Origin of the sequence: Sphingopyxis sp. Root1497 (assembly GCF_001427085.1) — a bacterium.
Classification (GTDB): domain Bacteria; phylum Pseudomonadota; class Alphaproteobacteria; order Sphingomonadales; family Sphingomonadaceae; genus Sphingopyxis.
The window spans coordinates 1-42,880 of sequence record NZ_LMGF01000005.1; the positions used below are offsets into that span (position 1 = coordinate 1).

The 42,880-nt window shown below is 64.8% G+C and carries 30 protein-coding genes; 19 read left to right on the forward strand and 11 right to left on the reverse strand.

Annotated features, from left to right (window positions below):
• The 5 genes from ASD67_RS14495 to ASD67_RS14515 form a co-directional block, all read left to right on the forward strand.
• The coding region (locus ASD67_RS14495) for an adenylyl-sulfate kinase (protein ID WP_056348593.1) at window positions 1-313 on the forward strand (313 nt) is incomplete at its 5' end.
• Window positions 310-1,077 carry a 3'(2'),5'-bisphosphate nucleotidase CysQ gene (locus tag ASD67_RS14500; protein ID WP_056348595.1) on the forward strand — a complete coding sequence of 256 codons (768 nt, stop codon included), beginning with the start codon at window positions 310-312 and terminating at the stop codon, window positions 1,075-1,077. The genes ASD67_RS14495 and ASD67_RS14500, both read left to right, overlap by 4 nt.
• Window positions 1,074-2,249, forward strand: a complete 1,176-nt coding sequence (locus tag ASD67_RS14505) for a sulfotransferase family protein (protein ID WP_056348598.1) — start codon at window positions 1,074-1,076, stop codon at window positions 2,247-2,249. The genes ASD67_RS14500 and ASD67_RS14505 overlap by 4 nt, the downstream gene beginning before the upstream one ends.
• The gene (locus ASD67_RS14510) at window positions 2,242-3,426 is read left to right on the forward strand and encodes a hypothetical protein (RefSeq protein ID WP_056348601.1); all 1,185 of its coding nucleotides are present in this window, start codon (window positions 2,242-2,244) and stop codon (window positions 3,424-3,426) included. The genes ASD67_RS14505 and ASD67_RS14510 overlap by 8 nt, the downstream gene beginning before the upstream one ends.
• Before the next feature lie 92 nt (window positions 3,427-3,518).
• Complete coding sequence (locus tag ASD67_RS14515; protein ID WP_162248586.1) at window positions 3,519-5,885, forward strand: TonB-dependent receptor; 2,367 nt, start codon at window positions 3,519-3,521, stop codon at window positions 5,883-5,885.
• A gap of 190 nt (window positions 5,886-6,075) precedes the next feature.
• Here ASD67_RS14515 and ASD67_RS14520 read toward each other — a convergent pair whose 3' ends face one another.
• On the reverse strand, window positions 6,076-7,683 hold the full coding sequence (locus ASD67_RS14520; protein WP_056348606.1) for a GMC family oxidoreductase: 1,608 nt from the start codon (window positions 7,681-7,683) through the stop codon (window positions 6,076-6,078).
• A gap of 120 nt (window positions 7,684-7,803) precedes the next feature.
• Here ASD67_RS14520 and ASD67_RS14525 point away from each other — a divergent pair, with 120 nt between their 5' ends.
• From ASD67_RS14525 to ASD67_RS14535, 3 genes are read left to right on the forward strand one after another with little or no spacing between them, the layout of a single operon-like run.
• Window positions 7,804-8,982, forward strand: coding sequence for an aromatic ring-hydroxylating oxygenase subunit alpha (locus tag ASD67_RS14525; protein ID WP_056348609.1), 1,179 nt, complete (start codon window positions 7,804-7,806; stop codon window positions 8,980-8,982).
• A gap of 38 nt (window positions 8,983-9,020) precedes the next feature.
• The gene (locus ASD67_RS14530) at window positions 9,021-10,520 is read left to right on the forward strand and encodes a class I adenylate-forming enzyme family protein (protein ID WP_056348611.1); all 1,500 of its coding nucleotides are present in this window, start codon (window positions 9,021-9,023) and stop codon (window positions 10,518-10,520) included.
• A 10-nt stretch (window positions 10,521-10,530) separates the two neighbouring features.
• Complete coding sequence (locus ASD67_RS14535) at window positions 10,531-11,745, forward strand: cytochrome P450 (protein ID WP_056348614.1); 1,215 nt, start codon at window positions 10,531-10,533, stop codon at window positions 11,743-11,745.
• A gap of 1 nt (window position 11,746) precedes the next feature.
• Here ASD67_RS14535 and ASD67_RS14540 read toward each other — a convergent pair whose 3' ends face one another.
• The gene (locus ASD67_RS14540) at window positions 11,747-12,388 is read right to left on the reverse strand and encodes a TetR/AcrR family transcriptional regulator (RefSeq protein WP_056351936.1); all 642 of its coding nucleotides are present in this window, start codon (window positions 12,386-12,388) and stop codon (window positions 11,747-11,749) included.
• Between the two features lie 145 nt (window positions 12,389-12,533).
• On the opposite strand from ASD67_RS14540, the gene ASD67_RS14545 reads away from it, so the two are divergent.
• The 3 genes from ASD67_RS14545 to ASD67_RS14555 all read left to right on the forward strand — a co-directional run bounded on the left by ASD67_RS14545 (window position 12,534) and on the right by ASD67_RS14555 (window position 17,237).
• Window positions 12,534-13,388 carry an alpha/beta fold hydrolase gene (locus tag ASD67_RS14545; RefSeq protein ID WP_056351939.1) on the forward strand — a complete coding sequence of 285 codons (855 nt, stop codon included), beginning with the start codon at window positions 12,534-12,536 and terminating at the stop codon, window positions 13,386-13,388.
• A gap of 157 nt (window positions 13,389-13,545) precedes the next feature.
• The gene (locus ASD67_RS14550; RefSeq protein ID WP_056348618.1) at window positions 13,546-15,987 is read left to right on the forward strand and encodes a TonB-dependent receptor; all 2,442 of its coding nucleotides are present in this window, start codon (window positions 13,546-13,548) and stop codon (window positions 15,985-15,987) included.
• A 68-nt stretch (window positions 15,988-16,055) separates the two neighbouring features.
• Window positions 16,056-17,237: a lipase family protein gene (locus ASD67_RS14555; RefSeq protein WP_162248587.1), complete on the forward strand. Its 1,182-nt coding sequence runs from the start codon at window positions 16,056-16,058 to the stop codon at window positions 17,235-17,237.
• A gap of 4 nt (window positions 17,238-17,241) precedes the next feature.
• Here the strand turns inward: ASD67_RS14555 and ASD67_RS14560 are convergent, their stop codons facing one another.
• From ASD67_RS14560 to ASD67_RS14570, 3 genes are read right to left on the reverse strand one after another with little or no spacing between them, the layout of a single operon-like run.
• Window positions 17,242-18,540, reverse strand: a complete 1,299-nt coding sequence (locus ASD67_RS14560; protein ID WP_156377723.1) for an MFS transporter — start codon at window positions 18,538-18,540, stop codon at window positions 17,242-17,244.
• Window positions 18,537-20,645: a molybdopterin-containing oxidoreductase family protein gene (locus ASD67_RS14565; protein ID WP_056348628.1), complete on the reverse strand. Its 2,109-nt coding sequence runs from the start codon at window positions 20,643-20,645 to the stop codon at window positions 18,537-18,539. The genes ASD67_RS14560 and ASD67_RS14565 overlap by 4 nt, the downstream gene beginning before the upstream one ends.
• 19 nt (window positions 20,646-20,664) lie before the next feature.
• Window positions 20,665-22,974 carry an arylsulfatase gene (locus ASD67_RS14570; protein ID WP_056348631.1) on the reverse strand — a complete coding sequence of 770 codons (2,310 nt, stop codon included), beginning with the start codon at window positions 22,972-22,974 and terminating at the stop codon, window positions 20,665-20,667.
• A 105-nt stretch (window positions 22,975-23,079) separates the two neighbouring features.
• Here ASD67_RS14570 and ASD67_RS14575 point away from each other — a divergent pair, with 105 nt between their 5' ends.
• Both ASD67_RS14575 and ASD67_RS14580 read left to right on the forward strand, forming a co-directional pair.
• Window positions 23,080-24,228 (forward strand): aromatic ring-hydroxylating oxygenase subunit alpha, encoded by a 1,149-nt coding sequence (locus ASD67_RS14575; protein WP_056348634.1) that lies wholly within the window; start codon window positions 23,080-23,082, stop codon window positions 24,226-24,228.
• 76 nt (window positions 24,229-24,304) lie between these two features.
• Window positions 24,305-25,840: a class I adenylate-forming enzyme family protein gene (locus ASD67_RS14580; protein WP_056348636.1), complete on the forward strand. Its 1,536-nt coding sequence runs from the start codon at window positions 24,305-24,307 to the stop codon at window positions 25,838-25,840.
• A gap of 47 nt (window positions 25,841-25,887) precedes the next feature.
• Here ASD67_RS14580 and ASD67_RS14585 read toward each other — a convergent pair whose 3' ends face one another.
• On the reverse strand, window positions 25,888-27,522 hold the full coding sequence (locus tag ASD67_RS14585) for a tannase/feruloyl esterase family alpha/beta hydrolase (protein WP_056348640.1): 1,635 nt from the start codon (window positions 27,520-27,522) through the stop codon (window positions 25,888-25,890).
• A gap of 190 nt (window positions 27,523-27,712) precedes the next feature.
• Between ASD67_RS14585 and ASD67_RS14590 the strand changes: the two genes are divergently transcribed.
• The 4 genes from ASD67_RS14590 (at window position 27,713) to ASD67_RS14605 (ending at window position 33,040) form a co-directional block, all read left to right on the forward strand.
• The gene (locus ASD67_RS14590) at window positions 27,713-28,336 is read left to right on the forward strand and encodes a TetR/AcrR family transcriptional regulator (protein WP_056348643.1); all 624 of its coding nucleotides are present in this window, start codon (window positions 27,713-27,715) and stop codon (window positions 28,334-28,336) included.
• 346 nt (window positions 28,337-28,682) lie between these two features.
• On the forward strand, window positions 28,683-31,073 hold the full coding sequence (locus ASD67_RS14595) for a TonB-dependent receptor (RefSeq protein ID WP_056348647.1): 2,391 nt from the start codon (window positions 28,683-28,685) through the stop codon (window positions 31,071-31,073).
• A 61-nt stretch (window positions 31,074-31,134) separates the two neighbouring features.
• Window positions 31,135-31,875 (forward strand): isochorismatase family cysteine hydrolase, encoded by a 741-nt coding sequence (locus ASD67_RS14600; protein WP_162248589.1) that lies wholly within the window; start codon window positions 31,135-31,137, stop codon window positions 31,873-31,875.
• Window positions 31,865-33,040 (forward strand): CaiB/BaiF CoA transferase family protein, encoded by a 1,176-nt coding sequence (locus ASD67_RS14605; protein WP_056348653.1) that lies wholly within the window; start codon window positions 31,865-31,867, stop codon window positions 33,038-33,040. Before ASD67_RS14600 ends, ASD67_RS14605 begins: the two co-directional genes overlap by 11 nt.
• Before the next feature lie 3 nt (window positions 33,041-33,043).
• Here ASD67_RS14605 and ASD67_RS14610 read toward each other — a convergent pair whose 3' ends face one another.
• Window positions 33,044-34,249: an aromatic ring-hydroxylating oxygenase subunit alpha gene (locus ASD67_RS14610; protein WP_056348658.1), complete on the reverse strand. Its 1,206-nt coding sequence runs from the start codon at window positions 34,247-34,249 to the stop codon at window positions 33,044-33,046.
• Between the two features lie 159 nt (window positions 34,250-34,408).
• On the opposite strand from ASD67_RS14610, the gene ASD67_RS14615 reads away from it, so the two are divergent.
• Window positions 34,409-36,016 carry an AMP-binding protein gene (locus ASD67_RS14615; RefSeq protein WP_056348659.1) on the forward strand — a complete coding sequence of 536 codons (1,608 nt, stop codon included), beginning with the start codon at window positions 34,409-34,411 and terminating at the stop codon, window positions 36,014-36,016.
• On the opposite strand, the gene ASD67_RS14620 is transcribed toward ASD67_RS14615, so the two are convergent.
• The 4 genes from ASD67_RS14620 to ASD67_RS14635 all read right to left on the reverse strand — a co-directional run bounded on the left by ASD67_RS14620 (window position 35,988) and on the right by ASD67_RS14635 (window position 41,338).
• A complete protein-coding gene (locus ASD67_RS14620; protein WP_056348662.1) occupies window positions 35,988-37,589 on the reverse strand; it encodes an AMP-binding protein in 1,602 nt (533 codons plus the stop codon). The two genes, ASD67_RS14615 and ASD67_RS14620, sit on opposite strands and share 29 nt — an antisense overlap.
• A 19-nt stretch (window positions 37,590-37,608) precedes the next feature.
• A complete protein-coding gene (locus ASD67_RS14625; protein ID WP_056348665.1) occupies window positions 37,609-38,385 on the reverse strand; it encodes a DUF2889 domain-containing protein in 777 nt (258 codons plus the stop codon).
• Window positions 38,386-38,500: 115 nt separating this feature from the next.
• Window positions 38,501-39,109, reverse strand: a complete 609-nt coding sequence (locus tag ASD67_RS14630; protein ID WP_056348668.1) for a TetR/AcrR family transcriptional regulator — start codon at window positions 39,107-39,109, stop codon at window positions 38,501-38,503.
• An 81-nt stretch (window positions 39,110-39,190) separates the two neighbouring features.
• Window positions 39,191-41,338, reverse strand: a complete 2,148-nt coding sequence (locus ASD67_RS14635; RefSeq protein WP_056348671.1) for a molybdopterin-containing oxidoreductase family protein — start codon at window positions 41,336-41,338, stop codon at window positions 39,191-39,193.
• 84 nt (window positions 41,339-41,422) lie between these two features.
• Between ASD67_RS14635 and ASD67_RS14640 the strand changes: the two genes are divergently transcribed.
• A complete protein-coding gene (locus ASD67_RS14640) occupies window positions 41,423-42,847 on the forward strand; it encodes an aldehyde dehydrogenase family protein (RefSeq protein WP_056348675.1) in 1,425 nt (474 codons plus the stop codon).
• Window positions 42,848-42,880: the final 33 nt, after the last annotated feature.

Here is a 42,880-nt window from a genome sequence, read left to right on the forward strand (position 1 = left end):
CAAGCTGATGACCGATGCCGGGCTGATCGTGATCACCGCGTTCATCAGCCCGTTCAAGGTCGAGCGCGACATGGTCCGCTCGATGCTACCGCAAGGCGAGTTCGTCGAGATCTTCGTCGATACGCCGCTGGCCGAGGCCGAGAAGCGCGACGTCAAGGGGCTCTACAAAAAGGCCCGCAGTGGCCAGCTCAAGAACTTCACCGGTATCGACAGCCCCTATGAAGCGCCCGAAGATGCCGAAGTCCGCATCGATACCACGGCTTTGAGTCCGGACGAGGCCGCCGACCTCATCGTCGACAGGCTCATCGGATGAGCGCCGGACTCGACGACGCCGCGCTCGCCGCGCATCTCGCCGACTATGCAGGCCGCATCCTGCTCCTCGTGCGCGACTCCGGCCTCTTCACCGGCAAGGCGCTCGGCAAGGCGGGCGATCAGGTCGCGAACCAGTTCCTCATCCACGCGCTGCGCGAACAGCGCCCCGATGACGGCCTGCTGTCCGAGGAAAGCCAGGACACCCCCGATCGCCTCGGCAAGCGCCGCGTCTGGATCATCGATCCGCTCGACGGCACCCGCGAATATGGCGAGGGGCGCAGCGACTGGGCGGTGCATGTCGCGCTCGCGATCGACGGCGTGCCGACCGTCGGCGCGGTCGCGCTGCCCGGGCTCGACGGCGGCATCCTACTCGCCACCGACCGCGCCGGCCCGCTCCCCGAAGCCGCCGCGCGCCCGCGCCTCGCGGTCAGTCGTACCCGCCCCGCCGCCGAAGCCCTCACCGTCGCCGAAAAACTCGGCGCCGAGCTCGTCCCGATGGGCTCGGCGGGCGCCAAGGCGATGGCGGTCGTGCGCGGCGACGTCGACATCTATCTGCACAGCGGCGGCCAATTTGAATGGGACAGCGCGGCGCCCGCCGCGGTGGCGCTTGCGCACGGGTTGCACGCCTCGCGCATCGACGGCGCGCCGCTCGTTTATAACCAGCAGGACGTGGCGATGCCCGACCTGCTGATCTGCCGCAAGGACATGGCCGACAGTCTGCTCGCGGCCTGCCGCAATCCACACATCGGGGGGAAAGACGCATGACCGGTTTCGACACGGCGGACGGCGCGCGCGCGCTGGCCGCGGCGCGCGCGGAAAGCGGCATCGACCGCGAAGAACCGCAGGATTTCCGCGCCGCGCTCGACGCCTTCTATCATTTCGCCCGCCGCAACACGCCGACCCCCGAGGGTCTCGCGCAGCTCGACACGATGGTCCAGCGCTTGCTGATTAACCGCCTGCGCTTCGCCGACGACCTCGCGCGCCACCCCGAAATCCTGACCGAAAATGTCGTCGACCCGATCGTCGTGCTCGGCTTCCCGCGCAGCGGCACCACGGTGCTCCAGCGCATGATGTCGGCGGATCCCGCGATGCAGTCGCTCAAATTCTGGCGCCTGCTCAACCCCGCGCCCTTCCCGGGCGATGCGCCGCACGAACCAGGCGGGCGGCTGGCCTATGCCGAGGCGGTCGCCGACGCGATCCGCATCGGCAATCCCGCGCTCCACGCCGCGCACCCCGCGGTCGCCGATGACGCCGACGAGGACTGGAACCTCCATCACCTCAGCTTCCAGCATGTCGGCCAAATCTACACCGGCGTCCCCGATGCCGATTATCTTGCATATCTGCGCACGCTGCCGCGCCGCCCGAGCTATGCCTATGTCGCCGACCTGCTGCGCTATCTGCAATGGCAGGACGGCGGCCGCCGCGGACGCAAATGGATCCTCAAGAGCCCGGTGCATGTTGGTCATCTCGAAGAGATGCTGGCCTGTCATCCCGGCGCGACCTTCGTCTATCCGCGCCGTGATTTTCGCACCGTGGTTGCTTCCTTCTGCAACGCACTCGAAGCCGCAGGACAGCCGTATCTGACGCGCTCGCCCGCCGCGATCGGGCGTATCGCGCTCGAATATTGGGTCCCCGAAATGCACCGCTTCAGCCAAGCACGCGTCCGGCTCGGGGCGCGGCTCAAGATGATCGAGGTCGATTATCGCGACATGCTCGCCGACCCGATCCCGCATATCCGCGACATTTACGCGCAGGACGGGACGCGTTTGTCGGACGAGGGCGAAGCCGCGATCCGCGCGTGGATCGCCGACAATCCCGCCGGCAAGCACGGCATCAACCAATATTCGCTGGAACGGTACGAACTGACCGAGGCGATGGTCGACGAGGCCTTCGGCTTCCTCGACGCCACCAGCAAGGAGACCAGGGCCCATGTCTGATATCGCCAACGGCTATACGCAATTTCTCGAAGCGGCGCGCGAGGTGGAGGCGATCATTCGCGCCCACCCTGGCACCACCGACGCCGACCTGGCGGAGGGCTATCATTATCTGTCGGGCATGTGGATTTTCCACGTCGAACGCGCGTTCAAAAGCTATGATGTCGATCGCCCCGCCTTTGTGCGCGACATGGACAATGTCCGCACCTGGGGCCTGCCCACCCCCGACCATCATTATTACAGCGCCCAGATCGACGGCGCCGGCGTCTATCGCCTGTTCGGCAATCGCGGCACCACCGTCGATTATTGCTTCGAACTCGTGTCGGGCCTCGCCGGCGACGACGGGGTCGTCGGCGACCGCATCGGCGTGCTCGAATCGAGCCGGTTACAGATCGAGGCCGACGGTCATTTCGAACTGTGGATCGGCGGCCCCGAACGGCCCGGCAACTGGATGCCCTGCGACCAGCGCGCGCGCTGCCTGTTCGTGCGCCAGACCGTCAACGACTGGCTGACCGAACAGCCGACCCCGATGCTGATCGAGCGGATGGACCGGCCGACCCCGATCCCGCGGCGACCGGCGCTGGCGGACGTCCAGAAGCTCTATGCCATCGCGGCGAAGAACATGGTCGACCAGGTGCGATTCCTCGACGATTTCGCGCAAAACTGGGGCAAGATATTGCCGGTCAACGCCTATCCGGCGCCGAGCGTGGGACCCGCGGATGCCGGCTATTTCCCCGGACAGTATAATACCAAGGGCCGCTGGGAAGTGCCGGCGGGCAAGGCGCTCGTCATCACCATCGAGCCGAACGACGCGCGGTACCAGAGCTTGGCGCTCGCCCATCCGCTCTGGTTCAACAGCCTGTCGCCGCGCTCGGTCCAGTCGAGCATCACCGGGGCGCAATCGCTGGCGTCGAGCGACGGGCGGTTTCGCTATGTGATCGCCGGCGAGGACCCCGGGATCTGGAACTGGCTCGACACCACCGGCATCACCTCGGGCTTCATCTTCATGCGGTTCCAGCAACTCGCCTCGCGCACCCCGCCGGGGGCGCCGCGCACCAGGCTCGTCTCGCTTGCTTCGGTGCGCGACGAATTTCCAGCCGACGAACCGCGCGTCTCGCCGACCGAGCGTCAGGCGATCTCGCGGCTGCGGCGGCTTTCCGCCGACCGGCGCTATGCTTGAAAGGCCGCCGGGTGCCCGACCCGGATCGAATAATATCACTTGATAACAAGGATATGGGGAGGAATAAGATGATTGTTTCGCACAAAATCTTGATGGGTTCGACCGCCATTCTGATGGCGATGGCCGCGGTGCCCGCCGCGGCGCAGAGCGATCCGGCGGTGCCCGCCGTCGCCGAGGACGACGGCAACGACGGCATCATCGTCGTGACCGCGCAGCGGCGCGAGGAAGCGCTGCAGGACGTTCCGATCGCGGTGTCGGCGTTCCAGGGCGATCAGCTCCAATCGACCGGCATCGACGGCCTCCGCCAATTGTCGCAGATGGCGCCGTCGCTGGTGGTGCCCGAGGGCGGCAGCCAGTCGGTGCCCTATATTCGCGGCGTCGGCAGCCGCAACATCACCCCCGGCAACGAATCCAGCGCGGCGGTCTATATCGACGGCGTCTATCAGACCGACAAGACCGGCATCCTGCTCCAGACCTTTCCCGAGGTCGAATCGATCCAGGTGCTGCGCGGGCCGCAGGGGACCTTGTTCGGGCGCAACGCCACCTCGGGCGCGATCCTGATCTCGACCAGGAAGCCGAGCCAGGATTTCGGCGGCATGGTCGAGGGGACGTTGGGGACCGACGATCGCGGCGCGCGCGCCTATGTCACCACCGGACTTGGCGAAAGTCTGGCGTTCAGCGTCAGCGGTTTCTATCGCTATGAAACGCCCTACATCACCAACCGCAACCCGTCGAACGGCATCGGCAAGCGCACCGGCGAAGAGGAAACCTATGGTTTCCGGGGCAACCTATTGTTCGAGAGCGGCGATTTCTCGGCCATGGTGCAGGGCAATTATATCAAGGGCTATACGACGCCGATCATGGCGATGCAGCCCGCGCCGGGATCGCCTTTCTCGATCGGCGAGGCGGTGTCGGGGGTCGATATCCGCAATCCGAAGCGCAGCTATTATGGCGAGGTGCCGCCCGAGGTGCGCTACGACAGCTGGGGGACGTCGCTCCACCTCGACTATGATCTTGGCGACATCGCGATCAGCTCGACCAGCGCCTATACGCGCAGCGGTTCGGGGGTTCAGCTCGACCTCGACCTGTCGCCCGCCTCGGTCTTCTGGTTCGACACCGACCTCAAGGGCCGCACCTGGCAACAGGAATTGCTGGTGTCGTCGAAAGGCAGCGCGCCCTTCCAGTGGCTGCTCGGCGGATTCTACATCAACTATCGCGACGGCTACACGCAACTCGACCAATATGTCGGGCTTCCGGTTCCGAGCAAGCTCCAGCCGCATGTCATTCCGCAACGGCTGCTCGAACTGTCGGCGCTCGGCCTCGGGCCTACGTCGGGGCTCGCCTATATCGATCTCAGCACCTTCGTGAAAATCGAATCGGTCGGGCTGTTCGGCGAGGCGTCGTACGAGTTCGGGCAGGGGACAAAGATCACCGCCGGGCTGCGCTACACCGACGAGACCGCGACGCTCGACGCGGACAATGGCAAGGTAACCTATGTCCCCGACGGCGCCGGCGGGGTCATCGCGATCCCGCAGACGATCGGCGACGTCTGCGCCGCCGATCCGCAATGCGACGGGCTGAGCACCGGTTTTTCGGAGCTGACCTATCGCCTCGTCCTCGACCATAAATTCTCGGACGATCTGCTCGTCTATGCGAGCTACAACCGCGGCTTCAAGAGCGGGGTGTACAACATCTCCTCGCTGTCGGCGCGCGCGACCGAGCCCGAAACGATCGATGCCTTCGAGGTCGGGCTGAAATCGCAGCTGTTCGACCGCAAGCTGACGCTCAACCTCGCGGGCTATTACTACAAATACGACAATCTGCAGGTGCCGGTGGTCGACCCCGCCACCAACACCCAGATTTCGATCAACGCGGCGAAGGCGACGATTTCGGGGCTGGAGGCCGAAATGTCGTTCCGCCCCGACGACCGGTTGACGCTGAACGGCAGTTTCTCGACCTATTTCCAGTCGGAATATGACAGCTTCCCGAACTGCGAAATCTATCGCCCCGCGGGGGTCGGGCTGGCGCTCGCGACCAACGCCGATTGCTCGGGTCAGGATCTGCCGGTCACGCCCAATATCATGGCCAGCGTATCGGCGAACTACAAACTGCCGCTCGGCCGCGACGGCGAGCTCGAGCTGGCAGGGCTGCTCAGCTACACCGACGAATTCGACCATGCGACCCACGGTTTCTATCCGGCGGGGGTCGATGCCGGCGGCAATCCCTATCCGGCGGGCGAGGGACGGGCGCCGATCCAGAAATCGCTGACGACGCTCAACCTGTCGGCGACCTTCCGGCCGCTGAAGGACAATCTCTACGTCACCGTCTGGGGCCGCGACCTGCTCAACCAGGGCGACCGCGTGTTCCGCAACATGCAGACGACGACATTCGGCTATTCGACGGCGCTCGGCCGCGGGATCACCGGGGGCGTCACGATCGGCTATAAATTCGGTTCGTGACGGCGTGACGAGGCGGCGGGGCGGCGAAAAGGCGATAAGGGCATCGCCGGCGGTCCCGCCGCCTTAGTTGAGTGCGGGTAGTGCTGGACCGCTGCGCCCATTATGATCCCCGGCGAAAGCCGGGGCCCATGAGGGGAAGGCGATGTTGGCCGTCTGGGCCCCGGCTTTCGCCGGGGATCAGTACTTTTCGTCACCCCCCAGGCGCATCGCGCAAAATAATCTCCGCGCCCCTCCACGCCATCGCCATCGTCGGGCCATTGGTGTTGCCCGACGGGATCGCCGGCATGATCGAAGTGTCGATGACACGCAGCCCCTCGACGCCGCGCACACGCAGCGCCGGATCGACAACCGATGCGTCGTCCTTGCCCATGCGGCAACTGCCCACCGCATGATAGCCGCAGGTCCCGAACCGGTCATAGGCGTCGAGGATTTCGGCGTCGGTGGCGAAGCCGGGGCCGGGCAGCGTCTCTTCGGCGATCATGCCGGCGAGCGGTTGTTGCTTCGCATAGTCACGCATCACGCGCACCGCGACCGCCATCGCGGCGCGATCCTCGTCGGTGTCGCGGTAATTGGGCTTGAAGCTCGCCGCCGTATCGGGGTCGCGTGTCGCGATATGGATGCTGCCGCGCGAGGTCGGGCGCAGCGGATAGATCACCGCGTTGATCCCCGGATGTTTTTCGAGCTGCGTGCGCTGCGTCGCCATGTCGAAGCTGAAGGGCGCGATCAGCATCTGGACGTCGGGGCGGTTGAGCCCGGGGCGCGACTTGAACCAGCCACCAATCTCATAGGCCGCCGCCGACATCGGGCCGTCGCCGGTGAGATAATATTGGAGCGTCGCGAGCAGCAGCCGCCAGCCGCCGAAGACGCGGTTCTGCGACAGCGCCGCTTTGGTGAGCTTCCACTGCATGATGATGCCGCGATGCTCGATCAGCCCTTCGCCGACCTGCGGATTGTGATGGACGAGGGGGATGCCGAGCGTGGCGAGGCGGCTTGCGTCGCCGACGCCCGATCGTTCGAGGATCGCCGGGCTCGCCATCGCGCCGCCGCACAGGATCACCTCGTGGCGTGCGTCGATCCGCTCGCGCTGGCCGCCCTGGACGACCTCGACTCCGACCGCGCGGGTGCCGTCGAAGATCACGCGGTCGACGGTGCGGTCGGTGAGGACGGTGAGGTTGGGGCGCTTTTCGGCGGGGCGCAGGAACGCCTGCGCGGCGCTCTGGCGCTTGCCCTTCCAGATCGTGCGCGGGGCATAGCCGATCGCGACCTGATCGTCGGGGGCGTTGATGTCGGGCTTGTTCGCCCAGCCCATCGCTTCGCCGGCCGCGACCTGCGCGTCCGAAATCGGCAGGCGCTGGGTCGGCATCGATATCTTCATCGGCCCCGCATCGCCGCGCGTTTCGTCCGCGCCCAGTTCGTGATTCTCGAAGGCGCGATAGGCGGCGCCGATATGCTCCCAGCTCCAGTCGTCGCTCGACTGTTCGGCGATCGCGTCGAAATCGGCGGGCTGGCCGCGCACATACATCATGCCGTTGACCGACGACGACCCGCCGAGCACGCGCCCGCGCACCCATGCCTCGGACTGGCCCGCGGTCGACGCCTCGGGTTCGCTCATATGGACCCACAGATGCTTGGGATCCTGCATCACCTTGGCGAGTCCCTTGGGCATCGAAATGAAGGGATGGCGGTCGCGCGGCCCCGCTTCGATCAGCGCGACCGTCACCGCCGGATTCTCCGACAAGCGATAGGCGAGCACGCAGCCGGCGGCGCCCGCACCGCAGATAATATAGTCGAAGTCCATGACCCTATCCCTTCGATTCCGGCCATTTTTACGGCGCTTTCACCCGCACCATAAAAAACTATTGTTATTAGGTAAAGGGTCGAATAGGCTGAGGCCAACGAAAAGGAGAGGATTGGCGATATGGGTGAAGTTCGTGAAATTGCGCGCCCCGCCCGCAAACTGACCACGCTCGCCGATCTGACCCCGAGCCAGATCGAGGCGATCCGTAAGATCCCCGCCGAAAAGGACGCGGTCGTGGTCCCCTTCGGCGCGACGCGCCCCAACGCGATCTTCACCGGCCAGGACCGCTATGACCGCGAGCAGGAGCGGATCTTCCGCCGCTTTCCGGTCCCCGTCACCTGCTCGGCGCTGCTCGAGCCCGGCAGCATCGTCGCCAACGACAGCTATGGTTTTCCCATGCTCGTCTCGCGCACCCGCGACGGCACGATCAAGGCCTTCGTCAACGCGTGCCAGCACAAGGGCTCGAAGATCATCGAGGATTGCGCGGTCCACAAGCAGAGCCGCATGACCTGTCCCTATCACGCCTGGACCTATGGCATCGACGGCAAGCTGATCGGCGTGTCGCGCAGCGAAGCCTTTCAGGGACTCGACAAGAACCAGCGCGGACTGATCGAGCTCGAAGCGCGCGAGTGGGGCGGGATCGTCTATGTCCAGCTCAACCGCGACATCCCCGCCGACTGGTCGAACCTGTCGCAACAGGTCGCCGACGATTTCGACGCGCTCGGCATATCGTCGGCGCATGTCTATGGCCGCAAGACGTTCGATTTGCAGGCGAACTGGAAGGTCGTGCTCGAACCCTTCCTCGAGGGTTATCATGTCCAGCGACTCCACGCCGCGTCGATCGGCGACCGCTTTCAGGACGCGCCGAACATCGTCGACATGTTCGGGCCGAACATCCGGCAGGTGTCGGGGCGCATCGGCTACGTCCCCGAAATGCTGGACGAGGAGGCCGACGGCAATGTCCACAAGCTGGTGACCCACGCTTACACGACCTTCCCCAACTGCGTCGTGGTGACCAGCCAATATTATATCAGCGTCATGCTGCTGATGCCGCGCGGTCCCGCCCGAACGACGGTCGAATATTTCATGCTCACCCCCGAAGCGGCGTCGACGCCGAAGGCCGAGGAGGTGTTTGCGCGCTCTTATGAGCTGATCCTCAGCGTCTTTGGCGGCGAGGATTTCCGGGCGGCCGAGATCAGCCAGCAGGGGCTGAACGCCGGGGTGCCCGAAGAAACGATCTATTGCGGACTCGAGAGCAATATTATCCATTATTATGAAGCGATCGAAGCACTGCTGTAACGACGGACCCGGCGATAGATCGGACAGAGAGGGACTGAATGGCGCAGACATTGCCGGGTGCGATGGATTGGTGGGCGCGGATGCGGCCCGAGCAGCCCGCGGTGGTGCTCGGCGGCGACCGGCTGAGCTATGGCGAATATAAGGCCTGGTCCGACCGCGTCGCTGCGATGCTGGAGGCCGACGGGCTGCAGCCGGGCGAGCGGGTCGCGATCTGCTCGACCAACAGCCTCGCTTATTGCGCGCTGATCATGGGGATCATCCGGGCGGGCGGGATCGTCAATCCGGTCAATTTCCGCTTCACGCCGCGCGAAATCCGCGAGTTGTGCGAGACGACCGAACCGCGCTTTGCCTTTGCTACCCCGGATTTCGAGGCGAATGTCGCGGCGGCGGGGCTGACCCCGCGCGCCATGGCGGAGATAGAGGCTCTACGCCACGCCGCAGCCGCATCGCCGGCGCATGATCCGGTGCCCGAAGCCCCCGTCGTCATCATTGCGACCAGCGGATCGACCGCCAAGCCCAAGGGGGTCGTCTTCACCAACCGGTCGATGACCGCCTATGCGGCGTGCTGGGCGATCGAGGAGGTCTCGTCGTCGCCGGGATCGCGCGTGATCACGCTCGCACCGCTGAACACCTCGGCGGGCTTCGTCCAACTCATCCATTATACGGTGCAGGGCTGTACGGTCTACATGGAGCCGGCCTTCGTCCCCGACGCTATCCTGCAACTGATTCAGGATGAGAAGATCGGCTGTTTCGGCGGAGTGCCCACTTTCTTCGAGGCGATCACACGCTGTCCTGACTTCGCCGACGCCGACCTGTCGTCGATCCGCCTCGCGACCGCGGGCGGCGCGCGGGTCAGCCGGCAATTGCTCGACACCTGGAAGGCCAAGGGCATCACGATCCGGCAGATTTACGGCCAGACCGAAGTCGGCGGCAATGCGACGATGATGCCCGAGCATTTGGCGATCGAAGAGTCCGAGAAATGCGGCTGGGGCGGCATTTTTATGGATTTGCGTGTCGTGCGCGCCGACGGAAGCGACTGCGACCCCGGCGAACCCGGCGAGATATTGATGCGCTCGCCCGGCATGATGCAGGGCTATTGGCGCAATCCGGAGGAGACCGCGAAGGCGATCCGTGGCGGATGGCTCTATTCGGGCGACATCGGCACGCTCGACGAACGCGGCTTGCTGACCTTTGTCGATCGGATGAAGGACCTGATCATTTCGGGCGGCCTCAACATCTCGGCCGCCGAGGTCGAGCGGGTGGTGTGCGAGTTTCCGGGCGTGATCGAGGCGCTGGCGATCGCCGCGCCCGATCCGAAGTTCGGCGAGACGCCTTTCGTCGTTTATCACGGCGCCGCCGAGGTCGATGTCGCGGCGCTGATCGACCACTGCAACACGAACCTGTCGAATTACAAGGTGCCGCGTTACGTCGCTTTCTCTGCCGACCCGCTGCCGCGGCTCGCGACCGGAAAATTGTCGAAGCCCGCGGTGCGCGAAGCCTATGCCGGCGCTCATGAGACGATGGAGCGCGTCAGATGAGGAGCCGTCGATGACCGCCGCCCAACTCGCCGCCGCGCCGGTGCCGCCGCACATTCCGGCGCATCTGGTGTTCGATTTCGACATCTATGCCGATCCGCGCATCGGCGAGGATGTGCAGGGCACTTACGCGGCCGCGCTGTCGGACGCGCCCGATATTTTCTGGAGCCGGCTCAACGGCGGACATTGGATCGTCAAGAGCTTCGACGCGATCAGCCAGATCGTGCTCGACCCCGAGCATTTTTCGGTGCGCGAGATGCAGATTCCGCGCGTCAAGAACCCGCCCTTCATGATCCCGCTAAGCCTCGATCCACCCGAAAACCTGCCCTATCGCCGCGCGATGATGCCGATGTTCGGACCGAGCGCGATCAAGGCGCTCGAACCGCGGATCCGGGAATGGGCAGCCGAGTTCGTCGAGGCGGTCGCGGGCAAGGGCGCATGCGATTTCCAGGCCGATGTGTCGAAGGTGTTCCCGGTCAGCGTCTTCATGGAGTTGATGGGCATGGACCTCGCCCGGTTGCAGGATTTCCGCCATCTCGCCGAGGATTTCTTCTCGGCACAGAATGACGAAGCCGAATTAGGGCGGCTGAGCGCGTTGATCCTCGGTGAACTCAAGGGTCTGATCGCGGAGAAGCGCGCCGCGCCCGACGGCAAGCTGATGTCGCACTTCATCACCGTCGACATCGACGGTCGGACGATGAGCGACGATGAAATTCTCGCTATGAGCTTCGTGCTTTTCCTCGGCGGCATGGACACAGTCACCAACGTCACCGGCTTCGCCTTCCAGCAGCTCGCGCAGATGCCCGAAGTGCAGGCGCGGCTCGCCGCCGATCCGTCGCTGATCCCTGCTTTCGCCGACGAGGCGGTGCGGCTCTATGGCGTCGTCAACACGCCGCGGCTGGTGGTCGCGGACAAGCAGATCGGCGATGCTTCATTTCGCGAAGGCGAGATGGTGCTCAATATCCTCTGTCTCGGCAGCCGCGACCCCGCGAAGTTCGAGCGGCCGAACGCCTTCGACCTCGACCGCAAGAAGACCGCGCACCTGACCTTTTCGTCGGGTCCGCATCTGTGTGTCGGGCATGTTCTCGGCCGGGCCGAGCTTCGCATCCTGACCGAGGAATGGGTGAAGCGTATCCCGGCGTTCCGTGCGACGGCGGGCGAACGCCATGCCTTTCGTATCGGCACGGTGATGGCGCTCGAAGCACTACCGATCGAATGGGCGGTCTGACCTAGTCGGCGTCGCCGAGCGGCGCGCCGATGGTATCCGTGCCCAGGCGCCGCCTGACGCCGACCAGGAACATGCGCAGCGCCTCGACGAACATCTCTTCGTCGCCAAAGGGATTGTCGTCCACAGCCTTGGCGAAGTACGGATATTTGGCCGCATCGACCGCCGGGATCACCGGGATGCCGCGCACCTGAGCCGACGCCTCGAACAGCGCGGTTCCGAAAGTATATTTCTCAATCGCATCGATCACGGTCAGGTGGATTGAGGGGGGGTAGGGTTCCTCGGACGCCGCGCGTTCATAGGCGGCGAGCAGCAGGTGGCGCGGGAAATAGCGCAGCATCAGCGGTGCGGCATTGGGATGTTTGAGCAGGGTGCGGCGGGTCACCACGCAGCGCGCGATGATCTGTTCCTCGAAGGACAGCGCGGGATCGTTCACCGTCGGGATGCGCACGAACATCATGCGCGCGACCTCCTGGAGCAGTTCCGACTTGTCCTTGAAATGATGGTAGAGTGAGGGCGGCCGCACCCCGAGCTTGCGCGCGACGAGGTTGAGGCTCAGTTCCTCAAGCCCGACCTCGTCGATCACCTCAAGCGCGGCCTCGGCCGCATTGGCGCGCGATATCAGCGGTTTGGATGGCCGTGCCAACGAAATTTTCCCCTTGCCCAAATTGCTCATGGCAGCGCGGGCGGGCGCGTGCCAGTGCAAAAACGCCGCCGCTTGGGGTGGCCTGTTCAATCTATTGACGTTAGATAATCCCGAGATCATTGTCGAGTATGAGGAGAGCCAGTCGATGACGGATCACTTGCAGGCCCGTGTGTTCGTGTCTTCGGACGGAGTCGAACTTGTCGGTGATCGCGGCGGGGCGGCGGATGCGCCGTGCGTGATCCTGCTCCACGGCGGCGGGCAGACGCGACACAGCTGGAACCGTGCGGTTGACAGCCTGCTCGACGCGGGATTGCAGGTGATCAATTTCGACGCGCGCGGGCATGGCGACAGCGACTGGTCGCCCACCGGCGCCTATGCACTCAGCGACCGCGCGGCCGATCTGCGCGCGGTGGCGGCCGATCTGCGCGTGCCGTTCGTCCTTGTTGGCGCATCGTTGGGCGGAGCGACCGCGATCCAGGCGGTGCACGAAGGGCTGCGGCCCGCGGGCGTCGTGCTCGTCGATATCGTGCCCGAACCCGATCCGCGCGGGATCGAGCGCATCGTCGGCTTCATGCACGGGCATCGCGAAGGCTTTGCGAGCATCGACGAGGCGGCGGCAGCGGTCGCGGCCTATAACCCGCAGCGTGCGCGGCCAACCGACACAAGCGGGCTGATGAAGAATCTGCGCCCGCGGGAGGGGCGCCTGTACTGGCATTGGGATCCGCGCATCCTCGATACCGCGCCGAGGACGCATCATATCGTCGTCGAGCGTGCGACCGAAACGCTGGGCGCGCTGGTCGACATGCCGGTGCTGTTGGTTCGCGGGCTGTCGAGCGACGTCGTCAGCGAGGCCGGGATCGTGGCCTTTCGGCGGCAGGTGCCGCGGCTCGAAATCCTCGACGTGCAGGGCGCCGGCCATATGGTCGCGGGCGATCGCAACGATGCATTCAACGATGGCGTGATCGCTTTTGCGAAGCGGTTACTGATGCCGGTTTCGTGATAGAGATTTGGCACTAACTATCAGATTTTATGATGGATAATATGTGTCCGACGAAAACCTTATGGCGTTAAATTTGCGATTGACTTTAAATCTAATGACTGTAGGTTAAATCCCACAGGGCCGCAGCTGACGGCTCGACCTTTGGGAGGAGACGGTCATGGATCGCAAAATTTCGCGTCCTGCAATTCGCTACGCTTGCCTGGCATCGGTTATCGCGCTCACGGCGGTTGCTGCGCCGGCTTACGCGCAGGACGCCCCCGCCGCGCCGCCGCCCGCCGACGAAGCGAATGCCGGCAACGACGCCGAAATCATCGTCACCGCGCGCCGCCGCGATGAGCGGCTGATCGACGCCCCGGTCGCGATCACCGCGCTCGGCGGCGCGGCGCTCGACAATTATGCGGTCACCGACTTCAACGATATCGCGCAGCTCGTACCGACGATGGTCGCGGGTAAGGCGGCGTCGGGGTCGTCGGCCAGCATCTTCCTCCGCGGCGTCGGTTCGACCGCGCTCAGCGCGGGTTTCGACCAGTCGGTGTCCTTCGTCGTCGACGGCATGCCGATGAGCCGCGGCCGCGAGATCGGTCTCAGCCAATATGACGTCCAGCGCGTCGAGGTGCTCAAGGGGCCGCAGGCCTTGTTCTTCGGCAAGAATGCCACGGCGGGCCTGATCGCGGTCACCACGAACAACCCGCGCGACGTCTTCGAGGCGGGATTCAAGGCGGGCTACGGTTTCGAGGCGCAGGAAAAATATGGCGAGGGCTATATTTCGGGTCCGCTCGCCGATGGGCTGCGCGCGCGCCTGGCCTTCCGCATCGCGGACAGCGAAGGCGCCTTCACCAACACCGCCGCGGCGACCTATACCGATCCGTTCGGCCTCCAGCGTCACAGCAACAGCAAATATCGTGGCGGCGGCCGTACCTATAGCGGACGTGCGACGCTCGAATGGGACGCCACCGACAATCTGACCTTCCAGGTCAAAAGCGGCTACACCGACCAGAAGGACGGCGGCCCGACCGACATCATCGAGCGCATCTGCGGCGGTGGTCGCACCACGCCCTTCGCCGCCAACGGCATTCCGCCGAGTCCCAATGCCGATTGCGTCATCAACGGCCGGTCGGACAGCTCGACGATCCCCGTCGAGGTGGCGAACCTCGATTATCGCTATGCCGGCGACGGACACATGTATTCGCGGCTCAAATCGGGTTTCGGTATCCTGACCGCGACGCTGGAGAGCGACGTGTTCGACGTCACCTCGATTACCTCCTATTACCGCTTCAAGCAGAACGACCTGAACAACGTGTCGGGTGAAGCCTATCCGGCGACCTTCTCGCAGCTTGCCGATTATCGCCAGACGTCGGAGGAACTGCGCTTCCAGTCGAAGTGGGGCGGGCCGGTCAACGTGCTGTTCGGGCTGTTCGCGTCGAGCAACAAGTTCATCTTCAACACCGATGCCTATATCTTCCCCTTGCCGGCTGTCGCAGCGGGCACGACCTATGTGACGTTCAAGCGCGACAATGGCTTCACCGGCAGCTCGATGTCGGCGTTCGGCGAAGTGACGGCGAATCTGTCCGACGCGATCGAACTCGCGGCGGGCGCGCGGTACAGCTATGAATCGCGCGACAGCTTCCAGGCGTCGCTCGCCGCCAATCCCGCCTTTGGTGCGGCGTTTCCGGGCGGGCTGCGGCTCGACGATCGTTATCGCGAATCCGACGTCTCGCCGCAGGTCACGCTTCGCTACAAGCCCTCGCGCGACCTGACCTTTTACGCCGCGTACAAGGAAGGTTTCAAATCGGGCGGGTTCAACATTTCGCAGACCCTGACCCCCGCGGCGACCGTCGCGGCCGGGCAGTTCGGTGCCGAACGGGCACGCGGCGGCGAGGTCGGGGGGCGTGCGATCCTGATGGGCGGCGCGCTTTCGCTCAACGCGACGGCCTATTATTACGACTATCTCGACCTGCAGGTGCAGAATTTCGATCCGGTCACCATCGGGCAGGTTGTGGCGAATGCCGGTACGCTGCGCGTCAAGGGCATCGAGGGCGATTTCAACTGGCGTTCGGGCGGCTTCTCGCTGCGCGGGGCAGCGGCCTACAACAATGCGTCCTACAAGGATTATGTCGGGCAATGCTATGGTGGTCAGACGATCGCGCAGGGTTGTAACCTGCTCCGCCCGTCTCCCGCTGCGGCTTTCACCAGCCAGGATTATGACGGGCTGACGCCGCCCAAGGCACCACGCTTTGCCGGTCGCCTCGGTGCTAGCTACGCGGTCGAGCTGTCGGATTCGGGCATGACGCTCGAAGCGAGCGGCGACATGAGCTATTCGGCCAAATATAATTTCTCCGACACGCTGCGCCCCGATGCGGTGCAGCCGAGCTTCACCAAGTTCGACGCCTCGCTGCGGCTGAAGGGTCCCGACGATCGCTGGACGCTGGCACTGATCGGCCGCAACCTGAGCAACAAGCTGGTGGTGACCGGCGGCTCGGAAATCCCGTTCACCGGCGGCACGGGAACGGGCACCGCCGGGCCCGGCGTGCTCAGCGACCTGTCGGCCTTCGTCGACAATCCGCGCGAGTTCTACATCGAAGCCTCGGTCAAATTCTGATGCTCGGCCGCGGTTCGCGCCGCGCAAGATCGACGATGAACCCGGCGCCGCGAAAGCGGGCCGGGTTCATGTTGATCGTCTCGCTCGGCCTCGTGATGGCGCCGGCGAGGGCTGCGCCGTCCGACGTCGGTGATGGCGGCGTGCCGGCCTTTTACGCTTGGTCCGGTGCTTTGCCGGGCGAGGCGGGCGTCGTACTGGCCGAGGAGCCATTGCCCGCCGATTTTTCGGTGCCCGGCGCGGGCAGGGCGACGCGCATCCTTTACACCGCGCGCGACGGCATCACCGATAAGGGCATGGTGCCGGTTTCCGCCGCGGTTTTCCTCCCGCGCGGTACGCCGCCGAAGGGCGGCTGGCCGGTGATGGCCTGGGCGCATGGCACCACCGGCATCGCCGACGTCTGTGCGCCGTCGGCGCGTCCGCGCGGCGAGCGCGACGGCCGCTATATCGCAAGCTGGCTCGACGCCGGTTTTGCGGTGGTGGCGAGCGATTATCAGGGGCTCGGCACACCCGGCATCCATCCCTATTCCAATTATCGCGCGAGTTCGTACAGCCTCCTCGACAGCGCGCGGGCCGTCGTGCGCGACGCACGTTACGGGGCGGCCAATCAGGTCATCCTCGTCGGGCAATCGCAGGGCGCCGGAACGGTCGTCGCGGCCGCCGGCTATGCGCCGACCCACGCGCCCGATCTGAAGGTGCGCGGCGTGGTCGCGACCGGCGCGCCGAACCTGTCGCGCGAAGCGATCGAGAGCGGACTCGCGTCGAGCGCGACCGACGTCATGGTCACCGGCGCTTATGCGATGATCGGCTATGAACTCACGCGCACCCATGCCGATCTCGATGCCGATGCGGTTTTCACCGAACAGGGGCGCGAGATCGAGGCGCTCGTCGGATCGGCGTGCCTGCCCGACCTGATGAAGGCGGCCGCCGCACGCAACCTCGATCCGTCGAAGGCGTTTCGGCCGGGCATGCTCAAGCGGCTCTGGGATACCGACGTCGATTTGCGTTCGTTTCCAACGCTCGACCTCGCGGCACCGGTCTTTTTCGGCATCGGCGCGGCTGACACGGCGGCGCTGCCGATGACGACGCTGACCTTGGTCAACGACCTGTGCAGCCGCGGCAATGTCGTCGAGACGCGTATCTACAAGGACAAGGATCATTCGGGCGTTGTGAACGCCGCCGCAGCCGATGCGATCGCCTTTGCCAAGGCGGCGATCGAGGGCGGACCGATCGCGCCGACCTGCAAGCCCTAGCCGCCTAGCGGCCTTCGTCGGCGGCGACGCGGCGGTGCGCCGTCATGGCGAACAGGACCAGGCCGACGGTCAGCGGCAGCATGACCAGCGCCAGCATCGACAGGCTCTGGCGCAGCGCATCGTTGCCGGTGAAGACGGTGTCGGACATCCACGCCGACAAGGCCGGGCCGCAGGTCAGGCCGACCAGATTGCCGACCAGCACATAGAGCGCGGTGATCTTGGCGCGCATGCGCGGCGGCGCGATATGCTGGATGATCAGCACCGCGAGGCCGCCTGCGGCGCCATAGCCGAAGGTCGCGATGGCGATGATCGCGATGGCGCCGTCGATGTCGCTCGCGAGCAGGAAAGCGGCGACCGCGGCATGACCGATGCCGAGGCCGATCGCCAGCGCCAGCACCGCGAGTTCGGCGCGGTCGCGCTTCATCGCCCAGGCGCTGACCGCCGGCCAGAAGAAGGCGGCGATGGCGGCCGCGACCACCCCGACAAGACCGAAGATCGCGCCCGCTTCGGCAAGGCTCTGGCCATAGCTGCGAGTCAGCATCGTCGCGGTCCAGGCGATGAAGCTGTAGCTCGCGAGCGCCGACACGCCGAAGCTGAGATAGAAGGGCAGGTAGAAACGCCAGTGGCGGCGGAGATAGGCGAGGGCCGCCGCGAGGCTGGTCTGGTCGGCCTGTCCTGGCTCTTCGACGCGATCGGGTTCGGCGACGGTGAGCAGCCAGAGCGGGCCGAGGACCAATCCGGGTACACCGACGATGACAAGCGTCAGCCGCCATGGGCTGAGCCCGAGATCGGGCGAGAGGAACGTCGCTAGCTCGAAGGCATAAGCGCCGATCAGGAAGGCCCCGGACGCCATCAGCGTCGATACCGCCATGAACAGGCCGATGGGCAGCGCCCGCTTTTCGGGCGGGAAGAGGTCGGCAACGAGCGATACCGTCGCGGGGACCAGCACCGCTTCGCCGATCGCGACCCCGGCGCGCGTCATCAGCAATATCTCGAAATTGGGCGCGAAGCCCGATGCGACGGTCGACAGGCTCCAGACGATCACGCCGATGCCGACGATGCGCACGCGCGTGCCGCGGTCGATCAGATAGGCGACGGGCACCCCCGACAAGGCATAGAGCAATCCGAAACCGAGTCCGATGAGCAGGCCGATCGCGGTGGCATCGATGCCCATGTCCCTGATGATCGGATCGGCGAGCAGCGCGATGATGTAACGGTCGAGATAGGACAGTGCGGCGATCAGGCAGAGCAGCCCGGCGACATACCAGGCGCGGGTTGGCGACGGCCATCCCCAGGCCGTCATGCCGCGCAAATCTCCACCGGGAAGCCTTCGAGCCAACTCATGCCCGACACCTGTTCGGCCTGGTCGGGGGTCGCGGGGGTAATTTCGTTGAGGTTGCGGCCCGGCTGCGCATTGGCGCCCCGCCAGCCGCCGCGATGGCCCCAGCCATGCGGATAGGCGACGCAGCCCGGGCGGACCTCGTCGGTCACCTCGGCCACCACCTCGATCGCGCCCCATTGGGTCGAGATCTTCACCGCCATGCCGTCGTCGATGCCGCGCGCGGCGGCGTCCGACGGGTTGATCAGCAGCGAGGGGGAATCCGAGCGGACGAGCTTGTCGACATTGTGCATCCAGCTGTTGATCGAGCGCAGTTTGCGCAGGTTGATCAGGCGCAGCATGTTCGGGTCGGGATCGGGTTCGGCGTGGAGGCGCGTCACCTCTTCGCCGGCGATATCATCCCACAGATGGATATTGCCGTCGGGATGTCCGATGCGCTTTTCGAAGTCAAACGCCCAGCGCCCGCGCTCGATCATCACGCCGTGCGGGTTCGCCTTGAGCTTGGCGAGCGAGAGGCCGTCCTGCCCCTCGATCCCCGCCTGCAGCGCGCCGTCGGCCATTTCGAACGGCGTCATGTTGCCGAAGGCGCCGTCGCGGCCCATGCGTGCGGCAAGGTCGCGCAAAATCTCATATTCGCCGCGCGCTTCGCCGGTCGGCGGGATCACCGCGGGCACATATTGGGCGAAGGGTCGCACCATATGGTTCATGAAGAACTGGTTGATGTCCTCACGCTCGAGCGCCGTCGTCGCGGGCAGGATGTAGTGCGCGTGGCGCGAGGTTTCGGTCATGTAGAGGTCGACCGACACCATCAGGTCGAGCGCCTCAAAGCCTTCGGGCAGGCGCGGCCCGCCGGGCATCGACATCACCGGATTGGCGCCGACGGTCAGCAAGGTCTTGATCTGGCCGTCGCCGGGGGTGGTCATTTCCTCGAGGAAGGTCAGGCTCGACTGGGTGCCCCAGACCGAAGCCTGGCCGCTGATGCGCGAGCTGTGGCGTTTGTGGCGTGCTTGGCCGGGTCCCGTCGCCTGCGCGTCGGTCGCGGTGCCGCCATGCCCCCAGCCGACGCCGCCCGGCTGATGAAACTTGCCACCGAGCAGGTTGAGGAGGTGGAGGAAATAGTTGGTCAGCGTCGAGTAACTGGCGCGGCAGATGCCGATGCGCCCCATTGCGGCGGCGCGCGGCGCGGCGACGAAATCGCGGGCGAGCGTGCGTATTTCGTCGGCTTCGATGCCGCAACGCGGGGCGGCAAGCTCCGGGGTGATCCAGTCGATCGCCGCGGAAAGCTCCGCAAAGCCGATGCAATGGCGCGCGACGAAATCGTTGTCGGCCAGCCCCTCGGCGATGACGGTCCGGACCATCGCGCCGAGCAGCCAGACGTCGCCGGCGGGGATGATCGAGACATGTTCGAACTTGCGCGCGGTCTCGCTGCGCCGCGGGTCGACGACGATGACGCGGCCGCGTTCGGCGATCTCGACCAGATCCTCCTTGAAGCGCGGCGCGATGAGCAAGGAGCCGTGGCTGACCAGCGGGTTCGATCCGAAGATCAGCAGATGGTCGCATTGCGCAAGGTCGGGGAAGACGAAGCCATGTGTGCCGAAGATCAGCTCGGTCGCGAGAACCACCGACGTGATATCCTCCGACGACGGGGTGAACAGCTTGCTGCAGTCCATCGCGCGGCTGAACAGATAGTTGCCCATCGAGCTGGGCCAGCCCATGCTCGGTGGGTTGCCGGTATTCATCGCGAAGCTGTGCGGGCCATGTTTGTCGACCGAAGCCGACAGGCGCGCGGCGATATCGTCCAGTGCCTCATCCCATCCGATGGGTTCAAACTCGCCGGGGCCGCCGACGCGCTTCAGCGGGGTGGTGACGCGGTCGGGGTCGTAGGTGACGTCAGCGAGCGCGGGACCCTTGACGCAGATATGGCCGCGCGAGTGGGGATTGTCCCGGTCGGGGCGAACCTTGACGATCTTGCCGTCGGTGACCGTCGCGACCATGCCGCACAGCGCTTCGCACACCCGGCAATAGGTGATATGGTCGCCATCGGCGCCGGGGATGGTGGTGAAAGCCATGGGCTATTTCCTTCCTATGTCAGCGCGCGGGCGGGGTGATGCGGATGTTTACTGTGCGGACGCGGCCATCGAGCTTGCCCGCGGTCTTGCCATCAGCGAGCGGACCCGACCCGCTGTCCTGCCCGAGGTCGAAGGTTTCGCTCGGCGAAAAGGACAGGCGGGGCAGGGCGCCCTTGATCGTGCCGCTGGCGATTTCGGCGCCGTCGGCAAGGATATGGACGATCGCTTCGCTCTCTCCGCGCCGTTCGAAGCGTAGCAGGATGGTCGCGGGACCGCGCCCCAGTGGGCGGTCGGCGGCGACTTCCGTCAGTTTCATGTCGAGGCTGCGGTAGGAGAAGACCGGGCGCCCCTTGCGCAGGTGGAGCGCGAAGCCGCCATGCCGCCCGCCGATCGCGGCGATGGTGCCGCCGGCGTCGCTGTCGAGATCGAGCTTCGCCTCGATTGTGAAGCTGGCGGACTGCATGGGCGGGGCGAGCGCTTCCGGAATGCGCGCGGTGGCGCCGGTGTAGGTCCACTGATAGCCGCGCCGGGCCATGTCCTCGGCGGCCATCTTACGGACGAAGCCCCACGCGTCGCTGGTGTTGGACAGCGGATAGACATTGTTCGCCTTCGCCTCGCGGTCGAACAGCACCTTCATCTCGGCGAGCTTGCGCGGGTTGGCGGCGGCGACATCGCGCTGTTCGCCGGGGTCGGCGGCAAGGTTGTAGAGTTCCCAATTGTCGTCGCTGAAGACCGGCCGGTTCATGAAATCCCACACGTCGAGCCGGTGCGGGACGACGGCTTTCCAGCCGTTCGCATAGATCGACCGGTTGCCGTACATTTCATAATATTGAGTGGCGTGCCGCGTCGGCGCGGCGGGCGCGGCGAAGCTGTATTTCATGCTGACGCCGTCGAACGCCATCTGCCGCTCGCCATTGACCATCGCGGCGGGGGCGATGCCCGCGGCGTCGAGAATCGTCGGGGTGATATCGGTGACGTGCTGATACTGGCCGCGCAGCTCGCCGCGTGCGGCGATGCCCCCCGGCCAGGAGAGGATCAGCGGCACGCGCGTGCCGCCCTCATAGGCCGTCTGCTTGTAATAGCGGAACGGGGTATTGCCCGCGACCGCCCAGCCATTGGCATAGTGGGGGTAGGTCGAGGGACCGCCCCAATCGTCATAATGGCGCAGATTTTCCTCGAGCGTCGCGAAATAGGCGTTGGCGAAATAATGTTCGCTGAACGTGCCCTGCGGCGCGCCCTCGGCGCTGGCGCCATTGTCTGCGGTGATCAAGATGACCGTGTTGTCGAGTTCGCCGCGCGCTTCGAGCGCGGCGAGGATCAGGCCGAACTGCTCGTCGGCATGGCTGAGCTGAGCGGCGAAAGCCTCCATCTGGCGCGCAAACATGCGCTGCTCGTCGCGGCTGAGGTCGGCCCAATGTTTCACGCCGGCGGGCAGCGGCGGCAGCACCATATCGGCGGGGACGAGGCCAAGCTTCTTCTGGCGATCGAGGATCTGCTGCGCCGCGACATCCCAGCCGGCGTCGAAGCGGCCCTTATAATGATCAAGCCAGCGCTGCGGCGCGTGATGCGGCGCGTGGACCGCACCGGTTGCCCAATACATCAGGAATGGCCGTTTCGGATCGGTCGCATCGCGCGCACCGATCCAGGCTATGGCCTTTTCGGCCATGTCGGCGCTCAGATGATAGTCGGGACGCGGCGACAGCGCGACCGGGTCATGGTCGGACCAGAGCGTCGGGTCGAAATTGTCGGCGTCAAAGGCAAGGAAGCCATAATAGCGGTCGAAGCCTTGGCCGCTGGGCCAATAGGTGAAGGGGCCCGCGGCTGAGGCGTCGGCCTGCGGCAGGTGGTCCCATTTGCCGATTGCGTAAGTGAGGTAGCCCGACTGGCGCAGATTCTCGGCGACGGTGCCCGCGCTGCGCGGGACGAGCGCATCCTGTCCCGGGAAGCCGACCGCGATCGCCGAATGGCCGCCGATATGGACGCCGTGCGAATTGCGCCCTGTGAGCAGCGCGGCACGGCTCGCCGAACAGATCGGTGTCGTGTGATAATTGGTGTAGCGCAGCCCGCGCTGAGCGACGCGGTCGATATTCGGGGTTTCGACCAAGCCGCCATAGCTGCTGAGCTGGCCGAAGCCCATGTCGTCGATCACCCAGACCAGGACATTGGGCGCGCCCGCCGGGGCAATGGTGCGCTTGATTTTTCCGGGGGTCGAATCGGCGAAGGTCTTGCCGATCCTGGGCTGATCGCCGGGTGCCGCCGATGACGTCGTGGCGATGCTCGCCGCGCAGAGGCAGACGGCCGCCGCACTGAATATCCTGCTTTTCCTCATTCCCGTACACCTCGTGTCTGTCGATCGCCGGATGCTTGACGCCGCACTATAGATGAATTACAATCTTCGTAAAGTGTAAACATCGAGATTGGTGAGGGACGGGACATGAAAATCGAACTGGATGCGATCTATCGCCGCATTGTCGACCATCTGGAAAATGGCACGACCGACATGGCCGCGGATTCGATCGAGGTCCCCGCGGCGCATTTCACCGACACCGATCATCTGGCCCGCGAACTCGACGTGTTCCGGCGCCAGCCGCTCGCCGCCGCGACGAGCAGGGAAATCCCCGAACCCGGCAGTTTCGTCACCCGCGACATATTGGGCGTGCCGCTGCTGATCGTGCGGCAGAAGGACGGCAGCGTTGGCGTGTTCCGCAACATGTGCCGCCACCGCGGCGGCAAGGTCGAGCAAAGCGAGAAGGGCAAGAAGCCTTTTTTCGTCTGCGCCTATCATGGCTGGAGCTTCAAGGGCGACGGCAGCTTGCGCGGCATTCCGTTCGAGGAGCAATATGGCACGCTCGACAAGGGGTGCCGCAATCTCTTCGCGGTCGAGGCGGAGGAACGCCACGGCCTTATCTGGATCAAGCTGCCTCAGGCGCCGCAGGACACGCCGATCGCCGACTATCTGGGCGAGGCCGACGAGCGGCTCGCGGCTTATGACATCGACAAGCTCGTCGTCTTCATGGACCAGAAGATCGACCTCGACATCAACTGGAAGCTGGTGATGGACGGCGCGATCGACGTGCTGCATCCGCAATTCCTGCACGCCGAAGGGGTCGGAAAGCTGATCCAGACCGGCGCTGCGGTGTGGCTCGATCTCGGGCGGCACGGCCAATCCTATTCGGCGCGCAAACGGCTCGCACGCAAGCTCAAGGCCGGCGAACCGATCGAGGGCGGCTGGCGCTATCTGACCGGCAACCTGATGATTTTCCCCAACATGAGCGTGATCCCGACGCCCGATCATATCGAGCATTGGACCGTGTGGCCGCATCTGACCGATCCCGGCAAATGCCATGTCCACATCCGCTTCCTGACCGATCCGGCGAAGCTGACCGACGAGGTTGCCGAGCGGATCAACCGCAGCTGGGAGATTTTGCGGCAGGCCGCGACCGAGGAGGATTTCCCGATGGAGGAAATGATCCAGGCCAATGCCGCGGCGCTGCCTACCACCGGCTTCCTCTATGGCGCGAACGAAGTGCCGACGCAGCATCTGCACTTGCAGATGGCGCGCGAATTCGATGCGCTGGCGTGACGCTCGCGCGGCACGGATGATGTAAGAGGCCCGGACGAAGAGCCGGGCCCGCGAAAACCCCCTCGGGAGAGACTGCATGAATATCGCCGAACTCGTCCGTTACTGGGCACGCTGGAGGCCCGAACATACGGCGGTGATCACCGATGACGTCCGGACGAGCTGGGCCGAGTTCGACGCGCGCAGCGACGCGATCGCGCGGGGCCTGCGCGCCGCCGGGGTGGTCAAGGGCGACCGCGTCGGCATGCACCTCGACAATAGGATCGAAGCGCCGTTGCTGACCGTCGCGTGCCTGAAGCTCGGGGCGATGATCGTGCCGCTCAATTTCAAACTCACCGCGAGTGAAATTCTGCCTTTGCTGGAGGATGCCGACTGCAAGATCGTTGTTACTCAGGCGAAGCATCTCGACCGGCTCGAGTTGGCGGCATCGAAGCTGCCCTTCGCGATTTACAGCCTCGACGGCAGCGATGCGCGGCGCTTTTCCGCGCTGCTGATCGATACCGGTCCGGTGCCGACCGAGACGATCGGCCTCAACGATGCCGGCTTCCTCTGCTACACCTCGGGCACCACCGGGCGCCAGAAAGGCGCGCTGCTCACGCACGGCGGCGCCATGTATCCCGGCCTCGCCAAGAATATCGCCGAAGGGCTGACCTGGCGCGATTCGATCATGGTTGCGGTGCCCTTCGTCTTTACCGGCGCGATCGTTTCCTGCTTCATCCAGTTCGCGGTCAATGCGGGCGGGACGATGGTGCTCGAATCCGATTTTGACATCGACCGCTATTTGGACGTGATCGAGCGGCATCGGGTGAGCGCGGCGACGACGGTTCCGGTCGTCTGGGAACGGCTGATGCGGTCGCCGGGGTTCGAAAAGGCCGATCTGTCGAGCATGATCTCGGCTGCCGCCGGCGGCGCGCCGGTCAGCGTCGACCTGATCGAGGCCTATCGCGCCAAGGGCATCTCGCTGATCCAGTCCTATGGCTTGACCGAGGCGTCGGGGCTGGCGGCGACGATGCACGGCGACGATGCGATCGCGCATATCGGCTGGGCGGGACGCCCGATCGTCGGCAGCGAGATGAAGATCGGCGACGCTGACGGCAACACGCTCGCCAATGGCGAGATCGGCGAGATCATGGTGCGTGGACCGCATGTTATGCGCGAATATTGGCGCAATCCCGAGGCCACCGCGGCGACGTTTGCGGGCGATTGGCTGCGCACCGGTGACACCGGCATGATGAACGACGAAGGCTTCGTGAAGGTCGTCGACCGGTCGAAGGACATGATCATCTCGGGCGGCATCAACGTCTATCCGGCCGAGATCGAGAAGATATTGTCGGCGAACCCGCACATCGGCGAGCTGGCTGTGATCGGGGTTCCCGACAGCGACTGGGGCGAAGTTCCGATGATCGTCGCGAGCGGGGTGAAGGACGAAGGCGCGGCGCTGTCCGCACTCGAAACCGACGGCTCGGCGCAGCTCGCGGCCTTCAAGCGTCCGCGCCGCGTCGTGTTCATTGACGAACCGCTGCCGCGTACTCTGTCGGGCAAGATTTCCAAACCGACGCTGCGGGGGCTGTTTCCCGCGGTGCCCGACCGGGCAAAGGCGTTGTTCGGGAAATAGCGATCGGGGCCGGCGGGCGGCACGAGACGCCCGTCGGCCGCGCCCTTTTACCGTTTCATCGTTCCCGTGCATTTCCAGTTGCGCGCGTCGCTGACGTCGCTTCCCTCCACGCCTGTGAACTTCGCAACGCTGGGATAGGCGCAGATGCGATAGCTTCGCGCCACCCCGGCATCGCTATCGGCCGTCACGGGCTTTTCAAGGCTCATCCCCGAAACATACATCGACGTGTTCGACGTCGAGTTGAGTTCCAGCGTCCGAGGACTGTTGGTCATTATGATGTCAGCTGGCGGCGTGCCGCCCTCCACCCAGCGCTGCATCGCGTCCAGCATCGCGCGACTGCTGTCGGTTGGGGAGCCTTCGCCGCCGCGGCAATGGAACATCCCGGGCACGAAAAAGCTCCGGAAGAAATTTCCGCTTTCGGCGCCGTACCGAGCCCGGGCCGCGTCGCTGTAATCCGCCGTATAGGCGGGTGGGATCGATTCGTCGGAGGCGCCGGTCCACATGATCAGTTTGCCGCCGGTTCGCTGCATCGCCGCAAGATTGGCGGGATCATAGCCATAACCGCCGACGCGCGCCCACAGCGCGTCGTCTTCGTTGCGCTGTGCCGGATCCCCGAAATCCATCTGCGTCAGCGCATCATAGCCGGTAGCGCGCAAAGCCTTCATGCTGAGCACGGTCGATCCGAACAGAGGCGGCCGAGTCTTGTCGGTCCATGGCGGCGGCGCGGTGCCCAGCGCGATCGGTCCCAGCAGCGAGGGGTTGGCGAACCAAAAGCCCGGCGCCGCGATGTCGGATCCCGCAACCGGGGGCAACCCGCCGGCCAGGATTTCGAGTGTCGAATATTGCGCATCGCTGAGGAACGGGAACAAGGAATGCGACAGACGGATTTGCGTCGGATCCCAGATCAGCCCGTCGCGCGCGCCGTCGGCCGCGTCATATTTGGCGACGATGGCATGCCCGACGCGCGTCATGTCGGCGGGCGATATCCAGCGCGCCGGATCGCGCGCGACATGCTGTGCGACATAGGCCCAGAACGTCTGCACATGGGCGCTGATTGGGGCGCCTGCCGCGATGAAGCCGTCGGCATCGTCGGGGTATCGCTCCGCTTCCATCAGGGTGCTGACGCCGCCCCCGGAACAGCCCATGATATAGCGCGGCATCGCGCTGCGGTTATAATAGCCGCGCGCCAGCGTTTGCGTCGCAACTGCCGCCACATGCGTGCCGCGATGCGCATAATCTTCGGACTTTGCCGGATCGCCGCGGAATGACATGTCGAGCGCACCGCGCGAGTGCGATCCCTTGTCGGTGGTCGCCACCGCATAGCCGGCGGTCAGATGCTCGCGCGACGGATTGACGATGTAGCCCGCCGACCCACCCGGAATCGTCATCAGATAGCGGCCGTTCCAGCTTTGCGGCAGTGCGATCATGAAGCCGACGGTATTCGGCCCGGGATTTGCGGTCCGCACGACCCCGTCGATCCGGCAATAGGGCACCGGGTCGGCCAGCCAGCGGATCGACTCGATCGCGACATCCTTGCCCGCCCATGTGATCGCCTCGGGCGAACAGGCTGCGGCCGCTACGCCGGGGATTGCAACTGGTCGCGGGTCATGCGCCGCCGCAAACGGTATCGTCAGCAATCCGGTCAGCGCGCCGGCCATCATCAGGATTGTCCGATATCGCATACCCTTTATCCTCCACCCATCGTCGCTTTGCCGACTCTGAAAGCCAGTTCCGCTATCAAATAACAAAAAATGGAAAATGTAAATATTGATGCTATGGTGAAGGCAGGGCATGAAGCCGATTGCCGGTTTCACGGGCGGGTCTACCGGTCAAAGACCCATTTGAAAGCCGGGCAGGGGAAGGACGGAGCCATTGGACGTTTCGAAAAATCGCGAGGAACAGGCCATGCCCGATATCGGCAAGACCGGCGCGAAGATCGTCGAGGGCGCGCGTCGCTGTTTCGAACGCTATGGGATCGAGAAGACGACGGTCGAGGATATCGCGCGAGCCTCCGGCGTCTCGCGCCCGACGGTCTATAAATTTTTTGGCGGCAAGATGGAGATCGTCGATTACATCGGCTTTGCCGAACTCGACAAGATTCAGGACCTCGTCCGCGCTCGCATCCAGCGCCAGCGGAATTTCGCCGACACGACGACCGAGGCGATTGTCGCGTCGGTCCAGGTGGCGAGCGGCAATCCCTATATACGCCGTTTCGTCGAGGATCTGGAAGTGTCGGCGCAGAGCCAACTCCCCACCAGCCCTTATCAGGAGCAGGCACGGCATCGCTGGGAATCGGTGATGCACCGCGCGCAGGCGAGCGGAGAACTTGCAGCTGACCTTGACCCAGCCGATGTCGTGAACTGGCTGTCGCGCAATCAGGTCATGCTGCTGCGCGTGCTCGACCAGTTCGGCGGCGACGAGGCCAAGCTGCGGCATATGGTGCGTCGCTTCGTCGTCGAACCCTTGCTTGCCAATCGGACTCCCACGTCAAGCTGACAATTCGGGGCGGGGCAGGCCCGATTCGCGACTCGCCGTGGATCGGCATCGCCTGTGAGCACGATGGAAATCCGGACGTGAAAGGCTTGTTGGCAGGAAGATTCTCAAGGATTTCCGCGAATTAAACTACATATCATAGATTGTGCATCGCACAGCGTGCTCGTTGCTCGGTGACATTGTTGACATTTTATCGAATCTGTTGTCTGTAAGCACCGGGAGTGATGCACGGCAACAGCACCGGCCGAACCGATCTGCCCTGATCGTTTCGAGCAGCGCGCGTCCCACAGTGATGGACTGCGCGGCGCCGCCTTCAACGAAGGGCGGGCGTCGCCAATGGGAGGATGCTATGCGCTTTTCTTACAAGCTCGCCACATGCACGCTGGCGATTGCGGTTTCGACCGTCTCGACGGCGGCGATGGCGCAGGATGCCGGGGACGCGGCCGACGACAGTTCGGGCGTCAATGAAATCGTTGTGACCGCGCAGAAGCGCGACGAACGTTTGCAGGACGTGCCGATCGCTGTTTCGGCCTTTACGCCCGATCAGCTCCAGCAAAGCGGCGTTTCGGATGTTCTGGAACTGGCCGCGGTCACGCCGTCGCTTCTGATCACCGAAGGATCGAGCGCGGCGCAGCCCTATATTCGCGGCGTCGGCGGGCGGAACATCACCCCCGGCAACGAAGCCACGACCGCTGTTTATGTCGATGGCGTGTATCAGACCGATAAGACCGGTATCCTGCTTCAGGGTTTCCCCGATGTGCAGTCGGTGCAGGTCCTGCGCGGCCCGCAAGGAACCTTGTTCGGCCGCAACGCGACGTCTGGCGCGATCCTGGTCACCACGAAAAAGCCCGACACCGAATTCGGCGGAATGCTCGAAGGCACCTATGGCACCGATGAAGAGGGCGCCCGCGGTTTCGTGACGGGCGGCCTTTCGGACACGCTCGCGCTGAGTGTCAGCGGCTTTTACCGCAACGAGCGTCCCTATATCCGCAACCGCACCCAGGCGCTAAACGGCGCCGGAAAATATGTCGGCGGTGATCAGAGCTTCGGCTTTCGCGGGTCGGTGCTCTGGGAAGCCACGCCCGATTTCACCGCGACGCTGTCGGGCTATTATTCGAAGGGCGAAACCAATGCCGTGGTGGCGTTGCAGCCGATCCTGGGGGAAACCACCACGACCGGCCAGGTGGCATCGGGCATCGATATTTCGCGGCCCGAACGCTCCTATTATGGCCAGATCGATCCCGAAGTCCGCTTCCAGGGCTATGGCGGCTCGCTGACCCTCGACGCCGATGTCGGGCCGGTCAACATCAAGTCGATCACGGCCTATAGCCACAGCACCTCGGGGGTCGAATATGACCTCGACGGCTCGCCCGCGAACGTCTTCTGGTTCGATACCGCGCTAAAGGGCCGGAGCTATCAGCAGGAAATCGACATCACCTCGATGAACGATGGGCCGTTCCAGTGGATTCTCGGCGGCTTCTATCTCAACTACCGCGACGGCTATGCGGGGCTTGACCAATATGTCGGACTGCCCGTTCCCAGCACGCTCCGGCCGCACACGGTGCCGCAAGCGCTGCTCGACCGCTCGGCGGCCGGCGCCGGCCCGGCGTCGGGCCTAGCCTATATCGATCAGAGCGCCTTCGTGACCATCAAGTCGCTCGGCCTCTTCGGTGAAGCATCCTATGCGTTCAGCGACGCTGCCAAGCTGACGGTAGGTCTGCGCTACACCGACGAAAAGCATGTCCTCGACAAGGACAATGCGGGCACCACCTATGTGCCCAACGGCACCGGCGGCGTCATTGCGATCCACAGCAATTCGGCCGCGATCTGCGCGGCGAACACGGCGTGCAAGGGCCTTAGCGCCCCCTTCTCCGAGCTGACCTATCGTGCGGTTTTCGACTATAAGTTCAGCGACGATGTCATGGGCTATCTGAGCTACAACCGCGGCTTCAAGAGCGGCGTCTACAATATCTCGTCGATCCCCAACGTCATCCCGACCCAGCCCGAGACGATCGACGCGTTCGAAGTCGGGCTCAAGACCAGCCTGTTCGACCGCAAGGTGACCTTCAACGCCGCCGCCTATTATTACAAGTACGACAATCTGCAGGTTCCGATCGTCGATCCGGTGACCAATACCCAGCAGTCGATCAATGCGGCGAAGGCGACGATCTCGGGTCTGGAAATCGAAGCCGCCTACCGCCCCAACGACCGCTTCTCGCTGTCGACGGGCTTCGCGACCTTCTTCAAATCGGAATATGACAGCTTCAAGAACTGCGCCATCTATCGGCGCCGGGCATCGGGCCTCGCGGTTCCTCCCAATGCGGATTGCTCGGGTTTCGACCTGCCGGCAACGCCCGACGTCACCGTCAGCGTCCAGGCCAATTATAATATCCCTCTGGCCAACGGCGGGAAGTTCGAACTGAGCGGCCTGTTCAGCTACGTCGACTCGTTCGATCACGCGACCTATGGCGCCTATCCTGCGGGCGGCACGGGAGCGGGAGCTTATCCGGCCGGCATCGGACGTGCTCCGATCCAGAAGGCGACCGAGACGCTCAACCTGTCGGCCACCTTCCATGCGCCGGACGATGCGTTCTACGTCTCGGTGTGGGGCAAGGATCTGTTCAACCAGAACGATGTGTTCCGTAACGTGTCGACGACCTCCTTCGGCTATTATTCGGTGCTCTCGCGCGGGACTACCGCCGGTGTCACGATCGGCACGAAGTTCGGGTCGCAGCGCTAAAAGGAAGCACGGCCGTCGGCACGGGTATTGCCGGCGGCCGCGTTTTTTCGGGGAGGACAAGGTGGACCAATCAGCCGGCGCCATAGGTGGCATGCTGCCGTCCGACCTTTCCGCCCATTGGTATAATGCGGATGCCTTTACGCCCGGCGATCCGTGGAACGGCTTTGACCCGGCGCGAACCGCGCTCGTCCTCGTCGACCTGATCAACTGGCAGGTCGACCCGGATGGCCCCTCGATTGCCGCAATGCGCGCGGCGGGGCATGATGATCGCGCCGACCATCTGCTCGCGCGCTTCGGCGACACCATCGCGCCCAATCTTGCCTTGTTGCTGCCCGCCGCGCGCCGTGCGGGCGTGCGCGTGGTCCATGCGCGGCTTGCCAGCCGGCATCCGAACTATGCCGATGTCGTCCCGGCGCTGCGCCCCTATGTGAAAGCGGCCGGGGCTTTGGACGGATCGCCCGGCGCTGCGCCGATCGCCGAGGTCGGCGACGAGCCCGGCGATCTGTCGGTCGTCAAATCGGGATCGGGTGCGTTTGGCGGGACCGAACTCGACTTTCTGCTTCGCCGCGAGGGGATCGACACGATCCTCTACGCCGGGATGGTGACGACCGCCTGCGTGCTGCTCAGCGTTGCCGCGGGGTTCGACCTTGGATACCGGCAATATCTGGTCGCCGATTGCACCGGCACGCTGTCGGCGCGTGACCAGGAGGATGCCGAACGGCTGATCGGCAATTATCTCGCCGAAATTGTGACCGCTGCCGATGCCGTCGCGGCGATGGAGACACTGTCCGATGCCTTATGATTTTCTGACCGACCTGCTGGTGCTCGAAGTGTCGCATTTCGGTCCCGACGCGCTCGGCGGTCGGCTCGCCGATATGGGCGCGCGGGTGATCAAGGTCGAGGATCCCGACGGCGGCGACCCGCTGCGCCGCGCCGGTCCCTGGTCGGTGGGCGACGAAACGGGCTTTTCCTACATGCATCTGCGCTGGAATCGCGGCAAGGAAAGCGTGATCATCGACCTCGCGAGCGAGGCGGGACGCGCGGAGTTCCTGACGCTGGCGGCCAAGGCCGATGTCGTGATTGAGGGCATGCGCGCCGGCGTGATGGCGCGACTGGGGCTCGGTTATGAGGTGCTGAAGGGGGTGAACCCTGCAATCATCTTCTGCTCGCTGTCGGGGCTCGGCGAGACGGGCCCTTATGCCAAGCTCGCCTCGCACGGGCCGTCGTTCGACGCCTATGGCGGGCTCGGCACGCCGGTGAGCGACAGCATCTCGCGCTACGACGGGGCGCAGGCGCCGTCGATCGGCATGTACGCCTATGGGCTGGAGGCAGCCTTCGCCGTCGTGTCGGCGGTACATCGCGCGCGGCGGACGGGCGAGGGGGCGGCGATCGAGGTCGCGGCGGCCGATTGTTCGGCGCACTGGCTGCCCGAGGCGCTCGATCCTTTGCTCAATCCTGACACGACCTTTGCGCGGCCGGGATTCCTCGATGCCAGCGGCAAAATGCGTTTCTGGGCGCGGATGGAAAATTACCGTTGCGCCGACGGCAAGCTGGTCTTCCTGATGACCTTCACGCCGAAGAGCTGGCAGGCGCTGCTTAAGCTCATCGGCCGTCCCGACCTCGACGCCATCTACACGCGCGAGCCGCAGACGGGGACCGAGGACGCGGAGGTCAATGCCGCATTGATCCCGATCTTCGCCTCGCGCCCGCGCGCCGACTGGCTCGCCGATTTCGAGCGCGACAATGTGGCGGCGATGCCGGTGAACAGCTTTGCCGATGTCATCGCCGACCCGCATTTCAGGGCGCGCGACAACACCTATCAGGCGTCGCTGCCCGACGGGCGCAAGCTGACTTTGACCTCGACCGCGATCCATGTCGCGGGACAGCATTTCGGCATGCCGCTGGCGCCCGAAGTTGGCGAGGACGACGCCGCGATCCGCGCCGAATTCGGCCTCGGCGCGCGCTGAGTCTCAGCCGCGCGCCGCGCGCGCCTGCATCGGAATCACGCCTGGGCCCGCCATCACCCGGTCATAGCTGCGGTGAAACTGCTGGTTGATCACTTCGTTGTGCGCGAGCAGCATCGTGCCGGTGTTCGGCATGTTCGCCGACCGCTGGATGCTGTCGCCGATCGGCACATCCTCGTTCAGGATCGCGGCTTCGGCGATGTCCCAATTCTTGGCGAGGATCGTCTGGCCGCGCTCGTCATAGTCGCCGGGTGCCCTGGGAGTCAGGAAGCGCAGATGGACGCGCGAGCGGCCGGGGTTGTGGACGTCCTGATACATCGTCCAGAATTCGGCGTGATGCGGGTGCAGCTGGATGCTGACATTGGGAAAGACCATATTGCCATAGACGACATAGGGATCGAGGTCGTGTTCGCCCGGCTCGCTGTCCAATATCTCGTCGATCTTGCGCCGCGGCGTCGTCGTCACCGCATGGTCGCCGGTGCCTTCGACGCGCGCCATCATGTTCATATAGAAATAGGGCCGGATCGTTGGCCCATGGACCCATTGGACATGATAGCCGTCGGTCAGCCCGTCGACCATGATCTTCCAATTCTGGTCGAACTCGAAAAAGGCTTCGCGGTAGAAATATTGGCGGTCGAGACCATAACCCGCGAGCACCCCGTCCATCACCGGGCCGAGATGCGCGGCTACGTCGATCGACCCTTCAGGATTTTCGACGATCCAGATGAAGCCGTGGCGTTCCTCGCAGGGCAGGGCAATCAGATTGCGTTCGCGGCACGGCAGGCTGAGCCCCAGCGTCTGTTTGAAGGTCAGGCCGATCAGCTCGCCCTCATTGGTATAGGTCCAACCATGATAGGGACAGGAAAAGCGCCCCTGCTTGCCCTCGGCCTCGGTCACCAAAGTCGCGCCGCGGTGGCGGCACATGTTGAGGAAGGCGCGGACCTGGCCGTCCTTGCCGCGCGTGACCAGCGCCTCGCTGCGGTTCAGTTTGACGGTGACATAACTGCCCGATTCGGGAAGCTGGCTGCCGTGCAGCGCCATCATCGGATAATGTTCGAAGATCTTTTCGCGCTCGGCGACCGCGATGTCGGGGTCCGAATAGACCGACAGCGGATATTCGTAGGTTTCCTCGATCATGTCGGTGCTGTTGTCGCGGATGTGGCGGAACAGCTTTTCCGCGACCTGGCGATTATGTTCGGGGCTCAGATACATTCGACTCTCCGTGGGGGACGTCGCGGTCCCAGCGGGCCGGCGTGATTGACTTTACATATATATAGCGTTGTAAATAGTAAAAACATATATAAAAAGGGCTTTGTGAAAAATGTGACTTTACGCACCGGCATGCCGGCAAAGCGAAGCGCGGGGAGAGTTATGGTCGACAGCCTGAATATGCCTTCGGTCCCGGTGCTGATCCGCGAGCGCGCGGCGCGCGATCCGTCCGCGCCGTTCATCACCGACGTCGCGGGCGGCACGATGTCCGGCGGCGCGTTTCACGAGGCGGCGCTGCGCGTCGCGGACGCGATGGCCTCGATCGGGGTCGCGCGCGGGGAATGCGTCGTGACGATGCTCGATCCGTGTCTTGCCGCCTATTGCGCGTGGATCGGACTCAGCTGGCGCGGTGCGCTCGAGGTGCCGATCAACCCCGAATATAAGGGCAATCTGCTCGCCTATGCGCTGAACGATTGCCGCGCGCGGGTGCTGATCACCAGCAATGCCTGCGTCGATCAGGTGAATGCGATCCGCGACCGCCTCGGCACGCTCGAGCAGATCATCACGATCGACGACATGGCTTGCGCCAGCGACATCCCGGTCGCGACGCTGGCCTCGGTCGAGGCGCGGGCGCCGCGTATCGACCATGCCGAGCCGCAACTCGCTGACACCAATGCCGTCATCTACACCTCGGGCACCACCGGACCGTCGAAAGGCGTGCTCCAGGCGTGGGGTTCGATCCAGCAGGTCCAGCATAATTTCAGCGGCGAGGTGATCGATCCCGATCAGATCCCCGTCTATTATTCGCCTTGGCCGACCTTCCATTCGTCGGGGCGCGTCGGCTTCGTTTTCGCGGCGGTGCGTGGCGGGCATATGGTCTTCCGCAGCCGTTTTTCGGTCAGCCATTATTGGGCCGATGTGCGCGCGCATGGTTGCACCCACACCCAGCTGATGGGCATCGCGGGCTTCCTGATGAATGCCGAGCGGCGGCCCGACGACGCCGACAATCCGCTGTTATGGGTGCTGATGAACCCGGTGCTGCCCGACTATCGCGATTTTGAGGCGCGTTTCGGGGTCAGGGTTTGCACCGGATGGGGCATGACCGAAATCGGGTTTCCGCTGAATGCGTCGAACCTGCCCAATGCGCAGACCTGCGGCAAGCTGTCGCCGCTGTACGAGGTGCGGATCGTCGATGCCGAAGGCCGCGACCTGCCCGACGGACAGGCGGGCGAATTGCTGATCCGGGGTAAGGCGCCCTTCCTGATTACCCAGGGCTATCTGAACAAGCCCGAGGCGAATGCCAAAGCGTCGCGCCACGGCTGGTATAAGACGGGCGACATCCTCCGCCGCGATGCCGACGGCTATTTCTATTTCCTCGACCGTGCCAATGATTACCTCCGTGTGCGCGGCAACAATGTCTCGTCGCTCGAGCTCGAGGGCGAGGTGCGTGCGCATCCGGCGGTCGCCGAAGCCGCGGCGATCGGCGTGAAGGCCGCCGACGTCCCCGCGCTGCCCGGCAATGCGCGCGCAAGCGAGGACGAGATCAAGATCGTGGTGCAGCTGGGCGATTCCGCGCCGCTCACCGAAAGCGATCTCGTCGATTATCTCGCCGAGCGGCTGCCGCGCTACATGGTCCCGCGCTTCGTCGAGTTCGTCGCGGACCTGCCGCGCACCCCGACGGGCAAGATCCGCAAGGCCGGGCTGCGCGAGGCGCCCGTTAACGACGCGACCTGGGACCGGCTCAGCCGATCCGTTCCCGCCGCAACCTGATCCCCGCCGCCTCGCGATCCCAGGTGTCGGCGGTGACGCCGTCATCGCGCAGCGCATATTTCTGGATCTTTTGCGTGGGCGTGCGCGGCAGGTCGGGCATCAGCCGGAAATAGCGCGGCACCATATAATGGGGCAGGCGGGTGGCGAGGAAGTCGGTCAGCGCCATCAGGTCGATCGCGGCGCCGTCCGACGGCATAATGCACGCCATCACCTCATCCTCGGTCTTGTCGCTCGCGACCCCGATCACCGCGGCCTCCTTGACTCCGTCGAAGGCGCGGATTTCCTGTTCGACCTCATAGGCCGAGATATTCTCGCCGCGGCGACGGATCGCGTCCTTGCGGCGGTCGACGAAGAAATAGTCGCCATCGGCGTCGCGGCGCAGCAGGTCGCCGGTGTGCAGCCAGCCGTTGCGCCAGGCCTCGGCGGTCGCCTCGGGATTCTTGTAGTATCCGCTGAACATCGTCCAGGGCTGGTCGCAGCGCAGGATCGCCTCGCCGACCGCGCCCTCGGGCACCTCGATATCATGTTCGTCGACCAGCCGAATGTGCTGCCCGGGGCGCAGCCGCCCGGCGACCCCGATCTTGTCGGGATCGAGCGGGCTCTGCACCGGATTGGCGAGCTCGGTCATGCTGTAGGCGGCGAAGGCGCCGACCCCGAAACGCGCGGTAAAGGCCTTGACGTCGGCGGTGTAGGGAACCGCGCTCACCGATTTCAGGCTGTGGTTGCGATCGTCGTCCGAGGGCGGGGTGCTGAGCAGGAAGGGGATCATTGCGCCGAGCAGGGTGGTCGTGTTCGCGCCATGATCGCGGACGATCTGCCAGAACTGATCGGTCTTGAACGATTCGACGAGCACCACCGATCCCGCGTTCGACAGCTGGCCATAGAGGCAGCCGAAGCCACCCGAATGGAAGATCGGCAGATGCGCGAGATGGCGATAGTCGCGGCCGATCATCGCCGGCATCGCGGCGTGGTAGAAGGTCCACATATGCGCATAGGAGCACATCACCGCCTTCGACGGGCCGGTGGTGCCCGAGGTGAAGATGATCGCCATATCGTCCCATGGTGCGATCGGCCGCGCGAGGTCGCCCGCGCTGCCTGGCTCTACCAGCATCGCCTCGTCATGGAGTTCGAGACCGTCCACCGGCTCGGTGGCGCCCCCGATGACGATCAGCTTTTCTAGCATACCGCGCTCAACCTCGGCGAGGCGCGGCATCAGGTCGCGGTGGACCAGCCCGACCTTCGCGTCGGCAAGCCACAACACATGGCGGAGTAGGCTGCCGCGATAGGCGAGATTGGCGGGCACAAAAACGCCGCCCAGCATATGCGTGCCGAGCCAGGCGCGTACCGCGGCCTTGCCGTTGGGCAGCCAGTTGAAGACATGGTCGCCCTGCTCGACGCCGAGCCGCTTGAGCGCCCCCGCGGCACGGTGCGCCTGATCGAGCGCCTCGGCAAAACTCCATTCGCTGCCGTCCTGAAAACGCATGTAGAGATCGTCCGGATGCTCGCGCGCCTGGCGCTCGAGCAGATGGCGGGTGACGGCCTGGTCGGGGGTGGGGAAGGGCATGTCGGACATCGGGGTCTTCCTGCTGTGGTCAGGCGAAGGGAAAAAGGGCGGCATCCTCGCGGCGCAGGCCGGGGCGGGCGTTGGCGAGGCGGAGCGAGGCCGCATAGCGTTCGGGCTGCGATCCGAAGCAGGTGGCGGGCAGCGGACCCGACAGCGCGCCGTCGCGGCCATAATAGCGGGTGATGTCCATGCGCTGGCCGCGCCCGACGAAGGCGCCGCGCTGGATCAGGAACAGGCGCTCGAAATCTTCTGCCGACAGCCGCTCGGCGGCCCAGCGCGCGAACCCATTGAGCAGCGGGGCACCGGAGTAAGCGGACGGGGCCGTGATGTGAAAATCACCGTCGATCACGATTTCGAGCACGAGCGCGCCATCCTGCAACAGCCGAACCGGCTGATAATCGGCGTCGGAATCGGGCAGGATGACGTCATGGCGGCGGTCGGCTCGCCCCTTCGCGATATGCACCGCCGCGAGGCGTAGCGTGTCGAACATATGCGTGCATTGCAGGGCCGGCTCGGTCTGCAACCATCGGGTCCGCAGGTCATCGACCAAGGGCAGGCCCGCGAGGCCGGTCATCTCGCCGCCTGCCTCCGCGCAACTGGATAGCGGGTGGCGCTCCCAGCGCCCCTCGACGGCGGTCAGCCTCTGGTCGTCGTGGTGGATCAACAGCGCCAGCGCATGGAACGGGTCTTCCAGCACCGCCTCGACCCGATCGGGACCGAGCCGGCGAAAACGCGTCGTCCGGACGAAATAGCCGTCACCATAAGCGGGATTGGCGGCCATGCGGCGCGCCGGATCGTCGGTCATCGCTCGAGCGGGCCTCCCACGCTGCGCCGCCTATCGATATCGCTGCGGCTACTTAATCGATTGATTAAATATCTGTGTCAGCTTGGGGGAGGGCCGTCAACCCAGCGATGGAGGTTTATCGGATTTCGCTGCCCGCGAGCAAAGGCTGGACGATGAAACGCCGGATGAAGCGGCGCTTCTCGGCGTCGTCGATCTGCGGTGAGGCGACTTGGAGCATCAGCATCGCCTGCGCGCGCGCGAGCCAATAGATGCACTCGTCGATTTTCAGGTCGGTCGCAATCTCGCCGCGCGCCCGCGCCTGTTCGAACATGTTCGCCCACCAGGTGCGCTGCAATTGCTGCATCAGGCTGCTCGGCGAAATCACCGATTCCTGAAATTCGATGCTTTCGACCATCCGGCGAATATAGATATTCTCGTTCGCCAGCCGGATGACGAGCAGCAGCGTATCGGACAGGAAATCGGCGAAATCGTCCGATCGCACCAGCCGCCGCCGTACCTCGCTGTTGACGCGCCAGGTCTCGCGCACCGAAATCTCGTCGAGGATCGCATCCTTGCTCGGATAATATTTATAGACGGTTGGACGCGACACTTTGGCGCGGCTCGCGATATTCTCGATCGTCGTCTTGCCGATCCCATATTGCTCGAAACAATCATAGGCGGCGCGCAGGATGCGCTCCTGCGTCGAATTATCGTCCGTCCGGGCTGATGCCGGGCCGCTGTCCATGCCTGATCTCCTGCCCCGACCGGGGAATGCTGCATCGCACTGTCGTAGCAAGGCTGGCATCGCGAACAAGTCGCAAATTCGTCACGCCGCTACGGGCAGTTTCCGGATCATGACTTCCAGCCCGTCCATGATCGTTGTCCCCGAAATCGCCTCGACCGCTGCCTCGCCCACCGGAAGCAGCCAGTTGATGTTGCTGCCGCCCTGCGCATTGGCGTGCTGCCAGCCGCCATGATGGCCCCATCCATGCGGATAGCTGACGGTGCCGGGGCGCATATCTTCGGTGATCGCGACGCAGACCGCGACGGTGGCGGACCCGGTCGACAGCTCGACCGTCTCGCCATCGGACAGGCCGAACCGCTCCGCATCTTCGGGGTGCATCAGCAGGTCGGGGTGCTGGCTGCGCACGAGGCGCGGGACATTATGCAGCCAGCTGTTGAGCGAGCGGATGTCGCGGTGCGTGATCAGGCGCAGCGTGTCGGACGGCGCCGGATCGAGACGCGCGAACTCGTCGGCGATCATCGCGTGCCACAGCTTCGCTCGGCCGTCGGGCCAGGCGATGCGCGGCCACGGGTCATAGGGATCGGGCAGATCGACCATCACGCCATGCGGAGCCGCGCGCAGCTTGTCGAAACTCCAACCCTCACGCGCCCCCATATCGTCGCCCGCGGGGCCGAGGCGGAAAGCCTTGTCGAGATCGTCCATCGGCCGACCATGCGTCGGCTTGCCCATCCGGGTCAGCAGCGCGTTGAAAATCTCCCATTCGGATCGCGCTTCGCCGACCGGCGGGATGACGGCGTCGGTCACCTGCACGAACGGCCGGATCATCGATCCGAGTCCCGCCATCGGATAATCGTCGCGTTCGAAAAAGGTCGGCACCGGCAGGATATAATCGGCGTAGCGGTTGCTCTCGGTCTGGTAGAGGTCGAGCGCGACGATCAGGTCGAGCTGCTGCAGTGCATCGACCAGCGTCTGCCCGCCGGGCGCCGACATCACCATATTGCCGCCGGTCAGGATCATTGCACGCACCTGGCCCGCTCCGGGTTCCAATATGTCGGCGGGCAGCATCGCGGAGGCGAGGAATTGCGCGACGCTGGGGAAGTCACCGACCCGGCTGCGCGTATCGCCATAGCCGCCGGTCAGCACCTTCTGCGATCCGCCGAGGATCGTGCGGCTGAAGATCGCGCCGCCTTGGCGCCCCAGCTTGCCGCCGAGCAGGTTGAGCGCGATCAGCAGGAAATTCTCGAGCGTGGCATGCGGCCCGCGGCACACCCCGAGCCGGCCATAAGCGACCGCCCGCGGCGTCGCGGCAAAGCTGCGCGCGATTTCGGCGATCGTGTCGGCATCGACGCCCGCGCGCTCGGCGCAGTCGGCCAGGCCATGCGCGGCGACCGCGCTGGCGAGGTCGGCGAACCCCTCGGTATGCGCCGCGACATAGTCCGCGTCGTGGAGTCCTTCGTCGATCAGCACGCCGAGCAGCCCGAGCAGCAGCCAGATGTCGCCGTTCGCGCGGACCGCGACATGCTGATAGCGGCGCGCGGTTTCGGTGCGGCGCGGATCGACCACGACCACGCGGCCACGCGCGGCGATGGCATCGAGATCGTGGCGCACGCGCGGCGACCAGAGCATCGATCCGTTCGAGACCAGCGGATTGGCGCCGAACATCAGCAGCATGTCGTTATGCGGCAGGTCGGGAATCTCGTAAGTCACCGCCGACCCGAAGGCGAGGTAGCAGGCGGTCAGCCGCGCATTGGTGTCCTGCGACCCCGCGCCATAATATTTAGTGATGCCCAGCGCCTTGAGGAACGCCTTCAGGCTGAACGACACGTCGATGCCGAAGGCGATTGGATTCCCCTTGTACGACGCGACCGCGTCGGGGCCGTGGGTGTCGATCACATGGCCGAGACGTGCGGCGATATCGTCCAGCGCCTCATCCCAGCCAACCGGTGCGAACTCGCCCGGACCGCCGACGCGTTTCATCGGGGTCAGAATGCGATCGGGGTCATAGGTGACGTTGTGAAAGGTGATGCCTTTCAGGCAGACATGGCCCAAAGAATGCGGATTGTCCTTGTCGGGCTGGACATCGGTGATCCGCCCGGCCTCGACCTTTGCGGCGAGTCCGCAATGCGCCTCGCACAGCCGGCAGAAGGTGAAATGCACCCCATCCTCGCCGGGCGCGAGCCGCGTGGTCTGGCTGTCGATCATCGCCTGCTCCTCATAAATTTCATCCATTATCTATTATCATTTGATTATCGTCAAAATTGGTGCAAACCCGCCCGCAAGAGACAGTTTCTGCATCATTGGGTGAGGGTGAAAATGGACTTTACGAACGACTATACGCTGACCATCGACGGCGCGGCGGTCGATACCGCGACCCGCGTCGACGTAATCAACCCCGCGACCGGAAAGGTTTTCGCATCGGCGCCCTGCGCGGGGCAGGCCGAGCTCGACCTGGCGGTCGCCGCGGCGACGCGCGCGCTGCCGGCGTGGAAGGCGCTCGGCTGGGAAGGGCGCCGCGACCTGCTGGTCAAGGCGGCGAAGGCGATCGAGCCGCAACTCGACCAGTTCACCGCGCTCTTCGTCGCCGAACAGGGCCGCCCGACCGCACTCGCCAAGGGCGAGGTGCAGATGGGCGCCTGGTGGCTGAAGTCGGTCGCGCGGCAAGACCTGCCCAACGAAATCGTCGAGGACAGCGACACGCGCCAGGTGATCGTCAAGCACGAACCGCTGGGCGTCGTTGCCGCGATCGTGCCGTGGAACTTCCCCTTCCTGCTCGCGATGTGGAAGATCGCCCCTGCGCTGCTCGCGGGCAACACGATGGTCCTGAAGCCGTCGCCCTACACCCCGCTCTGTTCGCTGAAGCTCGCCGAACTGTGGCGCGATATCCTGCCGGCCGGGGTCTATAACGTCATTTCGGGCGACGATGCGCTCGGTCCGCTGATGACCGCGCATCCGGGCTTTGCGAAGATCAGCTTCACCGGCTCGACCGCGACGGGCAAGCGCGTGATGGAGGCGGCGTCGCGCGACCTCAAGCGCATCACGCTCGAACTCGGCGGCAACGATGCGGCGATCATACTGCCCGACGTCGATGTGGCGGAGGTCGCGCCGAAGCTGTTCTTCGGCTCCTTCTACAACAGCGCGCAAGTCTGCATCGCGACCAAGCGCCTGTATATTCACGACGATATCTATGACGAGATGCTGGGCGCCTTCCACCGTCTCGCAAAAGAAGCCGTCGTCGGTGACGGGGCGCAGCAGGGGGTGCAGTACGGCCCGGTCCAGAACCGCGCGCAGTACGACCGCGTTCGCGGCCTGATCGAAGGCGCGCGCGCCGAGGGGCTGACCGTGCTGCAGGGCGCCGACGTACCCGAGGGCGACGGCTATTTCATCCCGATCACCCTCGTCGACAACCCGCCGGAGGATGCGGCGGTGGTAACCGAGGAGGCTTTCGGCCCGATATTGCCGCTGCTGCGCTTCTCCGACATCGACGATGTCGTCGCGCGCGCGAATGATTGCGACTATGGGCTGGCGGGGGCGGTGTGGTCGAAGGACATCGATGCGGCGGTCGCGGTCGCCGACCGGATGGAGACGGGGACCGTCTGGATCAACGACAATTTCCAGAACGGGCCGCATATTCCTTTCGCCGGTGCGAAACAGTCGGGCTTCGGGGTCGAGAACGGCGCCGAGGGCCTGCGCGAATACACCTTTCCCAAGGTGATCTTCGTGCCGAAGAAACCGGCCTGACGGCGATCGGCGGGCGCGCTGCTCGATCAAGCG

Excerpts from the sequence above, each read along its gene's own strand:
- ASD67_RS14535 (WP_056348614.1), top strand. The coding sequence starts at position 10,531 with ATGACCGCCGCCCAACTCGCCGCCGCGCCGGTGCCGCCGCACATTCCG.
- ASD67_RS14530 (WP_056348611.1), top strand. The coding sequence starts at position 9,021 with ATGGCGCAGACATTGCCGGGTGCGATGGATTGGTGGGCGCGGATGCGG.
- ASD67_RS14510 (WP_056348601.1), top strand. The coding sequence starts at position 2,242 with ATGTCTGATATCGCCAACGGCTATACGCAATTTCTCGAAGCGGCGCGC.
- ASD67_RS14575 (WP_056348634.1), top strand. The coding sequence starts at position 23,080 with ATGAAAATCGAACTGGATGCGATCTATCGCCGCATTGTCGACCATCTG.
- ASD67_RS14525 (WP_056348609.1), top strand. The coding sequence starts at position 7,804 with ATGGGTGAAGTTCGTGAAATTGCGCGCCCCGCCCGCAAACTGACCACG.
- ASD67_RS14635 (WP_056348671.1), bottom strand. The coding sequence starts at position 41,338 with ATGGATGAAATTTATGAGGAGCAGGCGATGATCGACAGCCAGACCACG.
- ASD67_RS14555 (WP_162248587.1), top strand. The coding sequence starts at position 16,056 with ATGTTGATCGTCTCGCTCGGCCTCGTGATGGCGCCGGCGAGGGCTGCG.
- ASD67_RS14585 (WP_056348640.1), bottom strand. The coding sequence starts at position 27,522 with ATGCGATATCGGACAATCCTGATGATGGCCGGCGCGCTGACCGGATTG.
- ASD67_RS14595 (WP_056348647.1), top strand. The coding sequence starts at position 28,683 with ATGCGCTTTTCTTACAAGCTCGCCACATGCACGCTGGCGATTGCGGTT.
- ASD67_RS14620 (WP_056348662.1), bottom strand. The coding sequence starts at position 37,589 with ATGTCCGACATGCCCTTCCCCACCCCCGACCAGGCCGTCACCCGCCAT.
- ASD67_RS14630 (WP_056348668.1), bottom strand. The coding sequence starts at position 39,109 with ATGGACAGCGGCCCGGCATCAGCCCGGACGGACGATAATTCGACGCAG.
- ASD67_RS14520 (WP_056348606.1), bottom strand. The coding sequence starts at position 7,683 with ATGGACTTCGACTATATTATCTGCGGTGCGGGCGCCGCCGGCTGCGTG.
- ASD67_RS14545 (WP_056351939.1), top strand. The coding sequence starts at position 12,534 with ATGACGGATCACTTGCAGGCCCGTGTGTTCGTGTCTTCGGACGGAGTC.
- ASD67_RS14640 (WP_056348675.1), top strand. The coding sequence starts at position 41,423 with ATGGACTTTACGAACGACTATACGCTGACCATCGACGGCGCGGCGGTC.
- ASD67_RS14550 (WP_056348618.1), top strand. The coding sequence starts at position 13,546 with ATGGATCGCAAAATTTCGCGTCCTGCAATTCGCTACGCTTGCCTGGCA.
- ASD67_RS14615 (WP_056348659.1), top strand. The coding sequence starts at position 34,409 with ATGGTCGACAGCCTGAATATGCCTTCGGTCCCGGTGCTGATCCGCGAG.
- ASD67_RS14560 (WP_156377723.1), bottom strand. The coding sequence starts at position 18,540 with ATGACGGCCTGGGGATGGCCGTCGCCAACCCGCGCCTGGTATGTCGCC.
- ASD67_RS14610 (WP_056348658.1), bottom strand. The coding sequence starts at position 34,249 with ATGTATCTGAGCCCCGAACATAATCGCCAGGTCGCGGAAAAGCTGTTC.
- ASD67_RS14505 (WP_056348598.1), top strand. The coding sequence starts at position 1,074 with ATGACCGGTTTCGACACGGCGGACGGCGCGCGCGCGCTGGCCGCGGCG.
- ASD67_RS14500 (WP_056348595.1), top strand. The coding sequence starts at position 310 with ATGAGCGCCGGACTCGACGACGCCGCGCTCGCCGCGCATCTCGCCGAC.
- ASD67_RS14515 (WP_162248586.1), top strand. The coding sequence starts at position 3,519 with ATGGGTTCGACCGCCATTCTGATGGCGATGGCCGCGGTGCCCGCCGCG.
- ASD67_RS14625 (WP_056348665.1), bottom strand. The coding sequence starts at position 38,385 with ATGACCGACGATCCGGCGCGCCGCATGGCCGCCAATCCCGCTTATGGT.
- ASD67_RS14580 (WP_056348636.1), top strand. The coding sequence starts at position 24,305 with ATGAATATCGCCGAACTCGTCCGTTACTGGGCACGCTGGAGGCCCGAA.
- ASD67_RS14570 (WP_056348631.1), bottom strand. The coding sequence starts at position 22,974 with ATGAGGAAAAGCAGGATATTCAGTGCGGCGGCCGTCTGCCTCTGCGCG.
- ASD67_RS14605 (WP_056348653.1), top strand. The coding sequence starts at position 31,865 with ATGCCTTATGATTTTCTGACCGACCTGCTGGTGCTCGAAGTGTCGCAT.
- ASD67_RS14565 (WP_056348628.1), bottom strand. The coding sequence starts at position 20,645 with ATGGCTTTCACCACCATCCCCGGCGCCGATGGCGACCATATCACCTAT.